The organism is Bacillus salipaludis, from assembly GCF_004358205.1.
The window spans coordinates 173,015-230,456 of sequence record NZ_SMYO01000010.1 but is presented as its reverse complement, the minus strand read 5'-3'; the positions used below and the strand labels follow the sequence as shown (position 1 = coordinate 230,456).

55 protein-coding genes, 1 pseudogene and 1 riboswitch (1 of these 57 only partly in view) are annotated in these 57,442 nt (G+C 38.0%); of the genes and pseudogenes, 37 read left to right on the top strand and 19 right to left on the bottom strand.

Features of this window, described 5'->3' with window-relative positions; all coding sequences use genetic code 11:
• Nucleotides 1-244, top strand: a pseudogene (locus E2K98_RS21095) (histidine ammonia-lyase); the annotation flags it as partial.
• A 32-nt stretch (nt 245-276) separates the two neighbouring features.
• On the opposite strand, the gene E2K98_RS31105 reads toward E2K98_RS21095, so the two are convergent.
• Entirely contained in the window at nt 277-435 is a 159-nt protein-coding gene (locus tag E2K98_RS31105; RefSeq protein ID WP_165976330.1) for a hypothetical protein, read from the bottom strand.
• Between the two features lie 132 nt (nt 436-567).
• On the opposite strand from E2K98_RS31105, the gene E2K98_RS21090 reads away from it, so the two are divergent.
• Entirely contained in the window at nt 568-942 is a 375-nt protein-coding gene (locus E2K98_RS21090; protein WP_133337613.1) for a DnaJ family domain-containing protein, read from the top strand.
• 547 nt (nt 943-1,489) lie between these two features.
• Here the strand turns inward: E2K98_RS21090 and E2K98_RS21085 are convergent.
• A complete protein-coding gene (locus E2K98_RS21085) occupies nt 1,490-2,380 on the bottom strand; it encodes a LysR family transcriptional regulator (protein ID WP_133337611.1) in 891 nt (296 codons plus the stop codon).
• 125 nt (nt 2,381-2,505) lie between these two features.
• Between E2K98_RS21085 and E2K98_RS21080 the strand changes: the two genes are divergently transcribed.
• The 3 genes from E2K98_RS21080 (at nt 2,506) to E2K98_RS21070 (ending at nt 5,772) form a co-directional block, all read left to right on the top strand.
• On the top strand, nt 2,506-3,567 hold the full coding sequence (locus tag E2K98_RS21080; RefSeq protein WP_133337609.1) for a YeiH family protein: 1,062 nt from the start codon (nt 2,506-2,508) through the stop codon (nt 3,565-3,567).
• A 697-nt stretch (nt 3,568-4,264) separates the two neighbouring features.
• Nucleotides 4,265-5,236 carry a carbohydrate kinase family protein gene (locus E2K98_RS21075; RefSeq protein ID WP_235824893.1) on the top strand — a complete coding sequence of 324 codons (972 nt, stop codon included), beginning with the start codon at nt 4,265-4,267 and terminating at the stop codon, nt 5,234-5,236.
• 265 nt (nt 5,237-5,501) lie between these two features.
• Nucleotides 5,502-5,591: riboswitch (cyclic di-GMP riboswitch) on the top strand.
• A 31-nt stretch (nt 5,592-5,622) separates the two neighbouring features.
• The gene (locus E2K98_RS21070; protein WP_235824892.1) at nt 5,623-5,772 is read left to right on the top strand and encodes an anti-repressor SinI family protein; all 150 of its coding nucleotides are present in this window, start codon (nt 5,623-5,625) and stop codon (nt 5,770-5,772) included.
• Between the two features lie 75 nt (nt 5,773-5,847).
• Here E2K98_RS21070 and E2K98_RS21065 read toward each other — a convergent pair whose 3' ends face one another.
• The gene (locus tag E2K98_RS21065; RefSeq protein WP_026573952.1) at nt 5,848-6,171 is read right to left on the bottom strand and encodes a helix-turn-helix domain-containing protein; all 324 of its coding nucleotides are present in this window, start codon (nt 6,169-6,171) and stop codon (nt 5,848-5,850) included.
• A gap of 215 nt (nt 6,172-6,386) precedes the next feature.
• Between E2K98_RS21065 and map the strand changes: the two genes are divergently transcribed.
• Complete coding sequence (gene map, locus E2K98_RS21060) at nt 6,387-7,136, top strand: type I methionyl aminopeptidase (protein ID WP_133337647.1); 750 nt, start codon at nt 6,387-6,389, stop codon at nt 7,134-7,136.
• Nucleotides 7,137-7,162: 26 nt separating this feature from the next.
• On the opposite strand, the gene E2K98_RS21055 is transcribed toward map, so the two are convergent.
• Nucleotides 7,163-7,387, bottom strand: a complete 225-nt coding sequence (locus E2K98_RS21055; RefSeq protein WP_133337605.1) for a DUF1128 domain-containing protein — start codon at nt 7,385-7,387, stop codon at nt 7,163-7,165.
• 203 nt (nt 7,388-7,590) lie between these two features.
• Here E2K98_RS21055 and E2K98_RS21050 point away from each other — a divergent pair, with 203 nt between their 5' ends.
• Nucleotides 7,591-7,950 carry a YtxH domain-containing protein gene (locus E2K98_RS21050; protein ID WP_133337603.1) on the top strand — a complete coding sequence of 120 codons (360 nt, stop codon included), beginning with the start codon at nt 7,591-7,593 and terminating at the stop codon, nt 7,948-7,950.
• 21 nt (nt 7,951-7,971) lie between these two features.
• The gene (locus E2K98_RS21045) at nt 7,972-8,808 is read left to right on the top strand and encodes a YihY/virulence factor BrkB family protein (protein WP_133337601.1); all 837 of its coding nucleotides are present in this window, start codon (nt 7,972-7,974) and stop codon (nt 8,806-8,808) included.
• 261 nt (nt 8,809-9,069) lie between these two features.
• On the opposite strand, the gene E2K98_RS21040 is transcribed toward E2K98_RS21045, so the two are convergent.
• Entirely contained in the window at nt 9,070-10,986 is a 1,917-nt protein-coding gene (locus tag E2K98_RS21040) for a heavy metal translocating P-type ATPase (RefSeq protein ID WP_133337599.1), read from the bottom strand.
• A gap of 253 nt (nt 10,987-11,239) precedes the next feature.
• Nucleotides 11,240-12,418 (bottom strand): MFS transporter, encoded by a 1,179-nt coding sequence (locus tag E2K98_RS21035; protein ID WP_133337597.1) that lies wholly within the window; start codon nt 12,416-12,418, stop codon nt 11,240-11,242.
• 189 nt (nt 12,419-12,607) lie between these two features.
• On the opposite strand from E2K98_RS21035, the gene cax reads away from it, so the two are divergent.
• From cax to E2K98_RS20970, 13 genes are all read left to right on the top strand, one after another.
• Nucleotides 12,608-13,666 (top strand): calcium/proton exchanger, encoded by a 1,059-nt coding sequence (gene cax, locus E2K98_RS21030; protein ID WP_133337595.1) that lies wholly within the window; start codon nt 12,608-12,610, stop codon nt 13,664-13,666.
• Nucleotides 13,667-14,259: 593 nt separating this feature from the next.
• Nucleotides 14,260-15,027 (top strand): YfkD famly protein, encoded by a 768-nt coding sequence (locus E2K98_RS21025; RefSeq protein ID WP_407921222.1) that lies wholly within the window; start codon nt 14,260-14,262, stop codon nt 15,025-15,027.
• A gap of 262 nt (nt 15,028-15,289) precedes the next feature.
• A complete protein-coding gene (locus E2K98_RS21020; protein WP_133337591.1) occupies nt 15,290-15,487 on the top strand; it encodes an SE1561 family protein in 198 nt (65 codons plus the stop codon).
• Between the two features lie 171 nt (nt 15,488-15,658).
• Complete coding sequence (locus E2K98_RS21015; protein WP_133337645.1) at nt 15,659-17,203, top strand: fumarate hydratase; 1,545 nt, start codon at nt 15,659-15,661, stop codon at nt 17,201-17,203.
• A gap of 278 nt (nt 17,204-17,481) precedes the next feature.
• Nucleotides 17,482-18,447, top strand: a complete 966-nt coding sequence (locus tag E2K98_RS21010; protein ID WP_165976329.1) for a nuclease-related domain-containing protein — start codon at nt 17,482-17,484, stop codon at nt 18,445-18,447.
• 89 nt (nt 18,448-18,536) lie between these two features.
• On the top strand, nt 18,537-19,271 hold the full coding sequence (pdaA, locus tag E2K98_RS21005; protein ID WP_235824898.1) for a delta-lactam-biosynthetic de-N-acetylase: 735 nt from the start codon (nt 18,537-18,539) through the stop codon (nt 19,269-19,271).
• 108 nt (nt 19,272-19,379) lie between these two features.
• Nucleotides 19,380-19,691, top strand: a complete 312-nt coding sequence (locus E2K98_RS21000; protein ID WP_133337585.1) for a putative quinol monooxygenase — start codon at nt 19,380-19,382, stop codon at nt 19,689-19,691.
• 56 nt (nt 19,692-19,747) lie between these two features.
• The gene (gene rlmD / locus E2K98_RS20995; RefSeq protein ID WP_133337583.1) at nt 19,748-21,145 is read left to right on the top strand and encodes a 23S rRNA (uracil(1939)-C(5))-methyltransferase RlmD; all 1,398 of its coding nucleotides are present in this window, start codon (nt 19,748-19,750) and stop codon (nt 21,143-21,145) included.
• Nucleotides 21,146-21,570: 425 nt separating this feature from the next.
• On the top strand, nt 21,571-22,332 hold the full coding sequence (locus E2K98_RS20990; protein ID WP_133337581.1) for a DeoR/GlpR family DNA-binding transcription regulator: 762 nt from the start codon (nt 21,571-21,573) through the stop codon (nt 22,330-22,332).
• 388 nt (nt 22,333-22,720) lie between these two features.
• Complete coding sequence (locus tag E2K98_RS20985; protein WP_133337579.1) at nt 22,721-23,689, top strand: ABC transporter substrate-binding protein; 969 nt, start codon at nt 22,721-22,723, stop codon at nt 23,687-23,689.
• 104 nt (nt 23,690-23,793) lie between these two features.
• Nucleotides 23,794-25,356 carry a sugar ABC transporter ATP-binding protein gene (locus E2K98_RS20980; protein ID WP_133337577.1) on the top strand — a complete coding sequence of 521 codons (1,563 nt, stop codon included), beginning with the start codon at nt 23,794-23,796 and terminating at the stop codon, nt 25,354-25,356.
• Between the two features lie 14 nt (nt 25,357-25,370).
• On the top strand, nt 25,371-26,330 hold the full coding sequence (locus E2K98_RS20975) for an ABC transporter permease (protein WP_372512590.1): 960 nt from the start codon (nt 25,371-25,373) through the stop codon (nt 26,328-26,330).
• A 75-nt stretch (nt 26,331-26,405) separates the two neighbouring features.
• Nucleotides 26,406-27,368: a carbohydrate kinase family protein gene (locus tag E2K98_RS20970; RefSeq protein WP_133337573.1), complete on the top strand. Its 963-nt coding sequence runs from the start codon at nt 26,406-26,408 to the stop codon at nt 27,366-27,368.
• A gap of 329 nt (nt 27,369-27,697) precedes the next feature.
• On the opposite strand, the gene pdxR is transcribed toward E2K98_RS20970, so the two are convergent.
• Nucleotides 27,698-29,077, bottom strand: a complete 1,380-nt coding sequence (gene pdxR / locus E2K98_RS20965; protein ID WP_133337571.1) for a MocR-like pyridoxine biosynthesis transcription factor PdxR — start codon at nt 29,075-29,077, stop codon at nt 27,698-27,700.
• A 238-nt stretch (nt 29,078-29,315) separates the two neighbouring features.
• On the opposite strand from pdxR, the gene E2K98_RS20955 reads away from it, so the two are divergent.
• The 6 genes from E2K98_RS20955 (at nt 29,316) to panF (ending at nt 34,620) form a co-directional block, all read left to right on the top strand.
• Nucleotides 29,316-29,981 carry a LysE family transporter gene (locus E2K98_RS20955; protein ID WP_133337569.1) on the top strand — a complete coding sequence of 222 codons (666 nt, stop codon included), beginning with the start codon at nt 29,316-29,318 and terminating at the stop codon, nt 29,979-29,981.
• Nucleotides 29,982-30,500: 519 nt separating this feature from the next.
• Nucleotides 30,501-31,271: a transporter substrate-binding domain-containing protein gene (locus E2K98_RS20950; protein WP_133337567.1), complete on the top strand. Its 771-nt coding sequence runs from the start codon at nt 30,501-30,503 to the stop codon at nt 31,269-31,271.
• Nucleotides 31,272-31,326: 55 nt separating this feature from the next.
• Complete coding sequence (locus tag E2K98_RS20945; RefSeq protein ID WP_026573918.1) at nt 31,327-31,971, top strand: amino acid ABC transporter permease; 645 nt, start codon at nt 31,327-31,329, stop codon at nt 31,969-31,971.
• Complete coding sequence (locus E2K98_RS20940; protein WP_133337565.1) at nt 31,968-32,696, top strand: amino acid ABC transporter ATP-binding protein; 729 nt, start codon at nt 31,968-31,970, stop codon at nt 32,694-32,696. The genes E2K98_RS20945 and E2K98_RS20940 overlap by 4 nt, the downstream gene beginning before the upstream one ends.
• A 224-nt stretch (nt 32,697-32,920) precedes the next feature.
• Complete coding sequence (locus E2K98_RS20935) at nt 32,921-33,193, top strand: YhdT family protein (RefSeq protein WP_133337563.1); 273 nt, start codon at nt 32,921-32,923, stop codon at nt 33,191-33,193.
• On the top strand, nt 33,178-34,620 hold the full coding sequence (panF, locus tag E2K98_RS20930) for a sodium/pantothenate symporter (RefSeq protein ID WP_133337561.1): 1,443 nt from the start codon (nt 33,178-33,180) through the stop codon (nt 34,618-34,620). Before E2K98_RS20935 ends, panF begins: the two co-directional genes overlap by 16 nt.
• Nucleotides 34,621-34,762: 142 nt before the next feature.
• On the opposite strand, the gene E2K98_RS20925 is transcribed toward panF, so the two are convergent.
• A complete protein-coding gene (locus tag E2K98_RS20925) occupies nt 34,763-35,887 on the bottom strand; it encodes a cupin domain-containing protein (RefSeq protein ID WP_133337559.1) in 1,125 nt (374 codons plus the stop codon).
• Between the two features lie 81 nt (nt 35,888-35,968).
• Complete coding sequence (locus E2K98_RS20920) at nt 35,969-36,919, bottom strand: fumarylacetoacetate hydrolase family protein (RefSeq protein WP_133337557.1); 951 nt, start codon at nt 36,917-36,919, stop codon at nt 35,969-35,971.
• 280 nt (nt 36,920-37,199) lie between these two features.
• Here E2K98_RS20920 and E2K98_RS20915 point away from each other — a divergent pair, with 280 nt between their 5' ends.
• The 3 genes from E2K98_RS20915 to E2K98_RS20905 all read left to right on the top strand — a co-directional run bounded on the left by E2K98_RS20915 (nt 37,200) and on the right by E2K98_RS20905 (nt 40,393).
• On the top strand, nt 37,200-38,393 hold the full coding sequence (locus tag E2K98_RS20915) for an FAD-dependent monooxygenase (RefSeq protein WP_133337555.1): 1,194 nt from the start codon (nt 37,200-37,202) through the stop codon (nt 38,391-38,393).
• Nucleotides 38,394-38,499: 106 nt separating this feature from the next.
• Nucleotides 38,500-38,994: a DinB family protein gene (locus E2K98_RS20910; protein WP_133337553.1), complete on the top strand. Its 495-nt coding sequence runs from the start codon at nt 38,500-38,502 to the stop codon at nt 38,992-38,994.
• Nucleotides 38,995-39,202: 208 nt separating this feature from the next.
• Nucleotides 39,203-40,393: a pyridoxal phosphate-dependent aminotransferase gene (locus E2K98_RS20905; RefSeq protein ID WP_133337551.1), complete on the top strand. Its 1,191-nt coding sequence runs from the start codon at nt 39,203-39,205 to the stop codon at nt 40,391-40,393.
• Nucleotides 40,394-40,468: 75 nt separating this feature from the next.
• Here E2K98_RS20905 and E2K98_RS20900 read toward each other — a convergent pair whose 3' ends face one another.
• The 5 genes from E2K98_RS20900 to E2K98_RS20880 all read right to left on the bottom strand — a co-directional run bounded on the left by E2K98_RS20900 (nt 40,469) and on the right by E2K98_RS20880 (nt 46,587).
• Nucleotides 40,469-42,010 carry an APC family permease gene (locus tag E2K98_RS20900; RefSeq protein ID WP_133337549.1) on the bottom strand — a complete coding sequence of 514 codons (1,542 nt, stop codon included), beginning with the start codon at nt 42,008-42,010 and terminating at the stop codon, nt 40,469-40,471.
• A 462-nt stretch (nt 42,011-42,472) separates the two neighbouring features.
• Nucleotides 42,473-43,969: an aldehyde dehydrogenase family protein gene (locus E2K98_RS20895; protein ID WP_235824891.1), complete on the bottom strand. Its 1,497-nt coding sequence runs from the start codon at nt 43,967-43,969 to the stop codon at nt 42,473-42,475.
• A gap of 72 nt (nt 43,970-44,041) precedes the next feature.
• A complete protein-coding gene (locus E2K98_RS20890) occupies nt 44,042-45,016 on the bottom strand; it encodes a PDR/VanB family oxidoreductase (protein WP_133337547.1) in 975 nt (324 codons plus the stop codon).
• Nucleotides 45,017-45,055: 39 nt separating this feature from the next.
• The gene (locus tag E2K98_RS20885) at nt 45,056-45,574 is read right to left on the bottom strand and encodes a dimethylamine monooxygenase subunit DmmA family protein (RefSeq protein WP_133337545.1); all 519 of its coding nucleotides are present in this window, start codon (nt 45,572-45,574) and stop codon (nt 45,056-45,058) included.
• Nucleotides 45,575-45,600: 26 nt separating this feature from the next.
• Entirely contained in the window at nt 45,601-46,587 is a 987-nt protein-coding gene (locus E2K98_RS20880; protein ID WP_035424073.1) for a heme-dependent oxidative N-demethylase family protein, read from the bottom strand.
• Between the two features lie 287 nt (nt 46,588-46,874).
• Between E2K98_RS20880 and E2K98_RS20875 the strand changes: the two genes are divergently transcribed.
• The 5 genes from E2K98_RS20875 (at nt 46,875) to E2K98_RS20855 (ending at nt 52,938) form a co-directional block, all read left to right on the top strand.
• Entirely contained in the window at nt 46,875-48,740 is a 1,866-nt protein-coding gene (locus tag E2K98_RS20875; RefSeq protein WP_133337543.1) for a sigma-54 interaction domain-containing protein, read from the top strand.
• A gap of 144 nt (nt 48,741-48,884) precedes the next feature.
• The gene (locus E2K98_RS20870) at nt 48,885-50,075 is read left to right on the top strand and encodes a macrolide family glycosyltransferase (protein WP_133337541.1); all 1,191 of its coding nucleotides are present in this window, start codon (nt 48,885-48,887) and stop codon (nt 50,073-50,075) included.
• A 230-nt stretch (nt 50,076-50,305) separates the two neighbouring features.
• Nucleotides 50,306-50,710 (top strand): hypothetical protein, encoded by a 405-nt coding sequence (locus tag E2K98_RS20865; protein WP_133337539.1) that lies wholly within the window; start codon nt 50,306-50,308, stop codon nt 50,708-50,710.
• Nucleotides 50,711-50,712: 2 nt separating this feature from the next.
• Nucleotides 50,713-51,390 carry a PspA/IM30 family protein gene (locus tag E2K98_RS20860; RefSeq protein WP_133337537.1) on the top strand — a complete coding sequence of 226 codons (678 nt, stop codon included), beginning with the start codon at nt 50,713-50,715 and terminating at the stop codon, nt 51,388-51,390.
• Between the two features lie 432 nt (nt 51,391-51,822).
• Nucleotides 51,823-52,938, top strand: a complete 1,116-nt coding sequence (locus E2K98_RS20855; RefSeq protein ID WP_235824890.1) for a mechanosensitive ion channel family protein — start codon at nt 51,823-51,825, stop codon at nt 52,936-52,938.
• Between the two features lie 110 nt (nt 52,939-53,048).
• Here E2K98_RS20855 and E2K98_RS20850 read toward each other — a convergent pair whose 3' ends face one another.
• The 3 genes from E2K98_RS20850 to E2K98_RS20840 are packed head-to-tail and all read right to left on the bottom strand — an operon-like array spanning nt 53,049 to nt 54,674.
• Entirely contained in the window at nt 53,049-53,342 is a 294-nt protein-coding gene (locus tag E2K98_RS20850; protein ID WP_133337535.1) for an RNA polymerase alpha subunit C-terminal domain-containing protein, read from the bottom strand.
• Between the two features lie 49 nt (nt 53,343-53,391).
• Nucleotides 53,392-54,207, bottom strand: coding sequence for a class I SAM-dependent methyltransferase (locus tag E2K98_RS20845; protein ID WP_133337533.1), 816 nt, complete (start codon nt 54,205-54,207; stop codon nt 53,392-53,394).
• Nucleotides 54,208-54,242: 35 nt separating this feature from the next.
• On the bottom strand, nt 54,243-54,674 hold the full coding sequence (locus E2K98_RS20840) for a MarR family winged helix-turn-helix transcriptional regulator (protein WP_133337531.1): 432 nt from the start codon (nt 54,672-54,674) through the stop codon (nt 54,243-54,245).
• A gap of 218 nt (nt 54,675-54,892) precedes the next feature.
• On the opposite strand from E2K98_RS20840, the gene E2K98_RS20835 reads away from it, so the two are divergent.
• The gene (locus tag E2K98_RS20835) at nt 54,893-55,288 is read left to right on the top strand and encodes a VOC family protein (RefSeq protein WP_133337529.1); all 396 of its coding nucleotides are present in this window, start codon (nt 54,893-54,895) and stop codon (nt 55,286-55,288) included.
• Nucleotides 55,289-55,312: 24 nt separating this feature from the next.
• Nucleotides 55,313-55,684, top strand: a complete 372-nt coding sequence (locus tag E2K98_RS20830) for an MmcQ/YjbR family DNA-binding protein (protein ID WP_133337527.1) — start codon at nt 55,313-55,315, stop codon at nt 55,682-55,684.
• A gap of 175 nt (nt 55,685-55,859) precedes the next feature.
• Here E2K98_RS20830 and E2K98_RS20825 read toward each other — a convergent pair whose 3' ends face one another.
• The gene (locus tag E2K98_RS20825; RefSeq protein WP_235824889.1) at nt 55,860-57,248 is read right to left on the bottom strand and encodes an MFS transporter; all 1,389 of its coding nucleotides are present in this window, start codon (nt 57,246-57,248) and stop codon (nt 55,860-55,862) included.
• Between the two features lie 108 nt (nt 57,249-57,356).
• Nucleotides 57,357-57,442: the 3' end of a cysteine hydrolase family protein gene (locus E2K98_RS20820; protein ID WP_133337525.1), read on the bottom strand. It continues 484 nt past the right edge of the window; 86 of the gene's 570 nt are visible here — the last part of the coding sequence; its start codon lies off the right edge, out of view; it ends in the stop codon at nt 57,357-57,359.

Here is a 57,442-nt window from a genome sequence, read left to right as displayed (position 1 = left end):
CGCTCATCAAATTATTCAAAATGCAAGAAGAGTTCTTGCGATTGAATTGATTTGTGCCATGCAGGCTGTAGAATACCGTGGTGTGGATAAAATGGCTACACAAACAAGAAGACTTTACGAAAAGGGAAGAGAAATTGTTCCTTCTATTACAAAGGACCGTATTTTCTCGAAGGATATTGAAAGAGCAGCAGAAGGCCTCAAAACAATGGATTTTGCTGAATTAACACAATCAGTAGTATTGTAATATGAAAAAGCGTGAGGTGTCCCTCACGCTTTTTATTCTTCCTCTTCGACTCTATTTTTGAATGCCTCCTGGGTGACGATTAGTTCTTCATCTTCAATGACTTCTCTAGTATGTTTTGCGGTCAGGCTGTTTTTTGGAAAATCACCTGGGTGGTTTTTCTTTTTATGATTAAAATGTTCTCCGCGTGCCAAACTCAACACTCCTTTCGTTTACGCTTGTAGCATTCCCCCAATGAAGATAAAAAATTACATTTTGGCTGATAGGCATATAAATGGATAGTTGATATACTTTACATAGTAGGTATGGTAAAAGGAGGCTATAACATGGATCTATTTCATATTGTCTCAGAAGAACGGATAAAAAAAGCATATGAGGATGGAGAGTTTGAAAATCTCCCTGGGATGGGCAAGCCGCTTCCGCTCGATGACCTCGCAGGAGTTCCTGAGGAATTGCGCATGGCTTATAAACTGTTAAAAAATGCTGGGTATACCGAGGAAGAAAGCCATTTGCGCAGGGAACTGACGACAATTGAGGATTTAATGAAAAAATGTGATGACCCGAGGGAGCGGGAAGGTCTTAGAAAAAAGCTAAATGAAAAACTTTTACGATTCAATCAAATGATGTCCAAACGAGGCGTTAAAACGAATTCCTCTTTTTTCAAAAACTATGAACATAAGGTGCACAATAAGTTGAAATAACCCCTTTCAGAGGCGCTGGAAGGACAAATTACTAAAAAGTATGGGTAAAAGTGTCCTTCCTGAGCAGCTAGAAAGACATAATCACGGAAGAAACTGTAGAAAGTGTCTTTCTAGAGCAGCTAGAAAGACATAATCACGGAAGAAACTGTAGAAAGTGTCTTTCCAGAGCAACTAGAAAGACAAAATCACGGAAGAAACGCGAGAAAGTGTCTTTCTAGAGCAGTTAGAAAGACAAAATCACGGAAGAAACGCGAGAAAGTGTCCTTCCAGAGCAGCTAGAAAGACAAAATCACGGAAGAAACGCGAGAAAGTGTCTTTCTAGAGCAGTTAGAAAGACAAAATTACGGAAGAAACGCGAGAAAGTGTCTTTCCAGAGCAGCTAGAAAGACAAAATCACGGAAGAAACGCGAGAAAGTGTCTTTCCAGAGCAGCTAGAAAGACAAAATCACGGAAGAAACGCGAGAAAGTGTCTTTCTAGAGCAGTTAGAAAGACAAAATCAAGAAGAAACCCTAGAAAGTGTCCTTCCAACCTCCTATTTAGACGAAACTAACTAAAATCCGACAAATACTCCCTCACAATTTCAATAAATGTCTTTAAGGCTTTTGTTTGATAGGCGGACTGAGTAATCATCGAAAAATTCCGTTTGAAAGGCAGACCCTCAATATGAATGATCCGGATGTAGCTATGAACAACCTCTTTCTCAATAGCCCAGCGTGACAATAGGCTGATCCCCAGACCTGCCTCAACGGACTCTTTTATCACCTGAGTACTTCCAAATTCCATAATTTTTTTTGGCGTAAAGTTATGTAAGCGAAAAAAGTTTTCCGCAGCTTCCCTTGTACCGGAACCTTCCTCTCTTAAAATCCATGTTTCATCCACCAAATCAGAAATTCGTTTTTCACCAAGTTTCGATAAAAGATGATGAGTGGGCGAAGCAACAACCACCATTTTATCTTCCGAAATGACTTCTGAACTTAAATGATCATCCTTCAAAATACCCTCGATTATTCCTATATCCAATTGATGCATTCTTACGAGCTCGATCACTTCCTTTGTATTTTGAATCTTGATTGATGGACGAATCAAGGGATATTGCCACTGCATTCTCGATATAATATGCGGCAGAATATATTCACCAAATGTATAGCTCGCACCAATTGAAATCTGCCCGCTTGCCTTATTGGTCAGATCATCGACTAATGATTGCATTTTTGTGTGAAGTGCCAAAATTTCTTTTGCATGATGATAAACAATTTCCCCTGCCTTATTGAGGCGCACATATTTATTACTCCTTTCAAGCAGTCTAGCGCCGACCGATTCTTCTAAAGTCCTGATATATTGACTGACCGCAGGCTGTGTCATATGCAGATCTTCTGCAGCTTTCGAAAAATTCTCCTTTTCCACAACCTTTATAAACACCTCTAAATGTTGATCCATCCGATTACCCCCGCTTCGGTTCCTTATGTATATAAATTTACTTATCATACCTATTATATATCTTTATTTTCCTTATACATGAACCAGGAGTATTCTAAAATTAGAAATTAAATGAGGTGATAAATATGGGGAACCTAAATGCTAAAGCATTATCTGTCACTGAACAGGCCGATCTTCAGCAAAAAAATCTGGAACCTAAGCCTTCCGGCGGTTTATGGTTAGGTGGAATCGCCTTTACGATTGTTGTTGCAGCGCTTGGCTATGCTTTATCAAAAGTCCCTGGTTTTGATCATGTTGGCCCGCTGGCTTGTGCAATCGTTATTGCGGTATTCTACCGGCAATTTTTCGGATATCCAGAAAAACTGCGCGCCGGTATTCAATTTTCCGCGAAACGTTTTTTGCGCTTTGCCATCATTTTGTACGGCTTAAAACTAAATATTGATATTGTACTGCATCAAGGGCTTGGACTACTTGCACGCGATGTGGGTGTTATTGCTTTTGCTATAGTATTAACCGTTTGGCTCGGAAAATTATTGAAAGCAGAATCAACTCTCTCTCTTCTCTTGGGAGTTGGTACTGGAGTATGCGGGGCAGCAGCCATTGCAGCCGTTTCACCTATTATCAAAGCAAAGGATGAAGATACCGCGATAGGAGTAGGGATTATTGCATTAGTTGGAACGATATTTTCCATCGTTTATACCATCCTAAGACCTTTTCTTCCATTATCGGCGATTGAATATGGAATTTGGAGCGGTACCAGCCTACATGAAATTGCCCATGTCGCTTTGGCAGGAGCTCCTGCTGGTCCTGATGGCTTAGCGATTGCCCTACTGGCGAAATTAGGCAGGGTACTGCTGCTAGTTCCATTATCTTTTATACTTATGTATTGGATGAAACGGAAAAATACTTCGAATCCAGGAGATACAAAAATTGAATTTCCATGGTTTTTAATTGGTTTTATTTTAATGAGTTTGCTTGGAAGCTATGTCTTCGGTAAGTCGATTCCAGTTTCAAAAACAGCGTTAGACGGGGTCGCAACGGCTACTACTTTTATTTTGACTTCTGCCATGGTCGGTCTCGGTTTAAATGTTAGCCTGCGGGATCTCCGAACAAAAGCAGCCCGCCCGCTAATTGCAATGCTGATTACGTCTGTGGTACTTTCAATCGTTACCTTTTTTATCTCGTAAAAAGCTGGCTTTGGTGAAATCTATTGACTAGACTTCATTCATCGCCAGCTTTTTGTTCTGGATTACCAGGTTTGCACATATGGTCAAGGAGAAAACCAAAGAACACAATAAAACCAATGGGAATAGAGTAATTCAATATATGAAGAATAGTCATATTTTCCTATACCTCCCATATTTTTATAATATTTAGAATATTTATATATTATTTACATTATATGCTAAATGTCACAATTCAGACAAATTTTTTGGTCTAAGAAATTAAAAAAAGGCTCTGTTAAACCTGGTTGTTGATTTCCGCTCCAGGCACAAGCGGTTCGTGGGCGGTTCGGGGAGCCTCATCGTCGCTTCGCTCCTGCGGTGTCTCCCCTGTCCCGTGCTCCCACAGGACACTGAATTGCTTCCTTGAATCCGCCCACGCACGAAGAAAATGCGTTAGCATTTTCGAGGAGTCTTCATGCCTTCTGAACCAATCAACGTTGTTCAAAATCAACATTGTCCTTTAACACAGCCTAAAAAAATATAAGAGCTAATGAGGCCTTGGTTTATCAACTTTTCAAGGAAAACGTTTGCACAAAATGCAACGAAATACAATTTTATCCAAAGGATTTTATTAGGTTTGTATCGTACTAGTTATAGTGGAGAGGATTTTTGTCGAATCCTGATTCTTAGTTACCTGTCCAGAGGAGTGTTTGAAACCATGAATGTTCTTTGTATTGGCGGAGCCAATATAGATCGCAAAATACAAACGATAAATCACCTTACCTTTAAAACATCGAATCCTGCAAAGAGTACGATGTCCTGTGGCGGAGTAGCAAGAAATATTGCTGAAAACCTTGGGCGTCTCGGTCTTAATAGTTCCTTACTTGGCTATATAGGAGATGACTCTGAAGGAAAATGGCTTCGTAAAACAACAGGAGAATATGTCGATGTAAGCCTTTTGGAGGCACTGCCTGGAAAGTCAACGGGTACCTATACAGCTGTCCTAGATGAAGAAGGCGAAATGGCAATCGCGTTGGCTGATATGGCTATTTATGATCATGTGGAAGAGGATTTTATTGGAAAAAAATGGCCACAAGACCGGCCAGCCATCGTATTACTTGATACAAATCTACCTGCAGTAATCATTGAGCTCGTTATTCAACATTGCAGGAGTGAAAATATTCCTATTTGCATTGCTACGGTTTCAGTAGCAAAGTCTGAAAAATTACCACGTTCGCTTGAAGGAATTACATGGCTCGTTGCAAATGAAAAAGAGGCAGAAGCATTGTCCAATATTAAAATAAAGACTGAGGGGGACTTTTTTAAGGCGGCTGTAGAGATTCTAAACAAGGGCGTTAAAAAGGTCGTTATCAGTAGAGGCGATAAGGGATTAATTTATTTTACCAAAGACGGGGAAGCCGGAGCATTGGTTGCCCCTGAGGTGCCGGTTACGGACGTAACAGGTGCAGGTGATTCGCTTATTGCTGGAATAATATATGCGGATTTAAAGGGGTTAAATACAGAGGACTCTTGCAAAATAGGTCTTTCTTGTTCCTATTTAACCATTCGGTCGAAAGAAACTGTAAATCCAGAACTAAACAATCAAAACTTAACGGATTCATTTCAACGATATTTCTGCAGGGGACCAGGGCAAAAAGGATTTAAATCTACTTTTGCATTTCAAAGATAAGGAAAAGGGAGGGAATTCGACAAAAATTCCCTCTTTTTTATTCGAAAATATGGATTTTTTGTATATAAATGATATGTTTCTTTATGTATTGGCAGTCTTTTGTCAAAAAAAGGAATAATTTGTGATAAAAAGTAATTTGAAAATAGGATTAAACTGACAAAATCTAACACCCTACTAAAAAAGAACTATTTATAATAAACGTATCGTTAAGGGTTAAGTATTTAGTCCTAAGTAATAAATAATTATTTATTCTATGAACAATACAATCAGAAAAAGGCAAACCTTTTGAAAAAGAGGGACGCAAAGCCGAGGATCTAAGGTAAGTGAATCTTGCTATGATGGCCGGGCTACCTGGAATACGATAAGTATTTTAGGGGTGAATTTAGTTGAGAAACACAGAATGTATCGTTGAAGTTATGGATGAAGAATGGATTGCTCTAATACTCGAAGCAAAAAAACTTGGAATTGACAAGGAAACAGTTCGAACATTTCTAAATCAAAATGATATGAAGGAGCAGTTGGTTAAGCAATGTTAAGGTACATACAAAAAAGGCATTCCTAAAAAGATGAATAATCCTTTTGGGAATGCTTTCTTTTTTTAAAAAGTAATACTACTTATTTTGGTCAGCCCGCCACTTGTTAAATTCAAGAAAATCACGGAATTGTTGTTTGGAAACTCCAGAATTCATTGCTTCTTTTACAATCTTCATCCACTCGCTGTCCAATTCCTCTTGATCAATTCGTTCATGGATTAAATAATCAACAGGGACATTTAAGACTGCTGAAATTTTTTCGAGAAATTGAATAGAAGGATTTGTTTGTAAGTTTCTTTCTAGGGAACTCAAATAAGACTTTGCGACTCCTGCCTGTTCAGCAAGTTCGGAAAGGGACATTTTCTTTTCTAACCGCAGTTTTTTTACTCGTTCTCCAATCATGGCATCTCACACACCTAATAAAGATAATCTATATTATAATATTACCAAAAGGGAGAAAAAAGTTCCATATTACGAACGGCGTATTTTTTACAATATACGCTCGAAGTTAACAAAGAATTAATAAATTCTTAAATCACTTCTTTGAAAAAAAGCTTGGATAGAGATAAGATGTTTTTAGAGTGAATACTGAAAAATATAAAAAGGCAGGGAAAACAATGATTGTCTTAAAATCACAAAGAGAAATTGAAGCAATGAAGAAAGCGGGAGAAATTCTTGCTTCATGCCATAAAGAAATTGCCAAATTAATTAAACCAGGTATTACGACCTGGGAAATTGAAGAATTCGTTGATGATTTTTTACGGAAAAATAACGCTTCACCGGAGCAAAAGGGTTATAAAGGGTATGAATTTGCCACATGTGCAAGTATTAATGATGAAATCTGTCATGGATTCCCAAGAAAAGAACCCTTGAAAGATGGAGATATTGTCACGATCGATATGGTGGTCAACTATAATGGAGCATTGGCCGATTCAGCATGGTCCTATGCTGTGGGCAATGTCTCTCCTGAAACCGACCACTTATTAAAAGTAACAAAAGAGGCACTTTATAAAGGAATTGAACAATCGGTTCCAGGGAATCGAATTGGAGATATCGGACACGCAATTCAAAAATATGTTGAAAGTGAAGGTCTATCGGTTGTACGGGATTTCATTGGACATGGAATTGGAACTGTCATTCACGAGAAACCGGATGTTCCACATTACGGCCTTCCGGGAAAAGGACCTCGCATTAAAGAAGGAATGGTGTTCACGATTGAACCAATGGTAAATATCGGTATGTACCATACAAAAATGGATTTGAACGGCTGGACGGCAAGAACCGTTGATGGAACTTATTCTGCCCAATATGAACATACCATTGCGATTACAAAGGATGGCCCAATCATCTTGACAGAACAAAAATAAAAAGCAAACCCACAGGGTCTGCTTTTTTATTTTTTTCGAAGGTTTCCTAATTCCTCTACGAGCGCCTGCATTTCATTTGGACTGAAGGAATTTTTCTTCATGACCAGTTCATAAATTTCTTTTAGATCTTCGTACATTTCTTCATCGAAATGAGATGGTTTTATGGCGCCCAAGTTTAGGACCTTTAATTTTTCTTTAATTTGTTCAATCATATATTCAACATTTTCAGTCGATCTTTCTGCTAAATTCATCCCGGACCCCCTCTTTTGAATTTTTATCCTCATCTTTTCATTATAATGGGTAGATGTCAATAAAAATAGTGTTTTGTTCTTTTACAAAAGGGGAATGTTTATGAAAGAATATTAATTATTACCATTTAAACTTGCATAGGGAATGGGCTTATCGCAAAATGGGAGTAAAGATGATAAATTGTAGCAAAGAAGGAGAGTTTAAAGTGACAAAGAGGAATCAATTTTGGAAAGGAATGCTATATGGAGCATTAGCGGGTGGTGTAATCAGCCTTTTAGATAAAGATACTAGGGAAGTAATGAAGGAAAATGTTTTAAAGGTTTCCAGCAAAGGACTCTATATAGTAAAGCATCCGCAGGAGGTTGCAGGACAAATAAAAGAAACAGCAATCAGAATAAAAGAAACGGTAGAGGAAATGAGCGAGGATATTTCCTATATCACTGAGAAAGTGGAGGAACTTCGCGAACTCACCCCGAAGGTAACCGATATGGTAAAAGAAACAAAAGATGCCTTTATCGATCATGAAGACTCAGACGTTATGGATGTCGTTATTAAAGAAGATTAAAATCATGAAGGAGGGATAAGCGTGGAAAAGGGAGGAAATGTTCGTTCATCTTTAATTCGATTACTATGGCACAGGATTGAAGAAGATGATTTGAATGGTTTAAGTGCCCAGCTCGCCTATTTTTTTCTCCTTTCCTTGTTTCCTCTCCTCATTGTTCTTTTTACATTACTTCCATATATCCCTATCCCACATCAAGATGTTCTTGGAGTGATCAAAGGTTTTGCTCCGGTAGAAGCAATGGATTTAATTGAGAAAAATGTGAAATATATCATGAATCACCGTAATGGCGGGCTGCTATCGTTTGGTATAATCGGTACCATCTGGTCAGCTTCAAACGGAATTAATGCAGTAGTCAGGGCTTTTAATAAAGCCTACAATGCGAAAGAAAACCGTTCCTTTATTGTTGCAAGAGGAGTGGCGATTCTCTTAACTCTGGGAATGATTTTTGTTTTTCTCCTTGCCATTATTTTACCGGTTTTTGGGAGAGAAATTGGCGTATTTTTATTTTCACAGGTAGGATTTTCGGACGAGTTTGGTAAGATTTGGGACACTCTAAGCTATCTTGTGAGTGCGATTATTTTGTTCTTGATTTTTACAGGTTTATATTGGATTGCTCCGAATGTGAAATTGCGGTGCAGAAGCGCATTTCCGGGTGCGGCCTTTGCCACAGTCGGCTGGATTGTTACTTCTATGGGATTACGCTTTTATGTTGAGAATTTTAGTAATTTTTCACTGACCTACGGAAGTATTGGAGCGATCATTGTGTTAATGATATGGCTGTATTTATCGGCCTTCATCATCGTTTTAGGTGGGGAAATTAACGCGTTTTATAGTGAAAGAAGTAAGAAAAACTGTTAAGTGCTCCTCATTTTTCCTTTATGAAAACGTGGGATTTGCTCAAACTATAATTGGGGGTTACCTACAATCTTAAGGGAGGCTTACACCATGACTAAAGCGACGAAAAAAGATGGCGGAACAAAACAAAAAGGGAAAAAGAATCATCCAAAACAAAAAACTTCTGGGTCTGCAAACGGTTCAAACGGATATCACTAAAAAGCGGAAGCATCTTGGTGCTTACTGGACAAATAAAAAAAGGCCGGGATATCATCCCGGTCTTCCTTATGACTTTAGAAGCCTTAAGCTATTTAGAATGACCAAAATTGTGCTTCCTTCATGGCCAATTACTCCGAATGGCAAATCAAGCAGCTGGAAAAAGTTCGAAGCAATTAAAAGCATGATGACAGATATAGAAAAAATAACATTTTGCTTGATAATTTTATTCATTCTTTGCGAGAGGCGAACAGCTTCCGCAATCCTTGGTAAATCATTTTTCATTAAGACAATATCTGCTGTTTCTAGCGCAACATCTGTACCCTCACCCATGGCAATTCCAACATTTGCAATGGCTAGGGCAGGGGCATCATTAATCCCGTCACCCACCATTGCCACAGTTTTAAACTTGTTCTTTAATTCTTTCAACTGCTCTACTTTTTCTTCTGGTAAGCATTCAGCAAAAAATTGATCAACATGACTTTCAGCAGCAATGGCGCTCGCTGTTGTTTGACTGTCCCCTGTAAGCATGACAGTATAAATTCCTTTTTGTTTTAATTGATCAATGGCTATTTTAGTTTCTTCCCTGACTACATCCTTCAAGGCAATCATGGCGGAAAGAGCACCATTGATTTCAACGAAAACAAGGGTATTTCCAAGGCTGGCCAATTCTTTTGCTTTTCCATTTGCAAATGCATCTGCCATTTCTTTTCCAACAAAATCGGCTTTCCCAATTTTCCAATGTTCAAGGCCAATACTTGCTTTTACACCCCAGCCAGGTAGGTCTTCAAGAGAATCAGGATGAAGAAGTTCCCTATTCAGCTGTTGTTTTGCATATTTGACAATGGCTTGTGCAAGCGGATGGTTCGAATGGTTCTCAATCGAAGCCGCTTTCCATAAAAGATCCTCCCGATCCAAGCCATCATTTACTATAACCTCGGTTACCTCGGGTCTTCCTTTTGTGAGAGTTCCGGTTTTATCAAAGGCAATGGCTTCTAAAGAGCTCAAATTCTCGAGATGAACACCGCCCTTTACCAAGATTCCATGCTTCGCTCCATTGGATATGGCGGATAAGGTGGCAGGCATGATGGATGCCACCAATGCACATGGGGAGGCAACCACTAACAAAATCATTGCTCTGTAAAAGGATTCATGCCAGCTCCAGTCCAGTAGAAAGTGCGGAATGAAAAACATCAGGATTACTACAGCCAGAACAGCCTTTACATAAGTTCCTTCGAAGCGTTCAATAAAAAGCTGGGAAGGAGATTTTTCGCTTTGGGCCGATTGAACAAGCTGAATGATTTTTTGAAAAAGGGTGTCACTGCTTGCTTTGGTTACTTGAACCGTAATGGAACCTGTTAGATTAACTGTTCCGGCAAAGACTTCCTCCTGATCCCCTTTCGAAACAGGCATCGATTCCCCGGTGATGGCTGCTTCATCGATATTGGTTTTTCCTTTTACGATCATCCCGTCTGAAGGGATCCGCTCGCCGGGTTTTACAAGAATTTGATCCCCTACCTGCAGCTCAGAGGTTGGAATTCTTTTTTCGACCCCGTTCTTAATGAGGAGGGCTTCTTCAGGCTGAAGCTCCATTAACGAAGAAATTTCTTTATGACTCTTATTCATCGTATAGGTTTCTAAAGCACCACTGACTGCAAAAATAAAAATTAACACGGCTCCTTCTGTCCAGTAGCCAATAATCGCTGAACCAATTGCGGCAAAAATCATCAGCATTTCGACATTCAGTTCTTTATTTTCATAGGTTTCCTCGATCCCTTCTTTCGCCTTGGCAAAGCCTCCAATCACAAAAGCAAGCAAATAAGCGATGATGGAATCTACTTCGTTATCGTATTTATCAAACAGCCACCCTGCAACAATTAAAAGCCCGCTTACCGCAGCGGCAATTAGCTCTGCGTGAGGCTTAATTTTTTCAATGAAAGAAACCTTTTGTATTTCTTGTGTAAGTGATTTCGCTTCTGAACTCATCTTTTCCCCCTCCATAATCCGGATTAATATTTTTGGCTATGTTAAACTTGGTTGTTAATTTTCGCTCGAGGCTTTTCTTCTTTTCTTATTGAGAAGAATAATCAAACTCAGCACCCTTAAAAAACACGAAAGCTGTCATCAAATGATGACAGCGAACACTTATTTTTAAGGATATCCTAAATTTACTTTATTTTACCACATATTCTATGCGTCCGATATGAATTTGCTCCGTGAATATAGGAAGATTCGTTCCTTAATTTTTTTGGCCTTCCAGCATCGGAACGGTTCTTTTTCCAAAAAGATAAATAATCAGGGATAGAACAAGGAGCATCGTACTAATAATATAGAAGAAATTAACGTTTTGGAAAAATTGGATAAACAGGCCGCCAATAATTGGGCCGCTTAAGCTTCCCAGGCTGAAAAAGATTCCGCATAACAAATTTCCTGTTGCTAAAAGGTTTTTTGGAACCAGGTCTGTCATAAAGCTAATCCCGAGAGAGAACGTGGAACCGACGGCCATTCCGGAAAAAAGAAAACAAATAAATAGGCCAATTAAGGAATGCTCTAGGAAGCTTGCGACAGTAAAACTTAAAAATCCCAAAAATAGAACGGTGATTAACACATTTCTTCGTCCATAGCGGTCACTTATCATGCCTAAAGGAAGTTGGGTCAAGATACTGCCGATGGCAAATCCCGATAACACAATGGAGACACTGGCTACATTGATGTCCGTCCGCAAGGCATATACGGGAAAACTGCCGTTTAAGGATGATTCTAAGAAACCATATGAAAAGGGGGGTAAAAAGGCAACCCAGCCATATTTCAATGCTTGGCTGAACCGTTTAATCGTTCTTAACAATGAATTGATTCCTGCATCCGGTTCTGGGTATTCATTCTTTAGAGCCAATAAAAAGAACCAGCCAATCAAGCAAAGGACAGACGAAACGATGAACGGAAGAGACTTATTTATGTTAACCAATGGGGTCATCAGCGGACCAGCTGCAAAGCCAATTCCGAAAAATAATCCGTACAAGGCAACGTTTCTTCCACGTTTATGAAGTGGCGAGGAAGAAGTAATCCAGGTTTGGGTGGCAAAATGGAGCGAATGGTCGCCGATTCCAATTAGTAAACGCAAAACAAACCAAAACCAAAAGGATTGCCAAACGGGAAAAAGGGCGAGTGCGGCAACGACTATTCCTCCTCCTATTAAAATCACCGGTTTGTAACCATACTTTCGTAATGGCATCTCCATAAAAGGAGAGACGAGGAGAATTCCAATATAAAGTGCTGTGGCATTTAGTCCGTTTAATGAGGAAGAAACACCACTTTTTTCAAAGATGACTGCAATTAGCGGCAGCAGCATTCCTTGAGAAAACCCGGAGATGGCAACAATACTAACTAAAATCGAAAAATGAAAATGATTTTTTTGCATAAAATTAACCTCTTACTTACTAATCTGAAATAATCGTATCTAAATGATGGTAACGAGAAAATCCAGTATTTGCAAGCAAAAAATTAATCCAAACTTTTAATAAGATGCAAAATAGTGTATTCTCATTGATGGGGTTTTTAACAGGGGAATAGTGGAAATTGTGGGAAAATTTAATTTGGAGGGAACGCCGTGACAAATAAAATATTTATGCTCTTGACATTTATTGGAGTGCCTCTTTCAATTATTGGCACACTATTACATTGGTCTAGTATCCTTTTATTTATTATTTATTGTTTAACGATTATTGCACTGGCAAGCTATATGGGCAGAGCCACTGAAAGTTTAGCGATTGTGGCCGGGCCACGAATTGGCGGCCTCTTAAATGCAACCTTTGGTAATGCAGTTGAGTTAATTATTTCAATCTTTTCTTTAAAGGCCGGCCTTGTTGGGATTGTTCTTGCCTCGCTAACGGGTTCCGTACTAGGGAATCTGCTCCTGGTTGCCGGATTATCCTTTTTTGTCGGCGGTCTTAAATACAAACGTCAGGAATTTAATATTTACGATGCCCGACATAATTCCGGACTCTTGATGTTCGCAGTGATGATTGCTTTTGTCATTCCAGAAGTTTTTTCAATGAACATGAATGAAGACAAAAAACTAACATTAAGCGTTGGAATTTCGATTATCCTGATTATTCTTTATTTAGCTGCACTATTTTTCAAGCTCGTTACGCATCGGGGGGTTTATCAACATGACACAGAAAATGTCGTTCATGATGAAGAGGCTCCGGAATGGGGAAAAGGAAAAGCGATTGCCGTTTTAGCCATTGCCACTGTTGCGGTTGCCTATATCTCTGAACATCTTGTTCATACCTTTGAGGTTGTGGCGGAATCCTTTGGCTGGACAGAGATGTTCATTGGAATTATCATCGTTGCGATTGTCGGAAATGCGGCAGAGCATGCTTCGGCAGTTTTAATGGCTTTCAAAAATAAAATGGATATTGCAGTAGAAATCGCAATCGGCTCGACACTACAGGTTGCGATGTTTGTTCTTCCTGTTCTGGTTATTATCTCGCTGTTCTTTGAAACCTCGATGCCGCTCTTATTTAGCTGGCAGGAACTCATCGCAATGGTCTCATCCGTTTTGCTAATGGTTGTGATCTCCAATGATGGGGAATCCAACTGGTTCGAGGGATTGACCTTAATCGCCGCCTATGTGATATTGGGGATTGGATTTTTCCTTCTTTAATAAAGAAAACTCGCCGATTGGCGAGCCTTAAAGGCGGTTCATGAGGCATAGTTGCACTTATACTTTCTTACCAGCCAGGAAAGACTCTAAGTCAAATGACTTAGAGTCTTCTTTTTACTTAATTCTCATGTACGGGTAATTCACACTTCATGTGCTATAGTGACATTTTTAAATTAGGCTAAAATCAATCTCGCTTTTAAATGGGACCATCAATCACCAACCTTCATGTTAGTTAAGAACGAACCTGAAAAAAACACGAGTGTTGAAAATTCATATAAGTCGGGGATCCCAACCTCCTTAAATGATAATTGGTTAGCAGATTGATTGCTGCCCTCCTTTATTAAAAGGTTAAGTTTATTATAAATGAATGATAGAATTTTGTAAATGTTCTGATTATTACATTTTTGTATCATTTCTTTATAAACGGTCAAAAATTAACAGGAATTCAGAGGCTTGACCAGAAATTATTTTTTGAAATGGATAATATTTAGGAACTCCGAAAAAACTATGAGCAGACGGTGTAATGCGATATGTTGAAAGGAGTTTTTTTAGTGAAAAAATTTGCCCCTGTCCTTATGTCAATGCTATTAATCATGACAATTTTGCCAACTGCTTTTGCTGAAAAAGCTACGGTAAAAAGAGAGGCAGTTAAATATACTGTCCCATCCTCTGTTCGAAATATCTCAAAGGAAAATACTTATCCGAATTCGACACAGGATTTGCCGCTTTTACAGCCAAGTGATTTGACAAAGAAATTAATTGACTCTTCGAAGGTCAAGATTCAAAATCCTGATTTGATTCGCATGCTTAATGAGTCCAGCATTAATAGTACTCCATTTGCGATTGGCTATCGTGCCATCGTTTATTTAGGGCAATGGCCGCTGAACTATGAATCAACGGAAACCTCGCCGAATTGGGAGTATCAAAAAATCAATACCAACTTTTTTGATAATCGTGGCGGCAAGGCACCCTACAAGATTCACTATGTCCAAGAATCGCAAAAAATCGTCCGTGGCGGTTTGACCTCTAAAATCCCGGATGCAGAAATGGTTAAGAAAATGATGCTGCTCACGGCGATGGAGAAAACCCGCCTGCCACTTGCGTTTGAAACGGTTATTGGCGGTGGAACGAAAAATGATCATGTTTATAACATTCCAGCTAACCGCTTAGGCTATTTATTTGCTTATGCACCAGGGGTAAGTGAAAAAGGGAAAGTTACGTATGGGGAAGTCTATCTCATGTTAAAAGGAAATAAAAAGTTTATTGTTGTTAAAAATGTTACCTCTCAGGGCATTGGCGCGTGGATTCCGGTTCAAGATTTTGTATCTTTTGGGTTCATAGCACCTGAACACCCACGTTGATTTAGCACAGGAGACTCCTACAGATTGGTTCGGTAGGGGTCTTTTTTATAAAAAATTGCCAAACTGTATTTTTTTCGGTAGGATAAGGTGAAACTTCAATCAGTGGGGGAGTTTTCCATCCCCCACTGATTGTTAGTTGAACCAATCGGGCTTTTACGGGCAGTTGCCCCACTTATTTTTTAAAGGGTACTTAAGTCTTTAAAAGGGGGCTTACTGCCCGTTAATGCGGGATATAAACGTTCATTAAAGGAGAGAAAAATATATGGGTAATCCTGTACAAGATAAAAATCTGCAAGTGACCTTTTTAAAACAACGATTAAATATGTTCCTTGATGTATTAGATGCAATTGATCCGGAAGATACGGACCTTGAGGATATTGACCGCTTACTTTCCATGCTTGATGATATGGAATCAAAATGCCGAGAATTCAATAATCGTGAAACGAATGAGTCTGTTTAATAGCAGACTCATTTTTATATGGTTTTTAAGCGATTTACCTCATAATACCAAGTAACCGATTTCAAGCTTATTCTTTAATTCTTAGGCGTATAGGAGTATAATGGAGTGCGTCGAATAGTTATAAAATTAAAAAAGATAAATCAGTGGGACAAAGGGAAAGGGGTACTCGAATTGAATATTGAAAAATTTCAAGAAAGCATGTACAAGCTGGTTGTAGAAACTTCTACGAAACTTCCAAAAGACGTTCGCCGTGCAGTTAAAGCTGCCAAGGAACAGGAAAATGCCGGCACAAGTGCGGCAATGAGCCTTGCAACGATTACAAACAACATTAAAATGGCAGATGATCAAGTTTCACCAATTTGCCAAGATACAGGTCTTCCTACCTTTAAAATTAAAACTCCAGTTGGGGTGAACCAACTAGAATTAAAAGAAGCGATTCGCAATGCGATTGTTTTAGCAACAAAAGAAGCAAAATTACGTCCAAACTCTGTTGATTCCTTAACGGGTAAAAACAGTGGTGACAATCTTGGTGCAGGATTACCAGTCATCAAGTTTGACCAATGGGAAAAGGATTATATTGATGTGCGCTTGATCTTAAAGGGCGGCGGCTGTGAAAATAAAAATATTCAATATAGCCTTCCATGCGAACTTGAAGGCCTAGGCCGTGCCGGTCGTGACCTTGACGGTATCCGCAAATGCATCATGCATTCTGTTTACCAAGCACAAGGACAAGGCTGCAGCGCCGGCTTCATTGGCGTTGGTATCGGCGGCGACCGTTCTTCTGGCTATGATTTAGCTAAAGAACAGTTATTCCGTTCAGTTGAAGATGTAAATCCGAACGAAGATCTTCGTAAATTAGAAGAGTATGTAATGGAAAATGCAAATAAACTTGGTATTGGTACAATGGGCTTCGGCGGCGAGGCAACTCTTCTAGGTTGTAAAATCGGAGTGATGAACCGTATTCCTGCCAGCTTCTATGTTTCTGTTGCTTATAACTGTTGGGCATTCCGCCGCATGGGTGTTGCGGTAAATCCTGAAACAGGGGAAATCAATGAGTGGATGTATCAAGATGGAGAATTCATTGATTTTGCTCAGGCTGAGGCGGAAAAGGAAACGGCTGCCGCTAAATCTGAAGACGTAATTACGTTAACAGCACCAATCACTGAAGATCAAATTCGCGATTTGAAGGTTGGTGACGTGGTTCAAATTACGGGAATGATGTACACAGGCCGTGATGCGATTCACAAACATTTAATGGATCACGATGCACCAGTTGATTTAAATGGACAAGTCATTTATCACTGCGGTCCTGTTATGCAAAAAGACGAAGCAGGTGAGTGGCATGTGAAGGCTGCTGGCCCAACAACAAGTATTCGTGAGGAGCCTTACCAAGGCGATATCATGAAGAAGTTCGGTATTCGTGCTGTTATCGGTAAAGGCGGTATGGGTCCAAAAACTTTGGCAGCATTAGAAGAACATGGCGGCGTGTACTTAAATGCAATCGGTGGCGCGGCTCAGTATTATGCTGATTGTATTAAGTCTGTTGAAGGCGTTGACCTTATGGAATTTGGTATTCCAGAAGCGATGTGGCATTTACGTGTTGAAGGGTTCACTGCTGTTGTAACAATGGACTCTCACGGAAACAGCTTGCATGCTGATGTGGATAAGTCTTCATTGGAAAAATTGGCTCAGTTTAAGGAACCGGTTTTTAAATAATTGTGTAGTTTGGGGGACGGGCGCTTGCGCTTGTCCCTTTTTTGGTGTGATTTGTTGATATCCGGCCAAAATGTGTTGATATATCATGGAAATGTGTCGATATCTTTTAAAAGTGTGTTGATATCCGGCGATTTTGTGTTGATATATCTCAAAACTGTGTTGATATCTGTGAAAAATGTGTTGATAAAATAAAATCTTCAAAAAATCGTCTAATTCTTAAACAAAAATTACGTCAAATTTCGATAAAATAATACTCAAAAGACAAAGGAGTGATAATTTTGTTTGAAAAAGATCTAATAAAACCAATATTATTAGAGCAGCATGAGGCTCTTGAACGAAGAATTGTTAAAAATCATCCCAGTAGAGTCTATGTTGAAGAAAAACTTATCAATTTGAGGTCAGGGTATCGAGGAGAAAAGAATTTACACTATTTTTTAAGCTTGCTTCCACCAAAAAGGTACCATATTTTCCACGATATTCGCCTCCCACATGGAGATTCCTACTTCCAAATTGATGCTTTCCTCCTTTCTGAAAAATTCGGCTTAATTATTGATAGTAAAAACTATTCTGGTTCGCTTGTTTTAGAAAGGCATCAACTGACTCAAGAGGTGAATGAAAATAAAAAGGTATATTCAAATCCTCTTTCTCAAGTTTCCCGTCATAAAATTTTGCTAAATTACTGGTTTGAGAAGAATCAATTACCCTTAGTCCCCCTGGATCATCTTGTATGTTTCACAAATCCAAAAGCCAGTTTACATATAAGCGCTGGATATATTGAAGCAGAAAAGAAAGTGTGTAAGGCCGAAAATCTTTTAATGAAAATAGGAGAGCTAGATAAGTATTTCAAAAAAGAATGTCTTGACTTGAAGGCAATGGGAAAAATTAAGAGACAAATTTTAGTGAAAAATACTCCTCTTAAAAGTGACATACTTTTAATGTACAATATTGATATAAGTGAAATTATAACTGGTGTACAATGTCCTAAATGTCTTTATATTCCCTTGCATTATAAGGGGAGAAATTGGGAATGTCCTTCCTGTGACTCTATTTCTAAAGATGCTCATCTTCCGGCTATTTATGACTTTTTCCTCCTGATAAAACCGTTAATAACCAATGCTGAATTATGCTGGTTTCTTCAACTGCCATCCCCAAGAGCCGCAGCTTACTTATTTTCTCATTTGAATTTCCCGCATTCCGGTACCAACAAAGGCCGTATCTATCACCAACCAAAATCCTTCCTATAAGTTCCAATTATGTTTTCCCTTTTAAAACAAACACTAAAAAAAACAAAATAGGGGGAACATGGATGAAAAAGATCTTGCCGATGCTTGGGATGCTGTTGATGCTCGTTCCAAGTGTTACATATGGAGCTGTTTCGAATCAACCGATTCATTGGGGCTTCAAAAAAGCTGTGAATGAACAGCCGCCGGAGGCTGGGGCACTGTACGATCAACTTCTTGCCAAGTACGGGGCCTTTTATAAAGGGGATCCTCAAAAAAAGACCTTATACCTAACCTTTGATAACGGCTATGAAAATGGCTACACATCGAAAATTCTCGATGTCCTGAAAAAAGAAAAGGTACCAGCAACATTTTTTGTCACTGGTCATTACCTAACCTCCCAGCCTGATCTCGTCAAAAGAATGGTGGAAGAAGGTCATATTGTCGGCAATCATTCCTGGCATCATCCCGATATGACAACCATCAATGATGCGAAAATCAAAGAGGAACTGGATACCGTTAAGATCAAAACAAAGGAATTAACTGGTCAAAAAGAAATGAAATATTTACGTCCGCCTAGAGGTGTCTTTAGTGAGAGAACGATGAAAGTTGCCAAAGAAGCGGGATATACCCATGTATTCTGGTCACTCGCTTATGTGGATTGGAATGTTAATCAGCAAAAAGGTGCGCAATATGCGTACGATAATATCATGAAACAAATTCATCCGGGCTGTGTCATGCTTTTACACACCGTTTCAAAAGATAATGCGGATGCATTAGAAAAAGTGATTAAGGATTTAAAAAACAAAGGGTATAAATTCAAAAGTCTTGATGACTATAAAAAATAAGACCAAATACCGAATTCCAACAGGAGTTCGGTTTTTTCATGAAGAACTTGTATTCAATATAACGATGTTTGACCATACTTATATCAGATATTTTTGAGGGAGGAAATTATGGATAAATATGGTATGTATGTTAAGTTTGCTGCAATCCAGGGGAAAAGTACTGAATTGTTACAAATATTGTTAAACGCAGCAGAAGCTATGAAAAGTCTTGATGAGTGTGAAATCTATATCGTCAATAAATCAAAAAGTGAGCCGGAAGTAATATGGGTTACAGAGGTTTGGACAAATGCGGAAGCCCACAAAAGATCACTATTATTAGAAGGGTCAAAAGCAATGATTGAGCGGGCCAAAACACTTATTGCTGGTATTGAGGCAACGGAAATTTTACCCATAGGCGGCAAAGGAATCTCCGACAATTAATCTGGAAACATGCTATAATACGATGAAAATAAAAATGGATGGAATCGTGAAAAAACATGAAAACAGATCAAAACATTAAAATACAAGTAAGTCAAACCTTCCCGCTAACCATTAAACGGCTGGGCATCAATGGAGAAGGTGTCGGTTATTTTAAAAAACAGGTAGTTTTTGTACCGGGGGCGCTGCCAGGAGAAGAGGTAGTTGTTGAGGCCACAAAAATTAATCCGAAATTTGCCGAAGCAAAAATTAAAAAAATCCGCATTAAATCACCGCATCGTGTTCAACCACTCTGCCCAGTATATGATCAATGCGGCGGCTGCCAGCTTCAGCATTTAGGATATGACCAACAACTTAAAGAAAAACGCGATATTGTCATTCAATCGCTTGAACGCCATACAAAACTGGACGTAAACAAATTGGACATCCGTGAAACAATCGGCATGGAAGATCCGTGGGGATACCGGAACAAAAGCAGTTTCCAAGTGGGGCAGAGAGATGGAAAGGTCCTTGCCGGATTATATGGCTTAAACTCTCACCAGTTAATTGATATTGACCAATGTGCTGTCCAGCATTCACAAACAAATGAAGCCACAGCGCAGGTGAAACGAATTTTAGAGGATTTAAAGATTCCAATTTATAATGAAAAATCTCGTAAAGGAATCGTCCGAACGATTGTCACGCGTGTTGGTGTGCAGTCAGGGGAAATCCAAATTGTATTAATCACTTCACAAAAGGAACTTCCTAAACAGGAGCTTATCATATCGGAAATCCAAAAAAAGCTCCCGAATGTGAAGTCGATTGTGCAAAACATTAACGGCCAGAAAACCTCCCTCATTTTTGGTGAAGAGACGGTTTCGTTAGCCGGCAGTGAAGTCATCCAAGAAACATTGGGGGACCTGCAGTTCGAATTATCAGCGAGAACATTTTTTCAATTGAATCCAACACAAACTGTTAAGCTTTATAATGAAGTGAAGAAGGCTGCGGGACTTACGGGTACGGAAAAAGTAGTCGATGCCTATTGCGGCGTGGGTACAATTGGGTTATGGCTGGCGGATCAAGCTAAGGAAATTCGCGGGATGGATGTGATTCCGGAATCGATTGAGGATGCAAAGAAAAATGCCAAACGCCACGGATTCACGAATACAAAGTATGTACCTGGTAAAGCAGAAGAAGTGTTGCCGAAGTGGGTCAAAAAAGGGTGGAAGCCGGAAGTTATGGTTGTGGATCCGCCAAGGACTGGCCTTGATAACCAATTGCTGCAAATGATTTTGCACGTGAAACCGGAAAAGCTGATTTATGTTTCCTGTAATCCGTCGACATTGGCGAAGGATATTAACACATTAAGTGCTAAATACGAAGTTAAATATATTCAGCCGGTAGATATGTTTCCGCATACGGCGCATGTCGAATGCGTCTTGGCTATGATTTTAAAAGAAGAAGCAGGAACCAAGTAAGCTGCTTCTATTCAATTTTGGGACCACAAAAAAGGAGTTACTCCCTAAATGGAGAAACTCCTTTTTCCCATTTAGTTTTATTTTTGAATTTATACTTCAATTTTTCCTTTTCAAAACTACTACTTTTATTTCTCTCAAATCAATAACATTCGAAGCACTTACTTGTGTTTACTTCTAAGTTTTACTTAGTCAAAGTGTTCCCCTAATAAATAATAAGTATAGTCTAACGTATTCTAATCTTCGAAAAACAATAGTTTTTTTATTTTATTAATTTTAAAATTTTCACAATTATTATGAAATTCATATTGTAAGTTGGTAAAATAACACATATAATCAAAAGCGAGCATAAAAAATCAAATTCACTCAAAAATGAGCAAAAAACGGTCAAGTGTCCCATTTCAAATGAATTGGAGGGAAACGATTCTGTGTACGGTATAGAAAGAAAGTCGGCCATATTAGAGTTACTAAACAAGAATGCTAGAGTGGATGTACAAGAATTAAGTCAACACTTCCACTTGTCTGAATCAACAATTCGTAGGGACTTAAAGGAACTAGAGGAAGCACAATTGTTAAAAAGAACGCATGGTGGGGCAGTCTTTTTTAAAAGTGTGACCTTCGAACCGACTTACATTGATAAAGAAGTGCAGTTTCAAAAAGAGAAAAGGGCTATTGCGAAGGAAGCGGCTAAGCTTATTAAGAACGGAGAAAGTATCTTGCTCGATTCTGGTACGACAACTTATTATCTTGCTCAAGAACTAAGAAACTTTTCGAGCTTACAGGTAGTTACCAATTCAATATTATGTGCCAACGAATTAAAGGATGTATCTGGAATTGAAGTCTTATTATGTGGTGGTTCTCTGCGTTCAGAAACATTAGCGTTGGTAGGTCCTTTGGCTGAAATGAGCTTTAATCAAATTTGTGTAGACAAATCGTTTATTGCTACGAATGGCGTTGATGTAGAAAATGGCTTAACCACCCCAAATTTAATTGAGGCATCAACGAAAAAGAAGATGATTGATTGTGCGGAAAAGGTTATTCTCATTACTGATCATACCAAAATAGGACAAGTAAGCTTTGCGAAGTTTGCGGATATTCATGAGATAAATTATTTAATAACCGATAGTGCTGCACAAAAGACCTTACTTAACCGCATTGAGGAATCAGGAATTTCTGTTCGCGTAGTCTGACTTTTCCTCGATAGGTAAGGATCTAATATCAGATAAAAGCAAAAAGCGAAGGCGTTTAAATGAAAACGTTTTAAAAAGTATCCACATCATTTTTAGGAGGTGATGCTTACAGAGTTGTGAAAATAATAGAAGAGATTATAATCGTTTTAATAACTTGTTCTTTGAGGGAGAAAAATGAAGAATCACAAAAAAAGGTTACGATTCAGGGCAACCACGACCAAATGGAAAAAAGCCCAAAATCATAACCCTGCATGAGTATATCTAAAATTAATACTAATTTTAGCACTCATTTTTATATTACTGTATTACAGATTTTTTTAAAAGGATTGTGTTTTGCTAGAAGTGTCTATTACTTTAACAAAACTATATTTAGGAGGAATTACAAACCATGAAAAACTTTAAAATTTTTAACATAGTATTATTAATTTTAACTTTATGCTTTTTAGGTGCATGCAGCAATAATGAAAGCGCTTCTAATACAGGTAAAGCAAATGACAAGTCTAATACTGAAAAAAAGCTAAAGATTGGGTTAACAGTTCCAAATTTAAGTAATCCATACTTTGTAGCGATGTCTAAAGGGGCTCAAGAAGTTGCTTCTAAGTATAATGCTGATGTAACGACTGTAAGTGCGGATCAAGATCTTGCTAAACAAACTGCACAAATAGAAGACTTTATCACAAAAAAAGTTGATTTAATATTATTATGCCCATTTGATTCTGCTGGTATTGCCGGTGCAATTAGTGAGGCAAAAGCAGCCGGTATTCCTGTTGTTGCTCTTGATGGATTTGCAGAAGGCGGCATTAACACAGTAGTTATGTCTGATAACGTCCAAGCAGGTAAATTAGCCGCCGAGTACCTTGTAAAGAAACTTAATGGAAAAGGTAATATTGTTATTATTGACGGACCTCCTGTTTCTGCAGTGACAGACCGAATTAAAGGCTTTAACGAAGTAATTAAAAAATATCCAGATATCAAGGTTGTTGCTAAACAAAATGGTGAGGGTAATCGTGAAAAGGGTCTTACCGTAATGGAAGGTATACTAACAGCAAACAAGAAAATCGATGCAGTATTTACAATAAATGATGAAGAGGCTGTTGGAGTACAAATTGCTCAACAACAAGCTAGTAGACAAAATGATTTCTTTGTCGTAAGTGTCGACGGTGCGCCTTCTGCAATTAATGCTATGAAAAAAGGCGGAAGCATTGCTGGTACTTCAGCACAATTCCCGAATCAAATGGTTCTTGATGGCGTTGCCTTAGCATTAAAAATCATTGATGGAAAGAAAGTTGACTCAAAAGTTCTTATTCCAACTAAATTTATCACTAAAGATAATATTGCTTCTTATAGTGGCTGGTAATTAATTTTCCCTCTAGTGAAAGTAAAATATGGTGCTCTTTCAAGTGCACTATATTTTTATCCAAGTAAAATAGGGCTTAAAAAGAGACTAAGGGAGTGACACTAATGGCAGTATTTCAGTTACAAGAACACATAAATCGTCATCTACCAGAGAGTCAGTTACCCATCCTTAGGATGAAGGCGGTTTCGAAGAGATTTTCCGGTGTCAAGGTGTTGGAAAACGTTAATATCGAACTCTATAAAGGGGAAGTTCATGCCTTGATGGGGGAGAATGGTGCAGGAAAATCTACTTTAATGAAGATCATGGCTGGAGTGTATCAGCCTGATGGAGGAACGATTGAGTATAAAAGTCAAGAAGTACATTGGAATAATCCAATGGAAGCAAGAAATAAAGGGATCAGTGTTATTCACCAAGAAATAAGCCTTTCACCAAATTTGTCCATTGGTGAGAATATTATGATGGGGACAACATTTAAGAAAAATAGGCTGGGCTTAATAAAATGGAATGATATTTATGAAAATGCAGCCCAAGTTTTAAAATCCATAGGATCTTCCTTAGATCCTCGGGCGGATGTTTCCACCTTAAGTGTGGCCCAACAACAAATGGTAGAAATTGCTCGTGCTTTATCACTTAATTCTGAGATTTTAATTATGGATGAACCGACGGCATCTCTGACAGATAAAGAAATAGAAAAGCTTTTTGGCATCATTGAAGAATTAAGAAGAAAAGGCGTAGCTATTGTTTATATCTCTCATCGAATGGATGAGATTTTTAAAATTTCAAATCGCTTTACAGTGCTTAGAGACGGTCAATGGGTGACAAGTGGACCAATTTCGGATACAAATCCCGAGAATCTAGTAAAACTTATGGTAGGAAGAGAGTTAAATGAACTATTTGTAAGAGAAAGAACCGAAAGTGTTGTTAGGTCTGGACAAAAACCTGCCCTTGAGTTAAAAAATGTTTCTGATAAGAAGTTTGTAAAGGGGATATCGCTGAAAATTTACCCTGGTGAAATTGTGGGCTTAGCAGGCCTTGTCGGTGCGGGACGGACTGAGTTGGTAAGAACAATCTTTGGACTATCCGAACTGTCTGAGGGCCAAATAATTTTGAATGGCCAGCAGGTTCATATAAAAAGTCCTATTGACGCAATAAAACTTGGCATTGCTCATGTTCCTGAGAGCAGGAAGGAATATGGGTTATTACCAAATTTATCTGTAAAAGAAAATATACTGATGGCACAATTGCCAACCTATCGTAAATTTAAACTATTGCAGTATAAGCAAATGAATCGTGATGCGGATCGATATATTAAAGAACTTGGAATACGAACGGCATCAAAGGAACAAAATGTTATGGGCCTTAGCGGAGGAAATCAACAAAAGGTTGTTATTGCTAAATGGTTATCTATTGGTCCTAAAATACTGCTGCTTGACGAACCAACCCGTGGTGTAGACATAGGTGCAAAGACCGAGATTCATAAAATCATAAGTAAATTGGCAAAACAAGGGCTTGCTGTATTGATGATTTCTTCTGAATTACCAGAAATATTAGGAGTTAGTGATCGGATTTTAGTGATTCACGAGGGGAAACTCAGAGCTGAATTATCTCGTGATGAAGCTACACAAGAAAAAATTATGTACTATGCTACAGGAGAGGTTAAACAATGAATACAAACTTACAAATGTCAAGTCCATCCGTAGTTTCATTCAAGAAACGGTCAAAACAGATTTTTAATCAGCTGGGCATGGTTATAATTCTTGCCTTATTAATCATAGTTATGATTGTTGTTGCCCCGAATTTCACGGACTCAAGTAATATCTTAAACGTACTAAAGCAGAGTTCAATCACTGCCATTCTGGCAGCTGGGATGACTGTAGTTATATTAACAGGAGGAATTGATTTATCGGTAGGCTCAACCCTTGCATTGAGCGGTGTTATATCTGTATTACTATCAAATGCCGGAACTCCTCCAGTTATCGCTATGTTAGCAGGAGTTGCTGTAGGATATGTTGCTGGGGCTATTAATGGATTTTTAACAGCTGTACCTAAGTTGCCTTCCTTTATCGTGACGCTTGGAAGTATGACCTACCTGAGGGGGTTGGCTTATGTTATAACCGGAGGATATCCTGTAGTTTTGGCATCAAAGCAGTTCAAGTTTATTGGAGCAGGTGACATTCTGGGGATTCCTACTCCTATCTATGTGATGGCGATTGTTTATATTATTATGTTAATCGTTTTAAAGTATACGATGTTCGGGCGACATGTTTATGCTATTGGCGGTAATGAAGAAGCTGCCCATCTTACAGGGATTAAAGTTAATCGCACCCTGATTAATGTATATTCCATCAGTGGCTTATTGGCCGGTGTTAGTGGCGTTGTGATGGCAGGACGATTGTTCTCAGGTCAGCCCATGGTAGGAATAGGATTTGAGCTAGATGCGATAGCAGCTGTTGTACTAGGTGGTACTAGTTTTGTAGGAGGACGTGGCCGTATACAAGAAACAATCATTGGGGTTTTGATTGTGGCTGTGTTAACGAATGGAATGACTTTGCTTAACGTGGAATATTACTGGCAACAAGTTGTAAAAGGGATCGTTATTGTTATTGCCGTGCTTCTTGATAGATTACGAAGCAGAACTTAAATAGTTACTTCCAAATAAAAAGCCAGAAGAGTAGTCTTCTGGCTTAATAAATTCTAGAATTTAGGAGAGGTTCAAATGTATGATGTAGTAGCTCTTGGAGAGTTATTAATTGATTTAACTCCTTATAACTCTTCTCAGCCTGGTAAAGTTGTCTTTGAAAGAAATCCTGGTGGTGCCCCGGCCAATGTGTTATCGGGCTTAACCAAATTAGGCAAGAAGACTTGTTTCATTGGTAAGGTAGGAGATGATCAATTTGGACATTATTTAAAGCAAGTTTTATTAGATACAAACATATGCTGCAAAGGATTATCCTTTACCCAAAATGCAAATACTACGCTGGCATTTGTTCATTTAAATGAAAATGGTGACCGCTCATTCAGCTTTTATCGAAATCCCGGCGCGGATACCAAGTTAACAGAGGATGACATTAATGAAAATATTATAGCTCAAACCAAAATTTTTCATTTTGGATCTCTTTCTCTAACTAATGAACCAGCCGCCACTACCACTCTAAAGACAGTCCAAGTAGCAAAAGAACAAGGGAAAGTTGTTTCCTATGATCCTAATTTAAGGGCTTTGCTTTGGAAGAATCTAGAGCATGCAAAGAAAATGATTAAAGAGGGATTTAAATATGCAAACATCGTAAAGCTTTCGGAGGAAGAGTTGGAATTCATTACTGGAAAGGCAGATTTAGAAAAAGGAACAAGACAACTCGTTGAACAGTATAACACAGAACTTATATTTGTCACTTTAGGAGCAGAAGGCTGTTTTTATCGAAAAGGGGAGAACGTAGGGAAATTTAAATCCTTCAAAGTGAATCCAGTTGATACAACAGGTGCGGGTGATGGCTTCTTTAGTGGTGTTTTATATAAATATTTAGAAAAAAATAAATCTATTGCTGATTTAAATATGAATGATATGGAAGAAATTATTATATTTGGAAATGCAGTTGGAGCAATTGTTACAACAAGGAAAGGTGCGATATTAAGCATGCCTTGCATGGAAGAAGTTAAGAAACTAATGGATAATCAAAATTAGTAACTGTTTTACATGCTGCCTTTTATCCAACTTTTTGATTGGCTTTGTCGGTACTAAAACTATTCTGAATTACAGGAAAGAGAGGAAGTCGTAACATTAACAGATGCTTCAAAATAAATAGTTTTTATCCCTATGAAAATTTATTTGCTGTTACAGAAAAACTATAGCTAAGATAGTCCATTCTAGTGAAAGAGATGGTAAACCCACCAACATCTATTTGTATTGCCAATTATAGTCCACGCATGTTGAGTGCTGTGCGTTGATCGATTTAATTAAATAACTGGAACGCCCCTCAATCGTTAGACTCGACTTACGACGGAGGGGTGTTTTTATAGCCAAGCTTCTTTTAAAAGCTTCACTCCTAGTTGTATTTCATCATTGGTAAGATTACTGAACCCAAGTTTAATAATTGGTTCATTGGAATGATTTTTTATGAAATAGATGGAGGTAGGAAACACTTTAACCCCATAAATGGAAGCGCGCTCGATTAACCATTCTTCTGAACGATTTAGATGTACCTTAACTAATACGTACAATCCAGACTGCTCCCCAATAATGGATATATTTTGTTTGAAATGTTCCTTTAATTCTGAAACTAAGTACTGCATTTTTCGCTTATAAACAAGACGCATTCGTTTAATATGGCGATTCCATTCTCCCTCCTCCATAAATTTAGCCATTGTAAGCTGGCTAAGAAGTGAAGTGGTACTCTCGAAATGAAGAAATTGATTTTTATAACGGTTTAAAAGTTCCTCTGGTAGCACCATATAACTTAGACGGATTCCTGGAAGAAAGGATTTTGAGAAATTCCCTAGGTAAATGACTTTTTTTGAATCCATGGAAGCAAGTGCTGGAAATGGTTGTTGCGTATAGCGAAATTCACTATCATAATCATCTTCAATAATATATCCATGCATCTTGTTAGCCCAATGTATAAGCATTTGTCTTTGCTGAATGGACATGCTGACTCCTATTGGACTTTGATGGGAGGGGGTTACATAGATTAACTGTGACCTCGTTTGTTCTAATTGTGAAAGATCAGTTCCTGTTTCATAAACTGGCAAAGTTTCAAACATAAAATGATGGAATTGAAAAGCTTCCCTTGCACCATCGTAACCAGGGTCTTCAACTATAATACTCTGGAATTCATCCTTCAATATATGTCCAAGGTATACAAGCATTTGTTGGGTACTACTTCCGATAATAATTGCTTTTGCATTTGTTTTCACTCCGCGTGATTGGAATAAATACGTGGAGATTTGTTCGCGCAAGGTTATTTCCCCAAATGGTTCTCCATATCGAAAACTATCCTGTGATGTTAATACTTGATTGGCAATTCTTCTCCAAATTTTCAGTGGGAAATGTGTTTGATCAACGGCATCTGCCCTGAAATTCACTATCGGAGGTTTCTTGGACTCTGTTTGCTTTTTATTATGAGAGATTAATGCGTCCTGAGATATTAGGGGTTCTAACTCATTTACCAAATACCCTTTTCGGCCCTCTCCACGAATATACCCTTCAGCAACAAGTTGTTCATATGCCATTAATGTTGTATTACGGCTTACATGTAAGGAATCAGCAAGCCCCCGGATGGAGGGCATTTGCTCATTCGCCAAAATGTCTCCTTGTTCAATAAATGATTTAAATTTCTCGTAGATTTGTTTGTATTTTGGGGAATTATCTTTAAAAGTAAAAATGGTATTATTCATTTGCATTCCCTCTGACATGTATATTTGTTAGTTATTGTACCTTTTTTTATGTCAGTTTGTATAATATTATTTTTTTATCGGAAGCTTATTTTATTAAAATTAATTTAAAAGTTGAAAGGATGATTATTGTGTACATTCTTGATTACAAAAGATTTGTTACGGAACTTGAAAAATCAGATGAACAAGCGGAAATTCAAGTTGCCGAGTGGATGCGTGAGCAATGGAAAGGGTTGTTTGAATGATTAGTTTAATTATAACGGCTTGTGTTCTTGGATTTGTATACAGTGCAGCCCCTGGAGCGGTTAACACAGAAGCGTTACGAAGGGGATTAAAAAGGGGATTTATGCCAGCGTTCTCCGTGGAGATTGGAGCTTTACTAGGTGATTTGCTCTGGGCTGTTGTCGGGCTAACAGGTGTGGCATTAGTTTTTCACTTTTTGGCAGTACAAATCATTTTGGGGATTGCTGGTGCCGCCTTTTTACTCCGAATGGCATGGATGTCCTTTTTGGACGCTCGTAAACCCATTGATTTGAATCAATCAGGAACGAAAGAACAACGGGATTTTTTGACGGGGATTGTGTTTTCAATTGCCAATCCATTTGGAATTGCGTTTTGGGGCGGGATTGGCGGAGGATTTGCAGCTCGTATTACAGGCATGCCGTTAATGGATAAGCTGGTGATTTTGTTTGTTGGTTTTGCTGCTGGTGCTTTTGCATGGTGTGTTGGAATATCTTTGTTGGTCGCTTGGTCCCGGAAATTTATTGGAGAGAAGCTTTTGCGCGGGATCTTTACATTATCGAGTTTGGCGATGGCATATTTTGCTCTGGAAATGTTATGGAGTTTGATTCACAGTACGATTTATCCGATGTTTTCAACGCGTACACAGTTGAAGATAACTAAGTAAGAACTCGTTAAACTTAATTAGGCAACGCGGTGTATACCTGATCAGCGTTTCTTCATCATAAAAGATAATAAATAAAAAATGAAATGGGGGGACATTTTGCCTTGATTTATCAATGAAAATGATTTTGGTCGTTATTCCCTCATTTGCCCTCATTCTAATTAGTTTGGGGGATTTTTTTGTTAAGGCGGGATAACAATTACTCCGAACGAAAATTCTTTGCTATAGTATAACTGTCCTTTTTTAAGAGGTTTGTTATATTTAAATAATTTAATTAAAATGTCGGAAAATAAAAATATAATAGATTTTTCCGAATTTTCTATTTGCTAATATTCATATTACATTGATAGAATTACATATTTGCATTGCAAACTTATCAGTATGGAGGAGTTTTTATATTTATTAAATAGGCTGAATTTAAATGCCAAAAATTAATACTTTAATAAAGTTTAATACTTGTGATATATTAATAAAGTAATATTTATTCTATTAAAAATAATCTAAAAAATAGGGGTGCTTTGAGTGAAGAAATTTGGTTTATTTAGTTTATTTTTAATTCTTACTATCTTTATCGCAGCTTGCGGAAGTAAGGAAACAACAGGAGAGAAAGCGGATAGTGAAAAGGTATATAAAATAGGCGTGGATACCACTTACCCTCCATTTGAATATAAAGATGGAAATGATTATAAGGGTATCGATATTGATTTGATCAATGCAATTGCGAAAAATCAGGGCTTTAAGATTGAACTTAATCCAATGGATTTTGGCGGAATTATTCCAGCGATGCAAGCTAACCAGCTTGATGTAGCTATTGCTGGCATGAGCATTACAGATGAAAGAAAAAAGGTAGTAGACTTCTCAACTCCGTATTTTGATGCGGGCTTAACTGTTGTTGTTAAAAAAGATAATTCAACTATTAAGTCAGTTAATGACCTTAAAGGAAAAACTGTTGCTGTTAAAAAAGGTACAACAGGTGCGAAATATGCACAAGATAATACATCGAAACTAGGAATTAAAGTTGTTCAATTTAACGACAGCCCTGCAATGTTCCAGGAAGTTTCTAATGGAAATGCAGATGCACTTATTGAAGACTACCCAGTTATCTCTTACGCTATTGCTCAAAAGGATCTTGGTTTGAAAATTGTGGGTGACCGATTAAATGGCGACCAATATGGAATTGCTGTTTTGAAAGGCCAAAACAAGGATTTAATTGAAAAAATTAATAAAGGTCTTGCTGAACTCAAAAAAGATGGAACATATGATAAAATTGTGAAATCTTATCTTGGTGAATAATATAGTTAAAAGGCGCGCATAAAAGCGCGCTTTCTTCTTGAAAGGGGATGAAACAGTGGACGTAATTACTGCATCTTTACCGATATTATTAAAAGGACTTCAAGTCACAATTTATATATTTGTTATTGCCATTATTCTAGGTTTTTTAATTGGTCTAGTGATGGCCTTGTTCAGGCTAGCACCTATTAAAATCTTGAATTGGATTGCTAAGGTGTATGTTGATGCAATTCGAGGAACACCATTCATCGTACAGCTATTTTTTATTTATTTTGGAGTGAATTCCCTACATTTGATTTCCTTGAACAGTACAACGGCCGGTATCATCACCGTTGCCATTAACGCAGGGGCATATTTTGCAGAAATTATCAGAGCAGGAATTCAATCGATCGATAAGGGACAAACTGAAGCAGCTAGATCGATTGGTTTTACTGGAGCGCAAACCATGCGCTACGTAGTCCTGCCTCAGGCTTTCAGAAGAATGCTGCCTACCATTACGAACCAATCCATTATTAGTTTAAAAGACACTTCCCTATTATCCGTTATCGGTATTGCAGATTTAACACAGCAGGGTCAAATTCAGGCTTCAGCAACTTTTGAAGCATTTAAGATTTGGCTGGCTGTAGGTGTAATTTACTTTATCATCATTTATTTGTTAACCCTTCTTGCTAATTTTGTTGAAAGGAGGATTCAGGTTAGATGAGCATTATTACAGTGAAAAACTTAAGAAAATCCTTCGGGAATCTAGAGGTATTAAAAGATATTAATGCAGAAATACAGGAAAAAGAAGTAATATGTGTAATTGGTCCTTCTGGATCAGGTAAGAGTACATTCCTTCGCTGCCTAAATCGCCTAGAAGAGATCTCAGGTGGTGAGGTAGTCATAAACGGACATAATATCACGGACCCCAAAATTAATATCAATAAAGTAAGACAAGAGGTTGGAATGGTATTCCAACAATTTAATCTTTTTCCTCATAAAACCGTTTTAGAAAATATCACTTTAGGACCTATTAAAATTCTTTCTATTGATAAAGCGCAAGCTGAAAAAACAGCCCTTGAATTACTTGTAAAGGTTGGGCTTAAAGAAAAAGCAAACAGCTATCCAGGTGAGCTATCTGGTGGACAAAAACAGCGGGTTGCCATCGCGAGAGCATTGGCAATGAATCCAAAAATCATGCTCTTTGACGAACCGACTTCTGCACTTGACCCGGAAATGGTCGGGGATGTTTTAGAGGTTATGAAGCAGCTTGCTAAAGAAGGAATGACGATGGTAGTTGTTACACATGAAATGGGATTTGCCCGTGAAGTTGGAGATCGTGTTATCTTCATGGATGGAGGGTATATCGTAGAAGAAAATGAACCGAATCAGTTATTCGGTGACCCACAGCATGAAAGAACGAAGGCTTTCTTAAGTAAGGTGCTATAAGCAAAAATAACAGGGTAATATAAAAAGGGGAGCCTCAAAGTAAAATAACTTTTGAGGTTCCCCTTTTTTATATAAAGTCTGCAATACTATTTGCCCGACTGGAACATATAGGTTGGGCATCGCAAGTTTCATTGATGAAAATGCTAGTGTTGGCAGTTTATTGTATATAATACTTGTCTTTCAGTAAATTAAACTTAAAATAAAGTAAGGAAAGGTGTGAACTTATGGAAGATAAACGTTTTAGAATTGCACACCGAGAAGCAAAGATAGGTGTCATTCTTGTGATAATTAACTTTGCTATTTGGTATGGATTTGCGTACGGTCTTGGAAGGCAGGACCCGACGACATATACATACATCCTCGGTTTTCCGGCATGGTTCTTTTATAGCTGTATTGCTGGTACAATCTTTATGATAGTGTTAATCGCCATCGTCATGAAATTCTTCTTTTCCGAAGTTTCACTTGAGGAGGAAGATGAAGAATGCACTGGCAAGTAATCATTCCACTTGCATTATTCCTTGTCATTATTTTCTTAATTGGCTTTTGGGCAAATGCGCGTGTCCGACAATCAGACTCGTTCCTATCGGATTATTTCCTTGGTGGACGTGAAATGGGTGGCTTCCTGCTCGCAATGACCATGATGGCGACATATGGAAGTGCGTCAAGCTTTATTGGTGGTCCTGGTGTAGCGTATCAAACAGGTCTAGGATGGGTGCTGCTTGCAATGGCTCAATTACCTGCAGGGTATTTTGTCTTGATGATTCTAGGGAAAAAGTTTGCGATTATTGCACGTAAATATGAGGTAATTACGTTAATTGACTTCCTAAAAGCTCGTTATCAATCCAATGCGATTGTGCTGCTTTCTGCAATTGCTATTTTTGTTTTTTTATTCGCATCGATGACAGCGCAATGGGTTGGTGGAGCACGATTAATCGAGTCCTTAACTGGGTTACCTTACCGGGGTGCCTTGCTCATCTTTGCCGTAGCGGTACTTGTATATGTAATTATTGGCGGCTTTGCGGCTGTTGCATTAACAGATGCACTGCAGGGTTCCGTTATGATTATAGGCACAGTCATTCTCCTTGTAGCGGTTACCATTAAAGGAGGCGGGGTTTCTGCCATTATGGCAAATCTTGTTGCAGAAAATCCAAATCTTGTTTCGCCATATGGTGCAGATTCAAGCCTTTCACCGCTTTATGTATCAACCTTCTGGATTTTAATTGGAATCGGTGTAATTGGCTTGCCGCAAATTGCCGTTCGTGCTATGAGCTATAAAGATTCAAAAGGAATGCATCGGGCAATCATTATTGGAACCATTGGGATTGGGACCATTATGTTTGGGATGCATTTAATTGGAGTATTCGGACGTGCGGTGATTCCAGGGATTGAAATTGGCGATAAAGTGATGCCAACATTAACGCTCGATATTTTACCGCCTGTTCTTGCTGGAATTGTATTAGCTGCACCAATGGCAGCCATTATGTCAACGGTAAACGCCTTATTAATTTTAGTAAGCTCGACGCTTGTAAAAGATGTATATTTAAATTTTATTAAACCAAGTGCAAAAGATGCTGATATTAAACGTATGAGCTTTATTGTGACAACAGTTGTCGGAATTGCCGTTGTGTTATTTGCATTAAATCCGCCAAATCTATTAATTTGGCTAAACTTATTTGCATTTGGCGGGCTAGAATCGGCATTTTTATGGGTCGTGGTGTTAGGTCTTTATTGGAAAGGTGCCAATAAATACGGAGCGATTACTTCGATGATTGTCGGACTTGTTTCGTATGTTTATATTTATCACTTCCATATTAATTTATTTGGTATGAATAGTGTAACAATCCCTATCGTTGTATCACTTCTTGTGTTTGTACTTGTCAGTATGTGGACCAAGCATTTGGTCAAACAACCAAATAGGTTTTAAAATGATTTTGATAAGAAACTATAATAGCTGATAAAAAAGACCATCTCAAAAGCCATCATTACGGCGACCTGAGATGGTCTCTTATTCTTACTTTGAATTGAAAGAATCTTAGTTCTACCCTTATTTAACCATGCCTAATCTATTAACGGAAGTCTGCTTTAAATTCACCAGTAATTTTTTGGTGGCCGTTATTTTCCTCAAATGATTGCTCTTGTTCTAAGTCGAAGCGGTTCATAATCGGTAAATCGTTAACTGAGAATAGGTAAGAGTCTTCTGATGCAGAGTGTTCATACCAAGCCCAGTTAGGAACAACGAAGTAATCGCCTTTTTTCCAATCGAAGCGAATGCCGTCAATTACTGTGAAACCTTCACCCTTGTGTACTTGGTATACAGTTGAGTGTGTATGACGTAATGCCTTTGTTTGGAAACCTTTTGGCAAATGCTGCATTCTAGTGCCAAGTGTCGGGTTAGCAGATTTACCTGTAGAGGGGTTAATGTATTCAACTGCATATCCATGGTGTGGATTTGGATCGAATTCCATCAGGCCTTTAATTCCTTCTACAGTGCGATCCCATTTATAATTAGCAAGTGGTGCAACCGTGAACTTATCATCACCAACAGGACGTACCATGCCGCCGCGATAACGTCTCTCTGTAAAATTATCTGGAATATCTGGTTGTTGCAGGCCATCTTCATAAGGTTCAAAGAATGTACCGCCGATTGAATAAATAGTCGGAATATCTAAGGCATCCATCCAATACATAGGCTCTGTACCCAAATGTGCATGCCCATGCCATAAGTTCTTTGGCGTAATTAAAAAGTCGCCTTCCTCCATGAAAATACGCTCACCCTGTACGATCGTGTATGCACCCGATCCTTCAGAAATGAAGCGTAATGCACTTTGTGAGTGACGGTGAGATGGAGCTTTTTCACCAGGCAATAACATTTGTACCGCAGCATAAATCGTTTGAGTTGTAGATCCCCATCCCCAAGGTTCACGATATGTTAAACCAGGATTTTGGAAATATATCGCACGACGTTCACCGCCGCGTTCTGGTGTGAAGATTTGAGTTGCTTCAGCCATTTTCTTTTTGATTAATTCATCGCTCCAAAGATAAGCTTGTGCTTGAGGCTTTGGCGTTTTGTGCATAATTGCTGGAATTGCTTCCCAAAGAGGTCCTAAGTTGTATTGTTGAATATCTTTTGTGTAATCGGTTACAATTGAACTTTTCATAAATTCCTGAACTTCTTGATTTACTTCAGCCATTTCACATTCTCCTCTACTATTCAAATATATAGGGAAAAGGGGAGTAGCGTGTATGCTACTCAACCCTTTTGTATCTTCTAATTAAACAGTGGCTACCACTTCTGTTGCCTTTACCTTATTTTCAAGAGCGCCAATTTGATCGATTTCGATCCGAACTACATCCCCATCTTTTAAGAATTGCGGAGGATTCATCGCAACTCCAACGCCCCCAGGAGTTCCTGTTAATACAACATCGCCTGGCTCTAACGTCATTAAATTTGATAAGAAAGCTACTAATTTTTGAACGGTGAATACTAGATTGGCAGTATTCGTTTTTTGACGTACTTCACCATTTACTTTTAAGACAACATCTAAGCCGGATGGATTAGGTATTTCATCGGCAGTTACTAAATATGGTCCCATTGGTGCACTGCCTTCTACTGTTTTTCCTTGCAGCCATTGAAGAGTGCGACGTTGAATATCACGATAGGTTACGTCATTTGTAATGGTATAACCTGCTACATAGTCTAATGCATCCTCTTCGGAAACATTGCGAGCTTGTTTTCCTACAACAAAAGTAAACTCTGCTTCATAGTCAAGCTGGTCAGAAATTGGATAGTGGGGGATAGCGTCCTCTGGTCCTAAGATGGTATTAGCAAATTTCGCAAAGATAACTGGGTTCGAAGGGATTTCCCTGCCCATTTCTAAAATGTGCTCTCGGTAGTTGTGACCAACGCAAATAATTTTGCCTGGACGCTGCACAGGTGCTTCTACTTTAACATCATCGAGATTGTAAACCACTTTTTTATCAAAGCTTTCAGGATTAGCTAAAATGAAATCAACGGCACTTTCTGCTAGTTTCAGTGATTCCTTACCACCTTGGTATAACTCATCTGTATTATTTGGTACATATGCTTTTGCGATCGCTTCGTATCGGTATTTTCCTTCTGCTTTTAACTGTGCTTGATAAGCATAGTTTAAGTCGATCACTTTATTATCAACGATTGCCCCTGCACGTGTATGCCCTGCGGCTGTAAAATTTATAAGTTTCATTATTATCCTCCTCGTTTCCACCAATTGTAAACTTTGTTCACTATTTATAAAAAATATAATTCAACTTTTAAGGATTGTCAATATTATTTGTTTTCAGAAAAATATGCTTTCAGAAAAATAACTAGTTTGATTGGACTTTAATATAGAAGTAAGGATTAGAAGTTTCTAAATTTTTCAACTTTTGTATTGACGAAATAGTGAAAAATGATTTAAAGTTTACTTATCAGGAACACTGTTCTCTATTTATAGAAAGTAACAACTTGATTGGGGGTAATTTTCAATGGCTAATGTAAGCGACATCATTATCGTCGGTGGAGGAATCGGCGGTTTAGCAGCAGCTCTATCAATCCAGGAAACTGGAAAATCAATCGCAGTTTTTGAGCAGGCACCTGAATTTGGGGAAATAGGTGCAGGGATTCAGTTGGCACCAAACGCGTTAGAAGTTTTAGACCGGCTGGGTGTAAAGGAGGAAATTGTGAAATATGCGGTGTTCCCAAAACGTCTTGTACTAAAAGATGTGTATACTGCAAAAGAATTAGCAACTCTAGACTTAGGGGAAGCTTTCCAAAAAGAATACGGCCAACCCTATATCGTATTGCATCGCTCTGACTTGCACAGAGTCCTTTACGAAGCATGCCAAAAACGCGGTAATATTCAATTTTTTACAAACCAATGTATTCAAACTGCCGAACAAAATGGTGATACCGTAACTGTTGTCAACCAAAATGGTGAAACGTTTAGCGCAGAGGCAGTTATTGGTGCAGATGGGATAAAATCAAAGCTTCGCAAACTGTTTATTGATGATGAACCAGTAAACTCAGCGTATGTAGCTTACCGTGGGGCCATTCCAATTGAAGAAATAGCTCATGGCACAAACTTAGACTTAGATGATGTAATCATGTGGATTGGACCAAACCTTCACATGGTACAATACCCAGTTCGCCGTGGTGAGCTTTATAATCAGGTAGTAGTATTTAAATCATATGATGCTACAGTGGAAGACTGGGGAACACCAGAAGAAATGGCACGTCGTTTTGAAAATAGTCATCCAAAAGTGCAAAATGCATTAAATTACATTAACCGCCAATTCCGCTGGCAAATGTTTGACCGTGAACCTATCGTAAATTGGACAAAAGGCAAAATTACATTATTAGGTGATTCTGGTCATGCTATGCTTCAATATTTAGCTCAAGGCGGCGTTCAAGCACTTGAAGATGCGTTCGTACTGGGAGAAGAACTAAAAAGACATAATTCTTACGAAGAAGCCTTTAAAACATACCAGGAAGTTCGAATTCCACGTGCTTCAATGGTTCAAAGATCGGCTCGGAAATGGGGCGAAACGATTCACGCAGTGGATCCGCTTACCATCCTGCTTCGTGACCGTCTTTTCGAGCAGCACAAACCAACGGATTACCACAATGTTGATTTCCTATATGGCTATTTCAATAAGAATTATCAGCGTGTAGATAGCTAATTTACAACTTTTCGCAAAGAAAAACGCGTTAGAGCTAACTCTAGCGCATTTTCTTTGCAACCGTATATTCTGAACATTTTTTACCTAATTGAAGGAGGACATATCTATGACAACAGCGGTACTAAATGAAAAATTGGAATTGTTTAAAAAGGGTATTGAGGATATTGTAGCAATATTGAAAAATACGGAAGAGGAGACACTTTATGTGAAACCTTCTGAAAATGAATGGTCAGCAATGCAAATTGTTTCTCATATTTTAGAAGCTGTAGATTTTTGGGTTGCAGATTTGGAAGCACTGTTGGTAGTTCCAGGAGCAAAATGGGGACGTAATCATGAACATGTGCGTCGTTTAGCTGCAGTAAATGAAGAGATTGTATCCCGTATAAATAAAGATGATGCCATAAATGCATTACAAAACTTAGTCCCTAAAGTAGAAGAAGCACTTGTAAAAGTTAAAGAAGAGGATCTAGTGAAAACAGCTCCAAGTTATAATCCAAACTTTGACGGAAAACCGTTATCATTTTTAGTCGACCACTTAATTGTTAAGCATTTTTTGGGGCATTATGGACAAATTGTCCGTCACTTGGAAAAAATTCAATAAGAAGCCACCGATGCCACGGGGATTCTATTGGCACATAGAGACCAACTCAAAAGCAGATTGCTTCCTGGGCGGGTCTCTTTTTCTCTAATTAGGGCTTTTGCAAAAGTATTTTGGAGAATCTCTTGAAATATTGATTTTCTGGTCGTAAAGTCAATTTATGGATTAAAATAACTATATGAAAAAGGCTTAACAAACTAGGAGGAGAAGAATGATTTCAGAACAATACAAGAATATGTTAAAAGGTAAATCTATTATTAGAGAACTAGCTGAATTTGCCGCAGCCCGCGGTGAAGAAATAGGTTATGAGAATGTATTTGATTACAGTTTGGGAAATCCATCTGTCCCCGTTCCGAAAGAATTTACGAAGACGATGATGGATTTGTTGACCAGTAAAAGTCCTGCAGAACTTCACGGCTATAGTCCTAGTTTAGGAATTCCTTCTGTCAGAAAAAAAATAGCCCAATCATTGAATCGCCGGTTTCATATGAATTACACTGAGAATCATATTTTTATGACAAGTGGTGCTGCGGGAGCAATTGCCCATGCAGTACGCTGCGTAACACAACCTGGGGACGAAGTTCTGACATTTGCTCCATTTTTCCCAGAATACCATCCATATATAGATATAACAGATGCGGTACTGAAAGTAGTTCCTCCCAATTCAGAAGATTTTCAGGTAAACTTTTCTTTGTTCGAAGAAATGTTGACGGAGAAAGTATCTGCCGTTTTGATTAACTCTCCAAACAATCCATCGGGAGTGATCTATTCAACGGCAACCATTCAAAAACTATCAGATCTTCTTCGCAAAAAGGAACAAGAATACGGACATGAAATTTTTATTATCTCTGATGAACCATACAGGGAGATTGTATTTGAAGGGGTAGAAGCTCCTTATGTGTCAAACTATTATGACAACACACTATCCTGTTACTCCTATTCTAAATCCCTTTCACTGCCGGGGGAACGGATTGGCTATATTGCGGTAAATCCTGCCTGCATAGATTCTGACCTAATTGTCAGTATGTGCGGACAGATTTCAAGGGGCATAGGACATAACTGCCCGCCTTCCATTATTCAACTTGCTGTTTCCGAAGTTGTGGATTTAACGAGTGATATGTCTGTTTATGAAACAAATATGAACTTGATTTATAACAAATTAGTAGAATTGGGAATTACCTGTGTGAAACCGGGCGGGACATTCTATATTTTCCCAAAGGCGCTTGAGGAAGATGCTAAAGTATTCTGTCAGAAGGCATTAAAATATGATTTGATTCTGGTTCCGGGCGATAGTTTCGGGTGTCCGGGCTATTTCCGAATGGCCTATTGCATCGACACAGAAAAAGTGGAACGCTCACTGCCGGCATTGGAGAAGTTTATAAAGAGTGAATATAAAATTTGATTCTTTGCCAGGGGGACTGACCCTAGAAAAAGTAAAACCAAGGGACAGTCCCTTGGTTTTATTTTTTCTAATAATTTACTGATTTGCCGAATCCGCCGGCACGTCAAGGCCAATAGACACGTTATCCAGCTTATCTTTTTTTGGTATCGCAATATCATACGGCACATCGCTATGTCCGTAACTGCGATGAATCATCATATACAGTAAACCAATACCCACAACTATAACTCCTGAAAGGAGCACGATATAGTTATCATACCAAGGTGCATCCGGCGTTCTTGGCCAACACATGTTGACCATTGCAATGATTCCATAAACAAGCGCACCGATATTTACAGGTAATCCCCATTTGCCCAACTGATACTTACCACTTGGCTTCCATCCTTTTAATCTAGCACGAAGTGCAGCAAAGACAACCAGTTGGAATCCAAGATAAATGCCAAATGCAGCAAAACTGATTACCTTTGTAAGTGCATCTGTAGACACTTTTGAACCAAGAACAATAAGGGCTGGGACAAAAGCTGCAAGAAGCAGAGAATATGGTGGAATGTGACGAGCAGCCGAAAACTTCTTTAACAAACGACTTCCGATAATCATGTCATCTCGTCCATACGAATAGGCAAGCCTGCTTGCTGCTGCCTGTAGACTCATTACACATGAAAGGAAAGAAATCAACACAACACCCAGTACAATCTTGGCGCCAACAGCACCAAATGCAGCGTTTAGTAAAGTATCAACAGGGGTTACATCCTTACCAGCGATAACTGCCGGGATATCAGCAACTGAAAGTACTAAAGCAAGGCAAACAAAAGTTGCTGCAGCACCGCCAATGTAAATCGTCCGACGCATTGCCTTTGGGATCAGAACACCCGGATTTGGTACTTCTTCTGCAACGTCACCACAAGCTTCGAACCCATAATATTGAAAAATTCCAATTAATCCAGCAGCTGCAAATGCATACATATAGCTATGACTACCTTGAGCTCCGAAAGAATCAAAAAGCACATCAAGGCCGTGAACCCTTTGTGTGAAAAGTAACCAAAATCCAACTACAAGCGCACCAATTAGTTCTGCTGCAAAACCAATAACTGCTGCAGCTGCGAGAACCCTTGTTCCAAGAAAATTAATGATCGTCGAAAGTGCAAGAAGAACTAATGCACATAGAATCGTGGAATTCACCGAAGGATTAAAACCCATCACTTGTGATAGATAAGGTCCAGCTCCGTATGCAACACTGGCAATTGTCACAAGCAAAGCCATTAAGTAAACCCAGCCCGTTATCCATGCCCACTTGCGCCCCCATAATCTTCGTGCCCAAGGATAAACTCCCCCAGCAACAGGGTATTGCGCAACAATCTCACTGAAGACAAGTGCAACTAGTAATTGCCCTAGGCCAACAATGAGAAAACTCCAAATCATTGGTGGGCCACCTTGTGCTAGTGCGTAGGCAAATAGTGAATATACACCTACTACGGGAGAAAGGTAAGTGAATCCAAGTGAAAAGTTTGCCCATGGACTCATGTCGCGGCGAAATTCAGATTCATAACCAAGGGATGCCAGTTGTGCAGCATCACTATCATGGTGTTCTGACGCATTTTTATTTAGATTTTCTTGCATATTTGAGCCTCCTTAAAATAGTAGATACATTCTTATATGCAATTACTGTGCCAGTATAAGACTATTGAAAATATTCAGTAAATTCAATTTAAAAAGATTCTTATACTCAAAACTAAATTTCAATTTTGATATTTTGTATTCAAATTTAAAATAAATTTAAGATGAGCGTTAGGAGTTTTATACCACAAAATTACAGTAAAGTCATGTGTTAAATATTGATATTTATGGGCCGAAAAAGGTGAATTGTTTATTTAACATAGATGGTCTATCAAGATTCATCAACCATTCTATTATTAGAAGAGTCTAGTGCTGTGAATGTAGAAGGGTGATGGATTGATAATTATTTTTATAGTTATTAGTGCATAATTTATTCATAACTTCATAGGATCGAGGGATTTTTAGCAAAAGGAGAGGGCGATTTAGAACATAGTGACTTTTAAATCACCCTCATTATAATATTATTTATTTATTGTCTGAAAACCAGCCTGTTGGTCCTACAGCAAGATTAATGTTAATTTGCTTCAATTCTTGGAATTCATCTAATCCAAATGTTCCAAGGCTCGAACCAATACCACTTTGTTTATACCCGTGCCATGGAGCTTCGTTATAGGTCGGGCCATAAGTGTTAATCCAAGTAATCCCAGCACGGACTTCTTTAATTACACGCATTGCTTTTGCACCATCAGAGGTGAATACACCGCCGGCAAGACCATAGATTGTGTCATTTGCTAGTTTAATGGCTTCTTCTTCATCCTTGAACTTTTGAATAACGGCAACAGGCCCGAAGATTTCTTCTTTTACGATACGCATTTCTGGCGTCACATCAATAAATACAGTTGGTTCAACAAAGAATCCTTTATCTAAACCATTTTCCGTTAGGCGATTTCCACCGCAAGCTAATGTTGCACCTTCATTTTTACCGATCTCAATATATTCTAGAATGGTATTAAGCTGAGCTGAACTTACAATTGCACCCATTTCGGAACCTTCTTCTAGTCCTGGTCCTACTTTGATATTTTTGGCACGTCTTACAAACTCTTTAACGAACTGGTCATAAATGCTTTCTTCCACAATAATTCGGCTTCCGGCAGAACATACTTGGCCAGATCCATAGAAAATACCCACTAATGCATTATCAACGGCAGCTTCAAAATCAGCATCAGCAAAAATAATATTTGGTGATTTTCCACCTAGTTCAAGAGAGATTTTTTTCAAATTGCCTGCAGCACTTCGCATGATACTTCTTCCTACCTCAGTACTTCCTGTAAACGAAACCATATCAACATCATGACTTGCTGCGATGACGTCACCAATGACAGATCCTTTTCCTAATACCAAATTCACAACACCTTTTGGAACTCCAACTTCATCAATAATTTCAACTAATTTTGTTGCTGTGATTGGAGTGACTTCAGCTGGCTTATAGACAATGGTGTTACCGGCTGCTAATGCAGGAGCAAATTTCCACACACTCATCAGGAATGGGAAATTCCAAGGAACAATTAATCCTGTAACTCCAACTGGTTCACGTACGACCATTGCTTGCACAGGATCCGCAACATGATAAGTTGCTCCATCTGGGGTTCTAATTAGACCTGCATAATAGCGGAAACATGATGCGGCATCAGATATATCAATATCAGCCTCAGCTTTAATTTTTCCGTTATCTTTTACCTCAAGTTCTACTAATTCATCGTGTTTTTCATCAATTTTGTCTGCAATTTTCAGTAGGTAATCCGCCCGTTCTTGTGCACTTATCTTAGACCAAACACCACTTTCGAAGGTTTCTTTTGCGGCTTTAATCGCTTCTTGTGTTTCTTCAATTGTTGCTCTAGGAGCTATAGCAATTAATTCACCATTTGCTGGATTAATTACCTTATTGGAATCTTGATTAGTAGAAAGTCTCCATTCACCATTAATAAACATTTTTAATTCTAATACTTGAGTGGCTGTTGTCATATGAATTGCCTCCTATTTATAGTAAGTTGATATAATGCACGCTTAAAGCGTAGTTACAAAATAAAGGTGCTATTACAGGTTTAAAATGAGCTCTTTTTCAGATTCTTTTGCTCTTGAGCAACAAGTTAAAATCACTTTCTTCGACTTTCTTTCTTCATCACTATAAAAGTGGTCTCGGTGATCAACATCTCCTTCAACTACCTCTACTTCGCAGCTTCCGCATCCACCTACTTTACAAGAATAAGGTGCTTGTACCCCGGCTTTTATTAGCGCATCTAATAACGTTTCTTCTTCGGAAACATCCACTGTTCTTTTGCTGTTGGGAAATTTTACAACAAAAGGATTTTTTGGACCTTCGTCTGCCGAAGCAAATAATTCAAAATGAATGGAATGGCTTGGGTAACCATAAGATTCTGCTGCTTCCCTAAATTCTTTTACCATTGAAACGGGTCCACAGAAATACACATGTGAGCCAATCCGATTATCAGCCATTGTTACTGGCGTCAATTTTTTAGGATTTTCCGTTCTTGAGAAATAGAAGTGGCATTTTCCAGGATATTTTGCATTCAAATCATCATAAAACGCACATTCTTCTTTCGTTCTTGCAGCATAATGTAATTCAAATGATTTACCTTCCGTTGTTAAATCTTCCATCATGGTCATGAATGGAGTAATTCCAATTCCCGCTGCATAGAACACGTGATGTTTAGCTGCTTGGAAGGCAAGAGGGAAGTGGTTTTTAGGCCAACTGATTTCTAAACGGTCCCCCAATTTGATCTGATCATGCCAATAAACAGATCCTCCTCTTGAATGGTCATCTTTACGAATTGCAATGGCATATTGAGTACGGTCAGTTGGATGACTGACTAGTGAGTAATTTCTTTCAATTAATTCATCGCCATTTTTTACATATGTTGCAATATGTGATCCACCCGTAAACGAGGGAAGTGATTCTTGATCAACCGGGTACAAGTGGAAGCGCTTTACAAAATTTGTTTCCTGAACTATGTTTCCTACGTATACCTCAATATTTCCAAATGCTCTCATAAACCTCTCTCCCATTGTAATAATTTTTTCATTTAATATTTACTTTGATAGGACGAAAGCAGGATTGTAAGGATATCCAATATATCCTTTTCGCTCTTTCGAGTAAAAGGGGCCAATTTCTAAGCTGATTTGGCAATGATGACAGATGGTGTCCGTTTCTTTTGCCTCAACTTCTTGTAAATGAAAACATTTTATGCAATAAACATAACGTCTCCTCTTACCTGAAATTAGCAGTTGAATTTCATCTTCTGAAAAACCAGCCTCTATTGCCGCTGTGAAAATTGTAACGGCATTATCCCATTTAGCTGAAATATAAAGTTGTGTCCCCATTTTTTGCCTATCAAATACTTCTTTGATATTCTTTAATTGGAGTTCATCATTCAATTCAATTCGCTCATAATCTTTTTGCCCATTTATTTCATTAATAAATGATTGGATGTTTTCTGCTTCTTTTGGTTCTGCAGAAATAATAAGTAATTTTCTTCTATCCTGTCTTACAGTGAATTTTTCTACAATGGTTTTTGATTGATCGTATAATACCGGACTGTTGTATACCACTTTTACATACCTCCATCTTTGCGACCCTAGTTAGTTTGCAAACTTACTTTTTCAACTAAGTTTTTCAAATATTCTACTGTTGGTTCAATAAATGGTGTAAATCCTTTATAATCAGCCATAGGCTTTGGAATATCGGATAAAATCGAGTAGGTCTGCTTTAGCCATTCTGGTCTTAATGGCAAATCTTTCATTGCCAGAAATTGAGTATTTAAGACGAATAAAACAGCATTACTTCTTGGCATACGATAGAAAAATTGTTCTTCTACACGAAGTCTTACTAGTTCACCAGCGTTTTCTGAATTAACTAAAAAGCGTGTTGGTCCCCATGTATCAAATGTTTCATAGTTAACATCCCAACGATTTGCCATTAGATTCCAGTTGATTCTCGTCCAAGGCTCACCTGGTAAAACATTACGGATTAAGAAATTACGAACTCTTTCAGCTAGCGGTACCCCTGTGCGCGACACAAATGGTACAGGTCCGTGAATTTCGTCAAATGACATCCCTTTATTCCAGTGCGGGGAGAATAAGGCTGCATAGGATTCCTGGGCAACTTCTAAATAAAGATTGTCATCTCTCACCACCATTAATACAAAATCAGTAGTGAAATGACGGCCAATTAAATCAAGCGGTTCAAGCTCGATGCTAGAAGCATCACCAAAAATGAAAGATTCCGTTTCATTTAAGATTAAATTATGAAAAGTCCAATGATTGCCGTTCTTTTCTAGCTGGAAGTGCTCAGGGTAGGCATCAACCGCCATATTCATGAGCATTTCTGCTACTTCCCATTGCATTTCCATTGTATGTGGATAGGATTGGAACCTTACTTCAGGTTGTTCAATAAGTAGTTCTCTTTTTCTTTTGATTTGTTTTTCATATTCTGGTGTAATTTTAACGCAATTCATTCGATCCTTTTCAAGTTTTCTTAAATCATTTGAATACCGATAGTTGGTCCCTTCCTTAATGGTATGAAAAGGGTATGGAAACAGATCAAGATTAGTAGATTCGTACATATAAACTCCTCCTTTGATATTTACTAAATGATATTGCAATAAGTGTGCCAAGTATATAAACGTTGATTTTATGCCCTTTTCTTATATTTTTAATTTATTTTATATTCCGAATATTTCATTTATAAAATTTTTATTCAAAATTAAAATCCTTACTGACTCTCAAAGTTTACAAAGCTGGTAAAGGGAAATTGTTATATTCAAAAAATTCATATTTGAAATTTTTATTTGAATATGGAATAATTTTTAAATAAATCAAATCATTTTAACTTTATATAAGGAAGTGTTATATGGGTGTGTCCATGATTTTATCGAATGAACAACTACTTCAAGCTTATCAATCAAGTATTCTATCTATTTACGATGAAATTATTGTAACCAACTTAAAGGGAATGATTTTATTTCGAAGTGGAGAACTGAAAAATTTTTGGTCAACAAACTCTATCTCACTTAAAGGAAGAATGTTTACTGAACTAGAGGAAATTTCTTTCTTTGGGGATCCCATTTTACAATTATTAAATAGAGAGGTACATTCTCTTCAATTAAAGGCTTGGAATGGCAGTCATATGCTAATAACCGTGTACACATCAAATAGTGATAGTGAAGAATTAATTATATGGGGATTAAAAGGTATTTCTGATCAATTAGATGATTCAACAGAAATTTCCGATGGCGAGGTTACAAAACACACTCCTTCAATCGTCGTCCATAGTCCAAAAATGAGAGATGTACTTAACACAATAGAAATGGTTTCAAAAGTTCCAACATCTGTCCTTTTATTAGGGGAATCCGGTGTTGGAAAAGAGATGATTGCTAAAACCATTCATCAATTAGGAAATAGGAGCTCAAAACCTTTTATTGCCGTTAACTGTGGGGCAATTCCGGAAAATTTATTAGAAAGTGAATTATTCGGTTATGTCGGTGGAGCATTTAGTGGCGCAAACAAAAATGGTGCTCCCGGTAAATTTGAATTAGCAAATGAAGGGATTATTTTTCTCGATGAAATTGCAGAAATGCCAATGAATTTGCAAGTCAAATTACTCCGAATTTTACAGGAAAAAGAAGTTACCCCTTTAGGAAGCTCAAAGTCGATTCATATTGATGTCCAGATTATCGCTGCAACAAATCAATCATTAGAAAAAATGGTCAGAGAGGGACGATTTAGAGAAGATTTATATTATCGTTTAAATGTAGTCCCAATTGAAATCCCTTCATTAAGGGAAAGAATAGAAGAGATTCCTTACTTAATCTATCATTTCGCAGCAAAGTATAATACGTTATATAATAGAAACATCAATATTTTACCAGATGCTATTGATTTATTGTGTATTTACGATTGGCCGGGAAATGTTCGGCAATTAGAGAATACAATTGAACGAATCGTTGTGACTAGTAGAGAATTGAACGTGAATGCAAGCTTAGTTTATCATTGTATTCCTTGGAAAAAGGATACTATAAAGGAACCGCCTATTATTAATCACATTATGCCTCTAGAAGAAGCAGTGGATATGATTGAAGAACAGTTGATTAAAATGGCCATGGATAAATATAAATCGGTTAAGCTTGCAGCGAAGGTACTCGATATTAGTCAACCAACAATGAGTAGAAAATATAAAAAAATACGTGAGAAAATTCAAGAGGAAACTCTCTCTCCTTCAAATAAAAGAAAAATCCTGGAACAACATCTAAATAAACAATTACGATCAATGGCTATTGTTACATCTGCTGCCATTCATCCAGAAGATATCTCTGAATTAGTAAATCATAATGCTTCATCCTCGAATCCAACTTTTCAAAAGGTGCAGAAAAAATTAACCCAAATACGAGAACAAGAAGGAATCATTGAATGGGTCTACATTTTTAAAGCTGTTGATCATAACAAATTGCTGACGATTGTGGCCGATGAGGATTTCGTGATTCCACCCGGAGTTTTATACGATGGTCCGCCTGAGATGATGGAAGTAGCATTTGAGGCAATGAATGGGATAGCAGGAGTCACCCCTTTATATGAAGATATTTACGGAGAATGGAAAACAAGCTTTTCTCCTATAATAGACCATGACGGAAAGGTTTTAGCCATTATTGGGTTTGACCATAGTAAATCTTATATCGAAAATGAGTTAAAGAAAATAGAGAATATGTTAAAAACGAATTAGGCCCCATACATGAACATTAGGATTAGAAGAAGCGACTTTCAGTCACTGACATTCATATAGTGTTGCAAAACTCCGATAACCGTCGGGGTTTTTTCTGATTATCTATCTGGTATCGTTTTCAAAATCTATCTAGGAGTGGTTATAATGGCACGTGTTTTATTTATTAATGCTGGATCAGAAGGACATGTCAATCCAACAATTGGTGTTGTGCAAGAACTTATATCGCGTGAAGAAGAGGTAGTGTACTTTACAATCGAAGATTTTCGGGCGCGTATTGAGAAGACAGGGGCAATGGTAAGAACCATCGACGCTCAAAAATTTATAAAAGCCTTTATCTCAGGCGGAAGAAATAATTTACTCGAAAGAATCAATGGTCTTTTACATACGGTAGAGATTATGATACCCAGTGTTCTGGAGCAAATCGAGGGTGAGCATTTTGATTATATCATCCACGATTCGATGTTTGGCTGCGGCCGATTAATTGCCCAAATCCTTCATCTTCCTGCAATCTGTTCTTGTTCTTCTTTCGCGGAGACGAAACGATCGTTCGATAACATGTTCGAACAGATTTCTAAAAACATTCCTGCAGAAACATTTGCTGAATATCAAAGACTGACAGGAAGGGTGAAGGATAAATATGGTGTGGAGATCCACTCTCCTTACGAAGTATTTTGTAACCCTGCACCACTTACAATTGTTTATACTACGAGGGAGTTTCAACCTTTCGGGGATGAATTTGACCAAACTTATAAATTTGTAGGTACATCCATTTCTTCACGATTAACGCAAGAAAACTTCGACCTTACTGAAATCAAGGGAAAAAGTCCAATTTACATTTCACTGGGTACTGTATTTAACCAAGCAATTGATTTCTATAAGCTTTGTATTAAGGCTTTTGGCAACACGGACCATAACGTTGTTATGGCTATTGGTGAAAAAGTTCAAATATCCGATTTGGGGGAGATTCCTAAAAACTTCATTGTGAAAAATTATGTCCCACAAACTGAAGTGCTAAAATACGCTAAATTATTTATCACACATGGTGGAATGAACAGTGCACATGAGGGGCTCTATTATGGGGTTCCCCTCATTGTAATCCCGCAAAGTGCGGATCAGCCGATCATTGCCGGGCAAGTAGAAAGGGTAGGCGCAGGTATTCAATTACAAATGAAATGTCTGACGGCAAATCAGCTGCGTGAATCTGCTGACCATGTGTTGAACCAGTCATCCTTCCATAATGCTGCGGCAAAAATGAAGGAATCCTTACAAAAATCGGGTGGATATCAGCAGGCTGTTAATAAGATTTTTGAATTTATAAGTCAATATGATAACTAATATAAAAATTTCTCAGCTAAGAGATAATTTAAAATAAATGAATCTGATCCAGACTTCGCGAAAAAAATTTCCGATTTCTGGGTCTTTTTTTGCGTTTGATCTTATATACCGTGGTCTTAGCATTTTTTTATATTTCTCTAAAAAATACTTCTAATCTTTTTCTTTTCACCAAGTTTTCACCATTCTCTATTAATATTCATTTCATCAGGTAACGAAAGGAGGATAAAGAAATGAATACAAAAGTAAAAAAGGGTATTTTCTGGGGAGTCATCATTGCCTCTTCAGTACTAGTAGTAAACGTACTTCACTTTCATATAGGAGGTAGGAGCGCGTATGCTAGAGTCCCGCAAGGAGGACGTGGTCATGGTGAAATGGGGCACGGCGGCGGTTTTGACGGCCACCCAATGATGCATGGTGCTCACCATGGAGGCGGGGTCCCTTGGCTTTTCCTTATTAGTGGACTAGCTGTTTTAGTTCTATTAGTAAGATGGTTTAAAAAAAGGTCAAAAGCCTCTTCCATGCAACAATTTATTGATACCTCACTTACAGGTTCACAAATTCCAGTAACAAACCAAAATGCTAACATTCTAGATCAATGGGAAAAAAATCTATTAATTAAAAAGGAGAATGAATAAAAATGGGTATTTTTAAACGATTAAAGACAATTACAATGGCAGAAATAAATGGACTATTAGATGGAATGGAAGATCCAATTGCGATGTTAAATGAATATTCGAGAGAAATGGAAAAGGAAATTGTAAAAGGTCAAAACGCCTTAGCTCGACAAATTTTTGTAGAGAAAAAACAGGAAGCACTGATTGCTGATACGAAATCATTAGTAGACAAGCGTACTCGCCAGGCGAAACTGGCACTTGAACAAGGTGAAGAGGCAATGGCAAAACTAGCGGTACAAGAAAAGCTCAGCAAGGAAAACCAATTACAACTATATGTAGATCAATTAGAGTCCATTAAGGGACGAACTCAAATCCTTGTAGAAAAATTAGACCAGCTGAAAGAAACGTATAACCAAATGCAGCAAAAGAAAATTTTGTTAGCTTCTCGTGCGAATGTCGCTCAATCGATGAAACAAATTCAAAATGTAACGGTTTCTTTCCATACCGATGATATTGCCAGAGGTGTAGCACGTGCAGAGGAAAAGATTTTATTAATGGAAGCAGAGGTCCAGGCAGGCAACCAGTTTACAGCTCCATTAGCTCAGTTTGAGGCAGCATACTCTAACTATGTGAGTGAGGAAGAACTCAGTAAAGAACTTGAAAAGTTAAAGAGTGAAAAAGATAAAGTGGCCGCATTATAATTCAAAGACGAGGAGCACCTTATAGGCTGGGTGCTTCTCTTTCTTATCCGGCAAAGAGAGAGGGATATAATGTGGACCATTCAAGTGTGTAAACAAGTGTTGATGTCGAGGAGTACCCTGCTAGGAAAGGGGCTCTTGTTCAAACAAAATTTGTTCCGTCGGTTGTTTTAGGATTGACTCTAGTTGGTCAGACCATCTATGCAGGATTCCTTTTTGTGCAGAACTTTATCAGTCTTCCTTTCAGTTTTTAACATGTTACTTGGTAACAGTTGCACGGTATTTCCCTTTTTACAGCTTTCCATTTTTTAGCACAGATATTTTCCTATAATCTGTGACTTTTGTTGTATTCAAATATCCTGTTAAAAAAGTTATGATATTTCGATGTAATGGTTTAAAAAATTAGATCGCAAAAAGGGAGAAGGTATTTTAGAAATGTCTTTTGATTCATTTGTAATGGCTTTTTCAATGTCGGATATTGACTACGACAAGTTAGAAAATGTTGGAATTTCGATAGGGATTTTACTTTTATTTATTTTATTTAGAAACCTATTTACCAAGTATGTGTTTCAATTGATTTTAAAACTAGCTAAAAAAACACCAACAGATTTTATTACCCAAATCTGTTTAAGTTTTGAACGTCCTTTAGGATGGTTCTTTATTATTTTCGGTTTGTACCTCGCAATGGATTATTTCCCATATATCGATCAACACAATACATTCTTTTTAAAATTTTTACGTTCAATGGTCATCGTATTAATCACATGGGGATTGTTTAATTTGTCCTCTCCAACCTCGGGAATCTTAATTAGTGTTAATGAAAAAATTAATAATAAGATTGATTTAATTCTTATTCCGTTTATTTCAAGAGCTATCCGTGTCATCATGATTGCTATTAGTTTAAGTATCATTGGTCAGGAATTTGATTATGACGTAAATGGCTTGGTCGCAGGTCTTGGGTTAGGGGGACTGGCGTTTGCTTTAGCTGCAAAAGAGGCGGTCGGTAATCTAATCGGCGGAATCGTTATTGTAACAGAAAAGCCTTTTTCGATTGGGGATTGGATCTTAACACCGAGCGTAGAGGGAATCGTAGAAGATATCAATTTCAGAAGTACTAAAATTCGCACGTTTAGTCAAGCACTTGTTACTGTTCCTAATGCAACACTTGCAAATGAAGCGATTACCAATTGGAGCCGCATGGGAAAAAGACGAATTTCTTTTGACTTGGGACTCAATTATAGAACCACCAAGGAACAAATTCAAAGAGTGGTTCATCGAATTGAATTTATGTTGAACAATCATGAAGAAATTCATCCGGAAACGGTGATGGTTGCATTTGACCATTATAATGAGAGCAGTCTCGATGTTCTTGTCTATTTTTTCACCAATTCAACCGTTTGGGCAGAACACGTTAAGATTAAACATGAAATCAATTTAGAAATCATGGGGATCTTAGAGGAAGAGGGAGTAGAAATTGCTTTTCCAAGCCGGACCATTTATGTAACTCCACAAGCAAGTGAAGAATTACAAACAATGGCTTCTTATGATTGAGATACATTAGATAAAAAAATTCAGTAAAATGGCTAGTATGCGTTAATTTAGATAAGAAGGGTTCGAGAAATTGTAAAATTCTCGAACCCTTTTCCTTTCAATTCTTGAGATCAGTTCCTGAATGATAACCCATTTTCTATTAAAGCGGACCTAAGTTTAGGTAAAGAAGCTGGACCCATACCGTGAAATTCCAAAATCTCTTTCTCACTTAATTTTGATAGTTCGTTTAAAGAAGTTATTCCGTTGATTTCTAATGCCCGTCTTGCAGGAGCCGATAGGAGGGAAAGAAATCCGCTGCTAGGTTTGCGTTCTTTCTCACAAGTTGGACAGGTTGGGCAGTCGCTGCTTTTATAGTATTTATGTCCTTTGTTGCAGGTTCTTAAATGTTTTTCTGAAGTGGTCATTTTAAAATATCTCCTCAATTTGAAAGTGAGTGTATCTTTATTAAGACGTTTAAAACCTATACAAAAGCAAACGCATCATATTTCTTAAACTAGGAAAGACCGTCATTGCTGCATAAATCAAGCGAACTTTTAAAGGAAGTTTATGAACGTACTTTGATTTAAAAACAGAAAAGGCAGATATTCTTTTCAATTTGGAGTTTAAGCGATCAACATCCTGAATATCATTAACTATCCACTTGTGTACAGCTCCGGTCGTTTCTTTTAGACGTTCTTTACCTGAATTTATTGCAAATGAATTCATTACGTCAAAAGCAATCTGTCCATGTGGGAAATAGCGAGTTAACCGATTAAGAAGTTTTTTTACTTCATCCTTTGTCAGGTATTCCAACATGCCTTCAGCAATGATCATTACTGGCTTGTTTCTTGGGATTTGATCCAACCAGGTCAGTTCGGTAACCGAAGAAGAGATCATTTCGTAACCCTCTTGATTTGAAAAAAAGAGCTTTCGTAATTCGATAACTTCAGGGAAATCTACATCAAACCAACTTGCCGTCGATGGTGGATTTATTCTTGATATTCTTGTATCCAGACCACAACCGAGGTTAAGTACCGTTGCTTCGGGCTTCTTTTTTAGGAACTCCTGCAGCCATGTATCCAATTGTTTAGCTCGAAGGACCATGATTTCGTTGCCAAAATGATTGATTTTTTCAAAGTCATAGTCAATTTTCTGCAGGATTTCTTCTGCCTTATTATCATGAAGAATGGGATGTTTTGAATGACTGTCTAATGCCTTTGCATATAAGGTAATCAGAAGAGTTTCTTTTTCTTCTGTTAAATTTATTTTATGGGTTCCGTTTAAAAACATCTTTCTCTCTCCTGTTATTTTCTATTCGAAAAACATTAATCCTTCATTTTTTTTAACATTACATTCACCTTGTGAAGAGAAAATTGTAAATCCAACTGTTCTTCCTTATTTAACTTAGTAATACTTTTACTAAATGTTTGATAAATCTTCGTCCATTTCTTATCTTCAATTTCTTTTCCTTTTGGTGTGAGAGAAACTAAGACTGCCCGTTTATCCTTGATGTCAGGCATTTTAATTAAATATCCGCCAGCTTCTAAATCCTTCACGATATTCGTTAGTTGCTGCTTAGCAATATTTAGACCAATGCTGATTTCTTTAAGATTTAGAGCTTTATTCTGCATGTACATATATTCTATAACGTGATTCTGTAAATGGGATAATTCCACAGAATCCTTGTTTAATTCACTAAAACTACCAAAGAGATTCGGTATCAGAGCAATGTATTCTTTAGCTATTTCTTCAATCAAAAATAAACCCCCTTAAATTAGTAATGATTATATTACTATATTTAAGTTAAATCAATTTATTTCCTTAAAAATGGTTAAAAAATATTAACTAAAAATTCAAAAGTGAATGATGAGCGATGAATATTTTTCCATATTCTTCACGATAATAGAGAGGAAATTGAAAGCGAATAAACGAATTGATTTAAAGCGAATATTTTTTTAAAAAATAGGAGGTCTATATGGGAAGATTAATTCATTTCGAAATTCATGTGGATGACATGGAACGGGCAAAGAAGTTTTATGGAGAGGTATTCGGATGGTCCTTTCAAGATTGGAGTGAGTATGCTGGCATGCCTTACTTTGGAGCTGTTACGGGTGATGAAAATGATATGGGGATTAATGGTGCTTTGATGCAGCGCCAAGGGGTCAAACCGGAAGCCAATCAGGCGGTGAATGGTTTTGTTTGTACAATGGGAGTGGGAGACTATGATATAACGGAAACCAAAATCTTAGAGAATGGCGGCAAGGTCGCAATGCCTAAATATGCCCTGCCTGGAATGGCGTGGCAGGGATACTATATCGATACCGAAGGGAATATCATTGGAATTCATCAGCCAGATGCGAATGCGAAATAGATTTCAAGATAGGTGAATGAAAGTATGAAAACACAGGAAACGGCAAGCATGCTTGAATGTGTGCGGAAAATCTGTCTTGCACTCCCTGAAGCGGTAGAACATATCGACGGCTTTGGACACATTACGTTTAAAATCAATGGAAAATCCTTCGTAATAACAGGCGAAAGCGATAACGGATTCAGCTTGTCGTTCAAATCAGACCGGGAAACTCAGGGCTTATTGCTGCAGAAGGAGTATTTTTTCAAAACTCCTTATATTGGTCATCACGGATGGGTATCGATCCAAAATCCTCATGGAGATGTTTGGGTTGAATTGACCGATTTATTGCAGGAAGCCTATTTACGTGCGGCACCAAAGCGATTGGTTAAGAAATGGAATGAGTTACATAGCAAGTGATTAATAGTTTTCCTAATAAGGGTTCGAGAATCTGAATAAGATGCTCGTGCCCCTATTTTTTTAATACTCAAATCTATGAAGGTGTCTATACTTAGTAAAATGTTTGTTCATCTGTACTCTAGCGCTCTTTCTTTAAGTGTCAAAAATGTTTCTATCTATTTGAAGATTATTAACCTTATACCTTTTTTAATCGATTTTTATTGCCGACTCTGTTTAGGGAACGATCTAATAGAGTGATTAATATAAGTATGAAGCTAGTACCGCCGGTAAATAGCGCAATATGATGAATCCCTGTTGTCATTGCATCTGATTTTAAAAATAAACCGTTTGCGGCAGAAGCAATCATAGCCCCCATATACATAAATGTTCTTAACAGACCGGCTGACGCACCGATTTGTTCTGGATAAGCTTGAAAATAGACAGCATTTTGGTTGGCTAAATTAAGTAAGCCTTGGGGGATCCCAAAAAGCAGAACAATAGCTGCAAGAAAAATAAGATGACTATTATGATTTGTAAAAAGAAGCAGTATCATTGCAATAAATTGAACAATACTGCCAACAATCAACTTCAAACGGATTGCAGGACTTTTTCCTGTCAATCTAGAAACGATAATCGCTATTAAAAACATAGGTAATAGCAACAAGCCGGTATGAGAAGGGGATAAACCTCTGCCTTTTTCTAACCATTGAGTATATCCATAAAGGATGCTGTAAGATACAATCGCTGAAAGCAAACTACGAGTATAGGTCAATAACAACGATGAATTGTCGCTTAATAGACGAACATCGATAAAAGGATTCTTAATTTTAAACTCAAGAATCGCAAAAATAACACCCATAATGATTGCAATTATGAACAAATAAATCCTATGAAAACTTGGGCTCATTAAAAAAAGCAGAGCAGAAATTAGAGTGGCTCCAAAAAAGAACATACCAGTAAAATCAAAGGAGGCTATTTTCTTCTCTCTAACAGAATTGGCTGGAAGCCTTGGGAAGTGGAGGTAGCCTAAAAAAATACAAGCGAGTGACAAAGGAATGTTGACAATAAAGGTGCTTTGCCAGCCTCCAACTTCAATCAGTAACCCTCCTAAAGTTGGTCCTATAACGGCAATGGTTTGGTTGGAAATCGCTAATAATGTAAGAATACTTGTTGGACTTTCGACACCTGTTCGTTCTCCTTCACTACGGATCAGATACATAGAAGCGGGATACCCTGCACAGGTCCCAAAACCAAGAAGGACTCTTGCGACTACTAACCACCAAAAATCAGGGGCAAAGGTTGCGATTAGGCTAGAGATGCCTACTAAAGAAGTTGCGATTAAAAAGAGGAGTCTTGGACCGTAAAGGTCAATTAGTTTTCCGACGACTGGCTGCCCAATTGCTGTAGCGAGATATAGAGCAGAAATAAGCCAGGCTGTCTGCGAAGGTGGTGCACCAAACGCATGTCCAATCGGAATTAAGGCAACTGAAATAATAGAAGAGTTGATAGGATTTAGAATCGACCCTAAAATCATCGGTGCAATCAGTTTTTGATTAAAAAAGTTTTGATTTATAGACTTAGACAAATCTATTCCTTCCTTCTGTATTTCTATTAGGTTATAAGATTTTAGAGAGCGATTAAAATAATAAAAGATAGGGTCTGTTCCGCTTTATCGGAATAGACCCTCATGATTTTAACTCAATGTATTAATCCAGGAATCGACAGTCAGAACATCTGCCTGACGAGGGAAAACCTTCTCGGTAAGTACGCGGTGAACTT

Bases quoted from the DNA above. Each gene is read 5' to 3' on its own strand.
- E2K98_RS20915 (WP_133337555.1), top strand. From the start codon at position 37,200: ATGGCTAATGTAAGCGACATCATTATCGTCGGTGGAGGAATCGGCGGT.
- E2K98_RS20900 (WP_133337549.1), bottom strand. From the start codon at position 42,010: ATGCAAGAAAATCTAAATAAAAATGCGTCAGAACACCATGATAGTGAT.
- E2K98_RS20985 (WP_133337579.1), top strand. From the start codon at position 22,721: ATGAAAAACTTTAAAATTTTTAACATAGTATTATTAATTTTAACTTTA.
- E2K98_RS21075 (WP_235824893.1), top strand. From the start codon at position 4,265: ATGAATGTTCTTTGTATTGGCGGAGCCAATATAGATCGCAAAATACAA.
- E2K98_RS20870 (WP_133337541.1), top strand. From the start codon at position 48,885: ATGGCACGTGTTTTATTTATTAATGCTGGATCAGAAGGACATGTCAAT.
- map (WP_133337647.1), top strand. From the start codon at position 6,387: ATGATTGTCTTAAAATCACAAAGAGAAATTGAAGCAATGAAGAAAGCG.
- E2K98_RS20860 (WP_133337537.1), top strand. From the start codon at position 50,713: ATGGGTATTTTTAAACGATTAAAGACAATTACAATGGCAGAAATAAAT.
- E2K98_RS20910 (WP_133337553.1), top strand. From the start codon at position 38,500: ATGACAACAGCGGTACTAAATGAAAAATTGGAATTGTTTAAAAAGGGT.
- E2K98_RS20935 (WP_133337563.1), top strand. From the start codon at position 32,921: ATGGAAGATAAACGTTTTAGAATTGCACACCGAGAAGCAAAGATAGGT.
- E2K98_RS21025 (WP_407921222.1), top strand. From the start codon at position 14,260: ATGACAATTTTGCCAACTGCTTTTGCTGAAAAAGCTACGGTAAAAAGA.
- E2K98_RS20940 (WP_133337565.1), top strand. From the start codon at position 31,968: ATGAGCATTATTACAGTGAAAAACTTAAGAAAATCCTTCGGGAATCTA.
- E2K98_RS20835 (WP_133337529.1), top strand. From the start codon at position 54,893: ATGGGAAGATTAATTCATTTCGAAATTCATGTGGATGACATGGAACGG.
- panF (WP_133337561.1), top strand. From the start codon at position 33,178: ATGCACTGGCAAGTAATCATTCCACTTGCATTATTCCTTGTCATTATT.
- rlmD (WP_133337583.1), top strand. From the start codon at position 19,748: ATGAAAACAGATCAAAACATTAAAATACAAGTAAGTCAAACCTTCCCG.
- E2K98_RS20975 (WP_372512590.1), top strand. From the start codon at position 25,371: ATGTCAAGTCCATCCGTAGTTTCATTCAAGAAACGGTCAAAACAGATT.
- E2K98_RS21085 (WP_133337611.1), bottom strand. From the start codon at position 2,380: ATGGATCAACATTTAGAGGTGTTTATAAAGGTTGTGGAAAAGGAGAAT.
- E2K98_RS21040 (WP_133337599.1), bottom strand. From the start codon at position 10,986: ATGAGTTCAGAAGCGAAATCACTTACACAAGAAATACAAAAGGTTTCT.
- E2K98_RS20980 (WP_133337577.1), top strand. From the start codon at position 23,794: ATGGCAGTATTTCAGTTACAAGAACACATAAATCGTCATCTACCAGAG.
- E2K98_RS20955 (WP_133337569.1), top strand. From the start codon at position 29,316: ATGATTAGTTTAATTATAACGGCTTGTGTTCTTGGATTTGTATACAGT.
- E2K98_RS20890 (WP_133337547.1), bottom strand. From the start codon at position 45,016: ATGAGAGCATTTGGAAATATTGAGGTATACGTAGGAAACATAGTTCAG.
- E2K98_RS20895 (WP_235824891.1), bottom strand. From the start codon at position 43,969: ATGACAACAGCCACTCAAGTATTAGAATTAAAAATGTTTATTAATGGT.
- pdxR (WP_133337571.1), bottom strand. From the start codon at position 29,077: ATGAATAATACCATTTTTACTTTTAAAGATAATTCCCCAAAATACAAA.
- E2K98_RS21065 (WP_026573952.1), bottom strand. From the start codon at position 6,171: ATGATTGGAGAACGAGTAAAAAAACTGCGGTTAGAAAAGAAAATGTCC.
- E2K98_RS20830 (WP_133337527.1), top strand. From the start codon at position 55,313: ATGAAAACACAGGAAACGGCAAGCATGCTTGAATGTGTGCGGAAAATC.
- E2K98_RS20875 (WP_133337543.1), top strand. From the start codon at position 46,875: ATGGGTGTGTCCATGATTTTATCGAATGAACAACTACTTCAAGCTTAT.
- E2K98_RS20905 (WP_133337551.1), top strand. From the start codon at position 39,203: ATGATTTCAGAACAATACAAGAATATGTTAAAAGGTAAATCTATTATT.
- E2K98_RS20880 (WP_035424073.1), bottom strand. From the start codon at position 46,587: ATGTACGAATCTACTAATCTTGATCTGTTTCCATACCCTTTTCATACC.
- E2K98_RS20850 (WP_133337535.1), bottom strand. From the start codon at position 53,342: ATGACCACTTCAGAAAAACATTTAAGAACCTGCAACAAAGGACATAAA.
- E2K98_RS21035 (WP_133337597.1), bottom strand. From the start codon at position 12,418: ATGCAAAAAAATCATTTTCATTTTTCGATTTTAGTTAGTATTGTTGCC.
- E2K98_RS21000 (WP_133337585.1), top strand. From the start codon at position 19,380: ATGGATAAATATGGTATGTATGTTAAGTTTGCTGCAATCCAGGGGAAA.
- E2K98_RS20855 (WP_235824890.1), top strand. From the start codon at position 51,823: ATGTCTTTTGATTCATTTGTAATGGCTTTTTCAATGTCGGATATTGAC.
- E2K98_RS21090 (WP_133337613.1), top strand. From the start codon at position 568: ATGGATCTATTTCATATTGTCTCAGAAGAACGGATAAAAAAAGCATAT.
- E2K98_RS20970 (WP_133337573.1), top strand. From the start codon at position 26,406: ATGTATGATGTAGTAGCTCTTGGAGAGTTATTAATTGATTTAACTCCT.
- E2K98_RS20845 (WP_133337533.1), bottom strand. From the start codon at position 54,207: ATGTTTTTAAACGGAACCCATAAAATAAATTTAACAGAAGAAAAAGAA.
- pdaA (WP_235824898.1), top strand. From the start codon at position 18,537: ATGCTGTTGATGCTCGTTCCAAGTGTTACATATGGAGCTGTTTCGAAT.
- E2K98_RS20925 (WP_133337559.1), bottom strand. From the start codon at position 35,887: ATGGCTGAAGTAAATCAAGAAGTTCAGGAATTTATGAAAAGTTCAATT.
- E2K98_RS20920 (WP_133337557.1), bottom strand. From the start codon at position 36,919: ATGAAACTTATAAATTTTACAGCCGCAGGGCATACACGTGCAGGGGCA.
- E2K98_RS21055 (WP_133337605.1), bottom strand. From the start codon at position 7,387: ATGAATTTAGCAGAAAGATCGACTGAAAATGTTGAATATATGATTGAA.
- E2K98_RS21080 (WP_133337609.1), top strand. From the start codon at position 2,506: ATGGGGAACCTAAATGCTAAAGCATTATCTGTCACTGAACAGGCCGAT.
- E2K98_RS20865 (WP_133337539.1), top strand. From the start codon at position 50,306: ATGAATACAAAAGTAAAAAAGGGTATTTTCTGGGGAGTCATCATTGCC.
- E2K98_RS21020 (WP_133337591.1), top strand. From the start codon at position 15,290: ATGGGTAATCCTGTACAAGATAAAAATCTGCAAGTGACCTTTTTAAAA.